Genomic DNA, 57096 nt, shown 5'->3' on the forward strand with positions numbered 1-57096 from the left:
CGGCGCGGGGCAGGCCGACTTGCCAGATGTTGCGCGCGGCGACCTGGGCCACGAGCAAGGCCAGGATCAGCAGCATCAGCCCCGTCGTCAGCATCAGCAATGCATGCGAAAGCATGTCCAGCACCCGGTGAACGGATGCTGGCTTGGTCAATGACAGATGATCGCTCATGTCATGCGATCGCTGAGATCTTGGCGTAGAGATCACCGTATTCGCCGTCGAACTCGCTCGAGATCCTCGCCTTGACGCTTTCGCGGAAGGCTGCAACGTCAAGGCCCTCGGCTTCCCCGATCACGGTCATGCCTTTTCCGCGAAGGGTGGCCAGATCGTTTTCCTCGGCGGCGAGCATCTCTGCGGTGGCCTTGGCACGGGTTTCCTCGGCAGCCCGCGCGACCGCTTCCTTATGTGCGTCGGACAGCCCGTTCCACACGTCGTCGTTCATCATGACGACCTGCGCCGCAGATATATGGCCGGTCAGCATGAGGTGGCTTTGCACATCGGCCAGATTGGCCGAGACAAGCACGTTCAGCGGGTTTTCCTGCCCGGCGACAACGCCGGTAGCCAGGGCGGTCGGAACCTCGGACCAGTCTACCGGCACGGGAACGGCGCCCAGCCCTTCGACCGTCGCCATGTAGATCGGGAAGGGGATCGAGCGGATCTTTATTCCCGAAAGATCGGCAGGCTTCTTGATGGCCTGATTGGCCGTCAACTGCCGTGTCCCGAAGTAGAAGGCGTATAGCGCGCGCGTCCCGGACGCACCGATCAAGCCCTGGTTCAGGTCCTGCATGACCGGGCTTTCGCTCGACATGACTTTCAGCAGGTGGTCGACGTCGCGGTAGAGATACGGCGTGTCAAATGCGGCGAAGGGCGCATAGAGCGAGCCGATCGCGCCGGCCGTGTTATGCGAAAAGGCGATCGTCCCGGTCGAAACCGCCTCGGCCAGTTCCTGCAGCTTTCCCAATTGCGAATTGGGAAAGATCTGGATCGCGAGTTCGCCGCCGGTCTTTTCGGACACGGCATCGGCGAACCACTGGGCTTGCGCTCCGGCGATCGAATTCGGGGTGTGCATGTGGCCGTAGCGCAGCGTGGTCGCGGCGCGTGCGCCCTTGGCGATGAAGGCGGTGGCCACGGCGGCACCGCTGGCGGCGAGCATGCCGCGCCGCGTCAAGCGGTTCGAAAACGTCATCTGATCCTCCCAGAACAATGCTGCACGGGCTCCCCTTCCCGCGCTTGACCTGAGGGTTACGGAAAGCGCATATCGCAGGCAATGCAAATTTCTTGATGGTTTTTGAGGTCCGATGACTGAGCGACCGGGTATACGGGACCTGGCCAGGCTGGCAGGCTTGTCCGAAGCCACGGTCGACCGCGTGCTGCATGGTCGGCCCAATGTCCGCCCTGCGACTGCCGAACGCGTGCTGCGGGCTGCTGCCGAATGCAACTATCTGCCCGAAACCGTGCTGCAGCGCCTGAGCCGGCCGGATCGCCAGCGGCTGACCGTGATCCTTCCACATATGCCGAACGCATTCCTGCAACAGCTCAACCATGATCTGCGCTTGTGGGCACGCGCCCGCGACAGGGGATCGCGCATCCACAGCTTCATGCTGGATTGTCTGGATCCGGGGCAGCTTGCCCGCAACCTCCGCCGATTGGGGAAGCGTTGCGACACGATCGCGTTTTTCGGCGTCGATCATCCCGATGTCCGGGACGAGGCGAACGCGCTCGTCGCCGCCGGCAAGCAGGTGATTACCCTGATCAGCGACATTACCGGCAGCCAGCGGCATTCCTATATCGGGATCGACAATCTGGCGGCGGGCCGGACCGCTGCGTTCCTGATGGCGCGCATGCACGGGCAAAGGCCCGGCAAGCTTGCCGTCATAGCCGCAACCCGCAATTTTCGCTCACATGTCGAAAGGGAGCTAGGTTTCCAGGAGCTCATCCTGCGTGACCATCCCCGATTGACGCTGGCCGGGACGATCGAAGGCAAGGACGACCCGGACACAAACGGCCGGGTGACGCAGGAACTGTTGGAGCGGTTTCCAGACCTTTGCGGGATCTACAACGTGGGCGGGTCTTCCGAAGGCATCGCAACCGCCCTCAGACGCGCCGGTCGGTGCGGGGAGGTCGCCCTGATCGGGCACGGATTGAGTGCGGGCACGCGGCGGATGCTGCAGCAGGGGCTCATGACCGCAGTCCTGACCCATCGTCACCAGACCATGTTCGAAGTCCTGCTGGACCAGCTCCATGCCCGGTCGCCTGCAAGCCCAAGCTTCTTGCCCATGCAGATCATCTTTCCCACCAACCTGCCCGAGCCCTGACCCCGGGCAGTCGGTGAATGGGGGATCAGCCGCCCAGCGGTATGGTGATGTTGAACAAGACGGCGTCACCTTCGAGCCGGTTCTTCGCCTCGAATTCGTGGAACCAGCGCGCCTCGAACGAAACCGGCGTGCCGTTCCAGTCGCTGTTCCATGCGATGGCAGGGCCGAGAGCCGAAACCTCGCCCTCGAAATCGCCCAGGAGAGCCCCGTCGCCGCTATCACCGGTGATCTGCTTGTAGTAATAGCCCTGAAGGCTCAGCGTGACCTTTTCGTTGATCGCCTTGCCGACCGATGCCTCGACATGCAGTTCATTGCCCGAGTCGTAATCCGTGTCGTCATTTTCGCCGTTGAACGTGACCCCGGTGGCAAAGTTGGCCTGCCAACCCGTTTCGGGGTTCATCCAGGTCACGGCACCCGTCACGTCATAGGCCCAACGATTGAATGCAATGTTCGAGCTTCGGGTGTCGGAATAATCTCCGATCGGAACGTTGACGAGAAAGTTCAGCGACCCGAAGACGGGGCCTTGGCCCCAACCGATCCCGCCGCCGACAACCGGGTCGCCGAAGGTGAAGCTGTCGTCGCCCCGTTCGGCACGGAACACCGGGCCGCCTGGAACAGTAAGCGTGCCGTCCGCAGACACATCCTTGTAGCCATAGGGCAGGGTCAGGCTGAGATAGGGGCGACCGCCCATGATCGGGTCGGTCGTCGGGACCCAGAGAAGGGAAGCAAGGCCCAGCAGGGCCTTGGCATCCACGCCCAGTTCCAGCTTGCCGTTCCGCACGATTTCGGCGCCGTTCGAGCCTTCGTAGTAATAGAAGCTCTGCTGGGTATAGGTGCCAGGCGGCGCGACGATACCGCCCAAGCTGGTTCTCGACCCAAGGATGTAAAAGCCGGTGGCCCCCTCGACGGCATGCGCCCGTTCAGCCAGGCCGAAGGACGTCAGGGCTATGATCGAGCCACCAAGCAGGGAAACGCGAGAGTTCGTCTTGATTTTCTTCATGCCGAGCCATCCTTCGTATCTGACGAAAGTTGCGTCATAAAAGTATCGGCCCGGCTCGGAACGCTGTCAAAACTTCGTTTTATCAGCGAGCTGTTCCTCGTGGGAGTGTTGCAAACCGGCGACCCGCAATCGCTCATGAAGCCATCGCGAGCGACAGGCCGGAGCCATGACAAGGACTGTGCTGCGGTGCAGCATAAAGCCGCAGATTGGGGTGCCCCCGGGCCCCCAAGATTTTCGCAAACCTCATTCAGATCGAGACGTCGTTGCAATCTGGGATGAATTGTCGGATGCTGCATTGCAGCATAAAATAGGAAGGTCGGACTGATGCGCAACACCGGCTTGCCCATCAACCTTGCATTGCAGGGCGGAGGGTCACACGGGGCCTTGGCCTGGGGTGTCCTTGACCGCCTGCTGGAGGAACCCGGGCTTGAATTCACGGAAATCAGCGGAACCAGTGCAGGCGCAATGAACGCCGTCGTCCTGGCCCATGGCATGGAAGTCGGCGGACGAGAAGGTGCGCGAAAGGCTCTTTTCGACTTCTGGAAGGCTGTCAGCGATGCAGCGCGCTATTCACCGATCCAGCGCACGCCCTGGGACAGGCTGAGCGGGGATTTTTCGCTCGACAATTCACCCGGATATCTTGTGAGCGAAGGGTTGAGCCGGGTCTTTTCCCCCTATGAGCTCAATCCGTTCGATCTCAATCCCTTGCGCGATCTCCTGGCGAAGATGGTTGATTTCGACGCGATCAACCGGTCGGAACGGCTGAAGCTGCACCTCACGGCCACCAATGTTCGCACGGGACTGCCCCGCATCTTCACGACCGGAGAGCTTTCCAGCGACACCGTCATGGCCTCAGCCTGTCTTCCGCTCCTGTATCGGGCCGTCGAGATAGACGGCGAGGCCTATTGGGATGGCGGCTACTCCGCCAATCCGGCCCTGACCCCGCTGGTCATGGAAAGCGGCGTGCGCGATATCCTGATCGTGCAGCTGAACCCGATGCGCCGCGACAAGCTACCCGGATCGGCACGAGAAATCATCAATCGGATCAACGAAATCAGCTTCAATACTAGCCTTCTGAAAGAATTCCGGGCGCTCGGCGCGATGCGACAGCTTATCGACGACGGCATCGTCGAACTGCCGCCCGGTGCCGAGGTCAGGCTTCACATGATCCATTGTGAAACCGATCTGCAGGACATGTCGTCATCGAGCAAGCTCAATGCGGAATGGAAGTATATCGATTTCCTGTTTGCGCGCGGCAGGATCTGGGCCGAAGACTGGCTTTCGAACCATCTTCAGGATGTGGGCAAGACTTCTTCCTTTCGAGCCAAGGATCTTTTCGAGAAGGCACGACTGCCCCCCGGTTTGGCCCCGATCACCCGTGACTGATCCTGCACGAATGTAGCCCTGTCATGGAGAGCCTCCTATTGCGCGCGCAAGGTTCACGACAATTGGCCCCGTCAGCGGCAGCAGGACATTGGCAATGGCATAGGTGACGGTATAACCGATGACCGGCGTGGTGTTGCCCGCAATATTGACCAGCGCGCTGATCGCGGGAGTGCTGCAATGCTGCCCCGCGATGGCGCCCAACAGGATGGGCATCGGAATACGCATGAGTTTCGCGCCGACCAGCAGGGAAACGAATGCCGGGGCCACTGACAACAGGACGCCAAGAACGGGAAAGACAAGCCCGTATTCCTTCATCAGCTTGATTGCATCCGGGCCGGCTCCAAGGCCGATCGCCGCGATGAACGTGGCCAATCCGAAATCCTTGGCGAAATGCGCGGCCGCGTCCGGCATTGCCCCATGCCTTGGACGGCGCATGTTCAGCCATCCGAAAAGCAAGCCGGACAGCAAGGCACCGCCACCAAGCCCAAGGGTCAGTTCAAGCGCACCCATCTTGAAGCTGAGATGCCCGATCAACAGTCCCAGAACGATACCGGCGCCGAGATAGACGAAATCGGTATTGTCCCCGGGAGGCAGGGATTCCCCCAGAATAGGCACCGCGCGCATCACCGAATCCTGCGGGCCGTAAAGCGTCAGTACATCGCCTTCCTGCAGGATCGTCTTGGGCAGGGCAGGGATCTCGTGACCCATGCGCTTGATCCCCGTGATGAAGATACCGCGCTGGTCCTCGGGGGCGACCAGGGACCTCAGTTCCCGCGACTCGCGGCCAAAGGCTTCGTCCCGCGACAGCACCACCTCGTGGCTGATCACCTGAAATCCCGTGCCTTCGCTCAGCAGGACCTCGGGACCAAGCATCCTGCTTGCCGCGATAAGAGTGCTGCGCCTGCCGCGCAGCAGAACGATATCGCCTGGTTCGAACCTGAAAGAAAGATCAACATGCATGATCCGGCCCGCGCGCTGGACGGCGTGGACGACAACCGTCCAGTGACGAAGTTCCTCAAACTCGCGGGCCGACTTTCCAGCGAGCCCACCCACCTCGAAGGCGCGTTCGACGATGACGGGCAGGGCGCCGTCGTCCGGCCCGCCTTCTCCGGCACCCAGCCGGTCGGCCAGGGCCTTGGCCTCGACCGTGACGCTCTTGCGCAGCAAGGCAGGCGCCACCTGCGTGACGAAAATCACGATCGAAATCAGCCCGAACAGATAGGTCAGACTGTAGGCAGTGGCAATGTTCGCCAGCATTCCGGCAGTTTGATCGGGGGGGAGCGCAAGCTTGGTGATTGCCTCAGAGGCCGTGCCCAGCACGGCGGACTCCGTGGCCGATCCGGCGAAGAGTCCAGCCGCCGTGCCCGGATCAAGCTTCAGTGCCGCCACTGCGACCATCGTGAGCGCCAGCGCGACCAGGACCTCGATCACCGGAAACACGGTGTAGCGAGCTCCGCCGCGAATGTTCGAAAAGAACTGCGGTCCGGCTGTAAAGCCAAGCGAATAGATGAAAAGAGCGAATGCCGCGTTCTTCAATTCATCAGGCAAGCGCACGCCCAGTTGCCCCAAGGCGAGCGCGACAAACAACGTCCCGCACACGCCCCCGACCGAAACCGGGCCGATCTGCAGGCGGCCGATCAGATGACCAAGACCAAGACCAAGACAGAGAAACAGCGCAAGAACAGGGTCTGAAAGGAATGCCAAAGGATTCATGCTGAGAACCACCCGCGAACTGAAAGCAAAGCCGAAGGATCAAGTGGAATGAAGTGTAACTCAGGCGAGGGTCGACCGCCGACGATGACAGGAGCTGATGCATGGAATTCCTCGCCGCAACGCTTCAATGCAACCACCCTTCGCCGTCAAGGGCAGGACCCTTGTGGCAAAGCATATACGCGAAACCTCCATTCCGTGCATGATTTCAGGCGCATTGACGAGAATGCGCGAATTATTCCGATACAGATATGAACCTGCCGACTGCATCTCTTTGCTGGTTCGGCCCCTTTACCGCGCAGCAGGCGTCTGTATTCGGGAACAATAAGCGCCCCACTTCCGATCTCGTCGCCTGGTCAACATGTTGCGATGACGGCCATCTAGAGATGTTGCGTGGGCGGGGTGGTTGTGGGTTGGCGCGTGCCGGTCCCGGGCCGCTCTCTCTGGGCAATGCCGTGGGACGGGGCCCGGCGGGTCGGGACAGGTCGCGACCTTCGTGCTGCCCTATCGGGTCGAAGACCCGATAGGGCAGCACGACGCCTTTCCCGCGGATCTCCAGCCGCTGGTCGGCATAGGCGTAGGTCTTGACATATTTGCCGATCGCGCTGCGGGCATGCGCGCTGTCCTCAAGAATGAACTTGCGGCGCTCGTAATGCACGGTGAGGCTGATACCGACCTGGCGCTGGTCGCGGACACAGAGGATGTCCTTCAGTCGTGACACGGCCAGGTTCAACGCCCGGTGCAGGTCATCGGGCCGGGCAGGGACCTGGGCAAAGCGCAGCTTGTGGCCCGCGATGAAGCCCGGCAGGAAGGCGTTCGCCGTCGCCATTTCGCGGATGCCGGCGAGGCGCAGCTCCTTGACCAGCCTATCCTGCAGGGTGCGGTTGGCACGCTCGACGCGACCCTTATCCGGCATGATAGGAGCGGCGCTTCGAGCCTCTGCCGGTTCTTCAGGATCGGCGTTATGGTGAGACCATCCGGATTCTGGGGCGCCGGGAGCACGTGAGTGCGGGCAGACCGACGAACAAGCATGGGCTGCGAGCCCGAGCCTTTAAATGGTCGCCCCTGCGGCCCGCCCGGATGCGCTGCGAGCGCGGATCTGTAGGTGCCGCGTGCCCGCCGCTCCCGTTGACTGAGACAGTTGTGTTTCGGGAAGGAGGAGCATGCATGAGAATCATTGGCTTAGACATCCATCGCGTCGTTGCAGAAGCTGTTGCACTGGAGGGTGCGACGGTCACGAACCTGGGGCGGATCGGGATGACACGTGAGCATCTGGCTGCTTTTGCGGCGACGTTGAAGAAGACCGATCACGTGATTGTCGAGGCGACAGGGAATGCCACGGCGGTGGTCGAAATCCTGACGCCACATGTCGCGCGCGTGGCCGTTGCCAATCCGCTGCAGGTCCATCTGATAGCCAAGGCGAAAACAAAGACCGACAAAATCGATGCCCGCGTATTGGCACAGCTCTATGCCGCTGGTTTCCTGCCGGAGGTATGGGTTCCGGATGAGGCGACCCTGGCGCGTCGACGCCAGGTCACCCGTCGGACCCAGATCGTCAAGCACCGGGTCCGTCTGAAAGGGATCGTGCAATCAGTCCTGCACGCGCATCTCGTCCCGCGCTGCCCACATGTGGATATTTTCGGCATCAAGGGTCGAGCCTGGCTCAAGGCGCAGTATCTGCCGGACGACGAACGCGACGCCATCGCGCGTCACATCGACGAATATGACCGATTGACCGAGGCGCTGAAAGGCGTCGAGAGGGACATTGCGCGCGCTGCCCTAGAGGATGCGCAGGTCAAAAGGATGATGACTGCACCCGGCGTCGATATGGTTGTGGCGGTTGGCGTAATGGCAGCCATTGGCCGGATCGACCGCTTTGACAATCCCGACAAGCTGATCTCCTATTTTGGACTGAACCCGAGTGTTCGGCAGTCTGGCGACGGGCCGGCATATCACGGCCGGATAACCAAGCGCGGGAGATCAGGGGCCCGTCACCTTCTGGTCGAAGCGGCATGGCAAGCCATTCGCGTGCCGGGTCCCTTGCGGGCATTCTATGAACGTATCTGCGCCCGCCGTGGCAACCACATTGCGGCCGTGGCTGTGGCCCGGAAATTGACCGTCCTGATCTGGCACATGCTGACGAAAGGCGAGGACTACATTTGGGTGCGGCCAGCGCTGATGACTCGAAAAATGCGGTCATTGGAACTCGCAGCCGGTCTTCCCGCACGGCGAGGCCAGCGCGGTGCCACTTACGCGTACAACCTGCCAGAGCATAGACGCGCAGATAGGGCTGTCGCAGACCAGGCCGAGAGCAGCTATCGGCGGATGACCCAAGGCTGGCGAAAACGGGGGCCGGAACGCGGTGCAGGCGCCACAAACGAGGAACGTCGATGATTTGGCCGCGCGACGGGGCTTGAACCTCACACCCCGCCCTTTGCCCCGTGGTCGCCTGCATGGGAGAAAATAGCATGTAGCCGCAGAAAGGATCTTTTCAATCTCATCCGTTGCCTGCGAGGAGTTGGCGCAGAGGATCTCGATGTTCAGCTCGTTGAGGGCGCGGCCGAATTGCGTCATGCCGTGGCCGGATCTGGCTTCGGCCCGGTTCACCCGGAAGACAGAATGCTTGTCGCTGTAGAAGGCGACCGCCGACCATGCCTCTGCAGATAATCCTGCAGCGCCGCAAAATAAGCCTGGGTCGTTTCCGAGGCCACGAAGCGCATCTGCATCAGCCGGCCGGTCGCATCGTCGATGAACACCAAGAGCGTGCAAGCGGGACCGCGATCTTCGAACCAGCGATGTTCGGAGCCGTCGATCTGGATCAACTCGCCCAAAGCCGCGCGCCGCAACCGCGGCTGGTGCAGATGGCGTTTCTGTGCACGGCTCTGCCACAGACCGGCCGCCAGCATCCATTGCCGCAGGCTCTCGGATGAGACCCGGATGCCATGCCGCTCCGCCAACTTCTCCGCCGCCAGCGTCGGCCCGAAATCCGGGTAATCGCAGCGGATCAGCGACAGGATGTAGTCGCGCTTCAGATCGCTGGTGCGGTTGTTCGACGGCCGGCCGCGTAGCTGGTGACGCACGGCCATGGCGCCTTCGGCCTGAACCTTGCGCAGCAGGCACTGGATCTGGCGTTGGCTCAACTCCAGAAGCCGCGCCGCGGTCGCTCTGCGCAGGCTGCCGTCAAGAACCTGCGCCAGCACCTCGATCCGCTGCAGCTCGCGTTCGCTCATCAGAACAAGTCCCATGTCCAAGCCCTCATGCCACGTGGTCAACATCAGCGTCAGCACTCAGGGCGGAGGCGACAAATCAACTTTGCCAACTCGCGACAATTCTATCTGGGCTTGTGGCCTCACGGCGAAGCGCAAAATTCCATTTCCCGTTTTATTTCAATCTGTTTCTTATGGCTACCAAGTTGCTCTCGAAAACCTCAGCCGGTGTCCGGTAGCCAAGGCATTTGCGAGGCGTAGAATTGAGGCGCTGGCAAATCGACCTCAATGATCGATTTGTCAGGGCCGCTGGTTCGATCGAGCGGGGCAGGTGTTTGCGAAGCCTTCGGTTGGTATTCTCGACCGTTCCTTTCTGCCATGGCGCTTGCGGGTCGCAGAACCAGCTTTCGGCTCCGATCCCATCCTGCAGCCGTCGCCAGGCGGAAAACTACGTGCCACGGTCAAACGTAATCGATTGGCGCGCCTCGGCGGGCAGGGGTGCCAGCCCTGATATCAGAGATTCCATGATCGGCTCGGAGTGGCGGTCTTCGTTACGCATGACGACCGTGTAACGGCTGACCCTTTCGACCAGAGAGGTGACATGCACCTTGCCGCTTTCCTGGCGAAACATCATCAAATCGCATTCCATCAATGCCCGAATTCCTGTCGCTCGGAAACGGTCGCGGGCCTGTGGGAAAGGCTCTGGCTGTCCTGAATGTGGCTGCGCTGATAGCGGCGATAGCTGCGCGGCCTACGACGCCTGCGATGCTCGGGCAGGTGCCGGTAAAAGGCTCCCGCGAGGCCCGTTTTGGAATAGGAAAAACGATAGATCGTTTCATGGCTGACGCGGATCTCGTGGCCTTCAAGCCCATGCGTCCTGCGATCTGCTCGGGCGACCAACCGGACTTGAGCGCGTCTTCGACCTTCAATTCAGGATCGATGACGAGCTTTCGGCGCCGCGCGCGACGCCGTTCGTAGATGTTCTGCGCATTCACGGCAAAGTCGCCGCTAAACTGCGGAAGTTCGCTATCCAGGAACATATTTCGCTTCAGTTCCCGGGAGATCGTCAAGGGCGCTCGGGCCAGTCGCTCGGCGATCTCTGGCACCGGCATTTTGGCTTCCCGCCATTTGGCAATGTTACGACGTTCTTCCAATCTCAAATGCGGATAGTGGCGAGGCATTCATCAATCTCAGTGCAAAGGGCTGTAAACATACAGATTTTGCATTTCGTTTGTGAATCCCCCCGGCTATAACTTAAATGCGGATAATCGGACTTATGTAAAACTCCATCTCACTCCGCCGCGATATCGTTCGAGACATTGGCTGTGAGCAAGGCGCGCAATTCTGGACGACAGGAGCCGCAATTCGTTCCGGCGCGGAGCGCAGCACCGATTTCGTCTACCGTAAGAAGCCCCTGGGTGGCTATACCGCGCAAGATCGTGTTCACGCCCACTCCGAAACAGGCGCAGACCAGCGCTCCCTCATCCGGGCGATCCGCGCCGGGATAGCCCGCAAGCAGGTCCGGCGTGCAATCCTCGCTCCCCAGAGCCGCGGCGACATGAGATCGCGACAGACCTACCGGTTCCGGCGCGACGAACAATGCGGCCTGCAACCTGCCATCCTCGATGAAGGCGAGCCTCAGCACACCGCGGCGCAGGTCCTTGACGACCAGCGGCTCTCCTTCAAGGCCAAACATCCGTTTGCTGTGGGCAATCCAATCCTCGGGTGCATGCCGCGATGCAAGTTCTGCCTGATACCCGCCCGACAGGGTGGCAAGTGCCCAATAGTCGCAAATCGGGCACATCGGAGCGGCCGAAACGGCAAAGCCATACCAGCCTGCCGCAAACTGCCGGATCGCGATCGGCGCGGATTTCGAGGCCGGTTGACCCGACAGGGGGTCAGTCACGGCGGGAACAAGGGCATCGATCCTGCCTGTAGGCGCGGTTTCCCCCGTCCAGTGGATCGGAGCGAATGGATGTCCCTGTTGCACACGATCGGTGACAAGGACCCGCAAGACGGCTTGTCCGTGAGCGCTTTCGACCTCGGCCAAGGTCGCGGGCCCGAGCCCCAGCCGGGTCGCATCCATGGGATGCAGTTCCAGGAACGGCTCTGCCATATGCCGGGCAAGGCGGGGCGACAGCCCGGATCGCGTCATGCTGTGCCAGTGATCCCGCACCCGTCCGGTGTTGAGACGATAGGGATATTCTGCCGCCGTCGCCCTGGGCTCTTGCGATGAGACGGCGATCATCCGGCCCTTGCCGGATTGGGTGTGATATCGACCATCGGCGAAGAAGCGGCCGCCACGCTTCCTGGGCGATTGCGGCCAGAGAAACGGCTCCATGCCATCGTAATCCGTCCGCGAGAGCCGTGCATGATCCGAGATATCGAAATCGCTTCCCAACGCGCCGGCGACTGCGGAAAGCGCCGCATGTTCGGCAAAGATCTCGGAAGGATCATCCCAGGCAAAGGCCTTGTACCACCCCATGCGCCGACCGACCTGCGATATGATCCACCAATCATCCCTTGCCTGACCCGCCGGCGCAAGAACGCGGCGCTGACGACTGATCCGACGCTCGGAATTCGTCACCGTGCCATCCTTTTCGCCCCAGCCGGTCGCGGGCAGAAGGACATGTGCAAGCCGGGTCGTGTCGGTCCGCGCCATGATGTCCGAGACGACGACGAAGTCGCATTTCGCGATGGCTCGAGCCACACGGTCTGCCTCGGGCATCGAGACGGCGGGATTGGTGCAGATGATCCACAGCGCCTTTATCTTCCCGATTTCTACGGCCCGAAACATGTCGACCGCCTTCAGGCCTGGCCCAACGGTCATGCGCGGCGCTCGCCAGAATTCCTGCACCGCGTGACGGTGTCCTGGATCGTCGATATCCAGATGGCAGGCGAGCGTGTTCGCAAGGCCGCCCACTTCACGCCCGCCCATTGCATTGGGTTGCCCGGTAACACTGAAAGGACCCATGGCCGGATGACCGATGCGACCGGTCGCAAGGTGACAATTCAGGATCGCGTTCACCTTGTCCGTGCCGTTATCCGACTGGTTCACGCCCTGGGAATAGACGGTCACGACCTTGTCGCTGGCCAGCCACAAGTCCAGGAACGCCGCGATTTGCTCGGGGCGAAGGCCCGTCCGCGCCCCTTTCGACAGCCTGGCGGCGGCAACTGCCTCATCCAGCCCTTCAAGATCCCGATCACGGATCATGCCGCGCGCGGCAATCTCGGACAGAAGCAGGTTGAACAGTTCGGCATCGGCGCCCGGCTCTATCTCCAGATGCAAATCAGCAATATCGCAGGTCACCGTCCGGCGCGGATCGATGACGATCACACGCATGTCCGGCCGAGCCTCTCTTGCCGCAGCGAGACGCTGGAAAAGCACGGGATGGCACCAAGCGAGGTTCGAACCAACCAGCACCACCGTATCGGCAAGCTCGATATCTTCGTATAGACCTGGAACCGTGTCAGTGCCGAAGGCCCGGCGATGCCCGGCGACCGAAGATGCCATGCAGAGCCTTGAATTCGTGTCGATATTCCCAGAGCCGATGAAGCCTTTCATCAACTTGTTCGCGACATAGTAATCTTCGGTCAAAAGCTGACCAGAGACGTAGAAGGCCACCGAATCCGGACCATGTTCGGCAATAGTGCGGGAAAATTGGTTGGCAACCAGATCAAGAGCCTCGTCCCAGCCTGCCTCGCGGCCGTCAATGCTTGGTGCCAGAAGCCGGCCTTCATGGCCGATGGTTTCGCCAAGCGCCGCGCCCTTGACGCAGAGCCGGCCCCGATTGGCCGGGTGGTCGGGATCGCCAGCAATGGCGAGCCCGCCCTTGCCGTCAGGGGTCGCGAGCACCCCGCAGCCAACACCGCAATAGGCACAGGTGGTGCGAATGGTCGTGGATGCGGGATGGGTCACGGACTTATCCTTATTCAGCGGGAATGGCCGCAGGCTCGTCGGCGGGGCTCACTTGCGGCACGCGCGAGGGCGACGTCTTGTAATGGGTCGAATAGATCATGGCGCCAACGAATGTCAGCCCGCCGACCAGATTGCCCAGCACGGTCGGGATCTCGTTCCACAACAGATAATCCATCCAGGTGAACTGGCCGCCAAGCAGGATACCTGCGGGGAACAGGAACATGTTCACGATGGAATGCTCAAAGCCCATGTAGAAGAACACCAGGATCGGCATCCACATCGCCATGATCTTGCCCGAAACGCTGGTCGACATCATCGCGGCCACGACACCCGTCGAGACCATCCAGTTGCACATGACCGCGCGCACGAACAGCGTGAGCATCCCCGCCGCACCATGGGCGGCATAGCCCAGCGTGCGACCCTCGCCGATATGACCGATCTTTTCGCCAACGGCATTGGGAGCTTCGGAGAAGCCGAATGTGACGATGATCGCCATGAACACCGCCACCGTGAAGGCCCCCGCGAAATTCCCGCAGAAAACCAGCCCCCAGTTGCGCCACAACCCCTTCATCGTCACACCACGCCGCTTGTCGATCAGCGCCAACGGCACCAGCGTAAAAACACCGGTCAGCAGGTCGAAACCCAGGAGGTAGAGCATGCAGAAGCCGACCGGGAACAGCAGCGCGCCGATCAGCGGGTTGCCGGTATTCACCGTGACGGTGACGGCGAAGGCCGCCGCCAAGGCGAGGATCGCCCCGGCCATGTAGGCGCGGATCAAGGTATCCTTGGTCGACATCAGCACCTTGGCTTCGCCAGCGTCGGTCATCTTCTTCGCGAAATCGTTCGGATTGACGTAAGACATCTGAAGAACCTTCCTGTGGTTGCCCCTTGTCTCCGGGGCCGAATTGAGGGTTACCAGTTCGAATAGGCGAGATATTTGCCCGACATTGTCACGCGCACGCGGTCGCCCTTGGGGTTCGGCTCGCGCTCGACCTCAAGCGAAAAGTCGATGGCCGACATGATGCCATTGCCGAATTCCTCGTTGATGAGCGCCTTGATGGTGGGTCCGTAGACGCCGACGATCTCGTATAGACGGTAGACGCACGGATCAGTCGGCACGGTCTGTTCCCAGACCTTCAAGGGGCTTTCGACGAGCAGATCGACAGCGCTTTCGGGCAAGCCCAGCAACTCGACGAAAGCCCGTGCCTTTTCCGACGGAAATGCGTTCATGCCGGTCGCCGCGGAATGCGTCCAGGTTGGTGACATCCCGATTTTCCGGGCGATCTCGGCCCAGCCGAGGCGCGCGCGTTTCTTCGCGCGCAGGATCATCGCCGTCAGATCGTCGCGGTCGAATTCCTCAAGGATCATCTTGTTCATGCTGTCCTCCTTTCAGGCTGCGTTGCTGCGGGCGACCAGCGCGGCGCTGATCAGCACGCGGCCATGTTCGACACGGATGGGATAGGTCCGGACCATCCCGGTATCGGCGCCCTGCGCCTCGCCGGAATTCATGTCGAAGACCCAGTTGTGCAGCGGGCAGGTCACGCGATCGCCATGGACGATGCCCTCGGAAAGCGGCCCGCCCTTGTGCGGGCAGCGGTCCTCGAGGGCGAAGACCCGGTCATCGGCGGTGCGGAAGACCGCGACGCAGCCCTGCCCCGTCTTGACCACCCGGGCACCTTGGCGCGGTATGTCGTCCAGTGCAGCGATGTCGACAAAGATCGTCATTCGGCGGCCTCCAATGTCAGATTGGCAAGCGGAGCCCATTTGGGCGTCTCGGACGGGGTGGAATGCTCGGCCCAGGGGTCGCGGCGATAGACCGACTGGCTGATCTCGAAACGCTCGACCAGAGCACGGCGGTTCGGGACATCCTCGACGACCTGCGCCTTGACCCAGTCGAGCCCGACCTTGGCCACCCATTTGTAGGGCCGGTCGAGATACTTGGCCTGTTCGCGGTAAAGCTGGACGAAGGCCGCGATGATCTCGACGGCCTCGTCCTCGGACGGCGTCGAGGCGAGATGCTCGGTCTCCTTGACCTCCATCCCGGCCGCGCCGGCGACGCTGATGTTGTAGCCCGAGTCGACGCAGACCACGCCGACATCCTTGCAGGTCGCCTCGGCGCAGTTCCGCGGGCAGCCCGAGACGCCGAGCTTGACCTTGTGCGGCGTCCAGCTGCCCCAGAGCAGCTTTTCGAGCCGGATGCCGAGACCCGTCGAATCCTGCGTGCCGAAGCGGCAGAATTCCGAGCCGACGCAGGTCTTCACCGTGCGCAGCCCCTTGGAATAGGCATGGCCCGAGACGAGGCCCGCCTCGTTGAGGTCGGCCCACATCAGCGGCAGGTCCTCCTTGCGGACGCCCAGCAGGTCGATGCGCTGGCCGCCGGTGACCTTGACCATCGGGACATTGTACTTGTCGGCAGCATCGGCGATGGCGCGCAGCTCGGCCGGGGTGGTGACGCCGCCCCACATGCGCGGCACCACCGAATAGGTGCCGTCCTTCTGGATATTGGCATGGTTGCGCTCGTTGACGAAGCGCGACTGGCGGTCGTCGCTGTATTCCAGCGGCCATTCCGCCAGCAGGTAATAGTTCAGCGCCGGGCGGCAGGAATGGCAGCCGCCAACCGATTTCCAGCCCAGCTCCTGCTGGATGGCGGGGATGGATTTCAGCCCCATGGCCTTGATCAGGCGGCGCACGTCCTCATGCGTGTGATCGGTGCATTTGCACATGCCCGCGGGCGCGTCGGCCACCGCGCCGCCAAGGGTCAGGGCCATGACCTGCTGGACGAGGCCGGTGCAGGTCCCGCAAGAGCCGCTGGCCTTGGTGCAGGCCCGCACCGCGTCCAGCGTATGTGCGCCGCCCTGCACGGCATTGACGATGGTTCCCTTGCAGACGCCGTTGCAGCCGCAGATTTCCGCCTCAGGCGGCAAGGCTGCAACGGCCGCCATAGGGTCCAGCTTGGACCCTCCCTGGAAGGCCGGGCCGAAGATCAGCGTCTCGCGCATCTCGCTGATGTCGGTGCCGTCCTTCATCAGCCCGTAGAACCAGCTGCCGTCGCCGGTCTCGCCATACATGACGGTGCCGATGATGCGGTCGTCCCGCAGGACGAGGCGCTTGTAGATGCCGCGGCCGGGATCGCGGAAGACGATGTCCTCGCGGCCCTCGCCTTCGGCGAAATCGCCCGCGCTGAAGAGGTCGCAGCCGGTGACCTTGAGCTTGGTCGCGGTCTGGACCGGGACGAATTCGGCGACCTCGCCGAGCAGGGTCCGCGCCAGCACCTTGGCCTGGTCGTAAAGCGGCGCGACAAGGCCGAAGAGCTGCTTGCGGTGTTCCACGCATTCGCCGAGAGCGAAGACATGCGGATCGCTCGTGCGCATCGCGTCATCGACCACGATGCCGCGCTCGACCTCGAGATGGGCGTCATTGGCGAGGCGAGTCTCGGGGCGGATGCCGACCGCCATGCAGACGAGGTCCGCCGGATAGACGGTGCCGTCTTCCAGCAGCACGGCCTCGGCGCGGTCATTGCCGAGGATCGCCTTGGTCGCGCCCTTGCAATGGACCTTGATGCCGCGTTTCTCGAGATCCTTCTGCAGCAGGTAGCCCGCCGCCGGATCAAGCTGGCGCTCCATCAGGTGGCCCATCAGGTGGATCACGGTGACCTTCGCGCCGCGCGCGGCCATGCCGGCCGCCGCCTCCAGGCCCAGAAGCCCGCCGCCGATCACCACCGCATCCTTGCCCGCAGTATCCATCATGGCCTGCGTGTCTTCGAGGTCGCGATAGGCCACGACGCCGGGAAGATCCTTGCCGGGAACCGGAATGATGAAAGGGGCCGAGCCGGTGGCGATGACCAGCGCGTCATAGGGCGCGCTGGACTTGTTGGAATGGACGATCCGGGTCTCGCGGTCGATCTTGACCACCGGCTCGCCGAAGCGGCAATCCACGCCATTCGCAGCATACCAGTCGTCGTCATGGGTGACGATCTCTTCATAGGTCTTTTCACCCGAGAGGACCGGCGAGAGCATCAGGCGGTTGTAGTTGCCGCGCGGCTCGCCGTTGAACAGGATCACGTCAAAGGCGTCGGGATCCGTGGCAAGGAGCTGTTCGAGCATCCGGCCGGAAGCCATTCCGGCACCGATGACAACAAGTTTCTTTTTCATGGCTTTGTTTCCCTTCAAGCGGCTTGAAGCGCGGTGCCGCGGGTCATGCGGCGTACCGAGAAATGCATCCAGGCAAGGCATCCAGCGATCAGGACGAAAAGGACCATGAAGCAGCTGGACCAGACACCGGTTTCATCCTTGAGCCAGCCGAAAAGCAGCGGCAGGAAGAAGCCGCCCAGGCCCCCGATCATTCCCACCAGACCTCCCACCGAGCCGACATTCTGCGGATAGTATGTCGGGATGTGTTTGTAGACGGCTGCCTTGCCAAGGCTCATGAAGAAGCCCAGCGTGAAGATGACGACCAGGAACACCGGGGTCGAGACACCCGACGGCATCGACAGGATCGCTGTAGCGACGAGCGAGATGATGAGCGTCATGTACATGACGGCACGCGCGCCGATCCGGTCCGAGAGCACACCGCCATAGGCCCGGAAAATCGACGCTGGGATGGAATAGGCCGCTCCTACCATGCCTGCGGTCTTCACGTCGAAGCCATAGACGCCGATCAGGTAATGCGGCAGCCACAGCGCCAGCGCAACGAAGGCACCAAAGCTGAAGAAGTAATAGGCCGAGAAGCGCCAGACCTGGACTTTCTTCAGCGGCTCGAATTCGGATTTCAGGCTGCGCTGCGCAATCTTGCCAGCGCGACGATCTGCAGTCGTCGGGTCGTCCTTGCTGAAGATCCAGAACAGGATCGCAGTGAGCACGAGAACCCCGGCCCAGATCTGGGCAGTGGCCTGCCACCCCAAGGCGATCATCACGAAGGGCGCGACGAACTTGGTCACAGCCGCTCCGACATTGCCGACGCCAAAGATACCAAGGGCCGTCCCCTGCTTCTGGGCCGAGAAGAAGCGCGACACATAAGCGACGCCGACCGCGAATGAACCGCCGGCCAGCCCGACTCCCAATGCGGCCACAAGCATCTGCGGATAGGTCGTTGCCCAGCTGAGCAGGAATGTCGCGGCTGCGGCTGCGAGCATGGTCAGGGTATAGACGACGCGACCGCCCAGTCGATCGGTCAGGATGCCAAGCACCAGTCGCACGAGTGATCCGGTCAGGATGGGCATGCCGACCAGAAGGCCGAACTGGGTTTCGCTCAGAGAAAGCTGTTCGCGGATCTGGATCCCGATGATCGAGAAGATCGTCCAGACGGCAAAGCAGATAACGAATGCAAAGGTCGATAGGCTCAGCGCGCGGCTCGATTCCTTCGACGAAGCGGATGTGATGACGGACATGGCTGCTCCGATGGCAAAACTGGTTGCAGTGGGCTGTCGGAAAGCGAGAACGCGGGAATGCATGTCCCAAGAGGACAAGCCGATTACTACGCTTTCGGGGATACCGCGGCTTCGCGGTGTCGATCATGCCGCATCGTTGCGAGCGGGTCGCTGGCGCGCCATTGCACCGGACCATGAGCATTTTGTGACATCTCTGCCGCGCTGCGGCAAGAGTGAGGATCCTGCCCGCGGGCAACTACCTCGATAAAGCAAACCAAGCGCCCATGTTTTGGGCGATTGCCAATATTTCAAGCCATCCTTCTGGACAAACTGCCAAGCGTTTTAGCTGCTCTCAGCCGGTTCAAAGGTGAAGCCGTCAAAGAAGTTGTCGGCGCGCAGGGTCATCTGCCCTTTTTCGGCGGGCACGATGCGATCTTCGTTCAGCGCTCCTTCAAGGCGCATCGAGGCGCCGGGCAAGGCCGCGCCCGCAGATCGGAGATGTTCGCGGTAGAGATCGGTACGGAAATGCGGCATAGCCAGCGACATCGCCTTCTTGGGGTCGATCCCGCGCCGCAGCGCAATATTCCGGGCGAACAGCGCAGCAAGGCTCTTCCAGGGAAAACTCGAGGCACCTGCATTGAAGGCGATGAAGCCCGGCGCCTCGCGCAGCTCCCCTCCAGGTGTCACCATGAGCTTGCCCGTCAACCCGCGCTCGGCCAGTTCCGACGGAAGGTCCAGGTATTCGGCGCGGGAAAGGATCTCGGCTGCCGTGCCGCGATGCGCGGGATCGTCGAGCCAGCGCCCGGTCCGCCACAGGGCACGCATCAGCGAACCGGTCTCGTCCGGACGTGTTTCGGTGAAATCGCGGCGAAGCACCAGCCCCTTTTCAGGTGGCGCCGACCAGATCGCGACCCCCGGCAGCAGTAGGGCGGCAATCCCGCGTTCCACCGCGAAGGATGCCCAGGGTTCGCCCACGCAGAAGGCATCCACCTCGCCCGCAGCCATCGCCTCGGCCATCTTGGGTGGCGGCACGGTAACAAGTTCCAGCGTATCATCGGAAAAGCCGCAGGCCCCCAGCCAATGCGCGACAAGCTCAAGCTGGGTCGAGAAGGTGAAGGGCACGCCAACGCGCAGAACGCCGGGCACGACCTGTCTCAGCGCCTCGCCAGACGATCTGGCATCCGCAAAATCGAAACCATGGCCCAGATCCCGCAGTCGCTCCGCGATCTCGAGGCTGACGGCTATGGCCTGACCGCCATGGGACAGGAACATGACGAGATCAAAGTCCGGGAGATCGGGGCCCAGGCCCAGGGCCTGCCCTATCGGCATCGGGGCCAGCATATGCGCGGCGTCGATCAGCCCTGCGCCCAGCATATCACGACATTGCGCCCAGGCGTTCAGCCGCACGAGGTCGAAGCACAGACCTTCTTCCGCCGCAAAGCCCATCTCCTGACCGATGATCAGCGGGGCCGCGTCGATCAATGGCACATAGCCAAGGCGCAATGTGGTCAACGGCATGTCAAAAGTCCCGCCGCCATGACCAGCTGCTGAGCAATATCGGCCACGCGTTTGCCCTGATCCATCGCCGTCTTGCGCAGCAGCGCATATGCGGCTTCCTCGTCAATGCCGCGCGCTTTCATCAGCACCGCCTTGGCGCGATCGATGATCTTGCGTTCCTCTAGCGCGGCGCGAGTCGCGGCAAGTTCGGTCCGCATCCGTTCGAACATGTGGAAACGCGCAATCGCCGCGTCGATGATCGGCTTGATCCTGTCGGGTCGCAGCCCGTCCACCACATAAGCGGACACCCCCGCCTCGATGGCCGCGCGGGTCAATTGCTCATCCGAGCGATCCACAAACATTGCGACGGGCCGTTCCGTCGGCCCGGAAGCCAAGGCCAGTTCTTCAAGAATATCGCGCGATGGATTTGCGAGATCGATCAACACCACATCGGGGCGAAATTCCGCGATCTGTCTGGCCAGTCCGCTTTCTTCCGAGATGATGCGAATATCGTGGTCACCCACTTCGCGCAGCCCATCGACAATGGGCAGGGCGCGTTCCTTGTCTGGCTCGACAATGACGATTGAAAGACGCTTTTCCATGATCAGTCCAAAGGATCGAACATTTCCCTGCCATCGCGACCGCCCAAAACACAACGCGGCTTTCAGAGCATGTCACGACCCGCGCCCAGTTTGCACGAAATTCAGGCACTACGCGCCATGGTGCCGCAAAACAGACCACTCACCTGCGGTCCCCTGCCCGAGACTCGCCGCTCATGAGGTCTGGAACGATCGTAAGGGGCGTCCTAGATAGGAAAAGGCCCGAACGCAGAAGCACGGCAGGAACATGACGCTTGCACCCGCGGACCCTCGCCCGATGACCTTGCGCGAGCGCGAGGTGAAACGGTTCGTGCGCAGGCGCTATGGCCTGCGCGGCACCTTCGATCTGCACCGCGCAGCAATCGGTTACGACCTGCTGCGCGCACCGCTCAACGTGACCCTGGCACCGATCTTCCTGCTTATCCGGCTGACTTCCGTTTTGCTGCGCTGGATCGGGGCGCGGCGCGCTTCAGTTTGGCTCGGTTCGCGGCGGATCTTCCTGACCTCGGATCTCGCCCGGCAGCTTGATGCGGATCTGAACGGGCTCATGAGGCATCTTGAGGTTATCGGGGCTGCCCCCCACGCAACCGACGCGGCTGTGCAAAGGGCGATTGCGAACCATACCGAGACGCGAAACGCGGTTGCCGAGATCACCACTTCGATACTCGTCCTGCTCGCAGGGCTCTTCCTTTTCGAGCGGGCCACACCGGGGGTCATATCGTTGGCCGCTCCGATTGCCGAGTTCCAGGTGCGCAGCGAGGCGATCGGAAACTTCGTGCTGGGCGACTGGATGGGGCGTCAGTGGTACAGGATGTTTCCCGCCGAAATCCCGACCGGTCGATTGATCTTAACAGGAATCGCCTTGTCGATTGCCGCTTCGATCGTCACGACCTTTGCGGGGCTGATCGCCGATCCGATCCAGTTGATGCTTGGAACCCACCGGCGCAGGCTGATGAGGATGCTTGGCCGGCTCGACCGCCATGACGGTGGCGGGCTCGAGCCCGAGCATGTGCTCGCAAGGATCGGTGACCTCGGCGATCTTGCCTCGACGCTCTGGCGTGCCTTGCGTTAGGCGCCGGCCATTTCGGCGAATGCAAGTGCTTCTGCCGGAGCCATTCCAAGCCCCCCCGCCGAGGAAAGATCGAGGTCAGGGAAGTCGCGCGCAACCAGTTCTTGCAGGGATGCCCCACCATCCATCGCCTCATTGCACAAGGCCTTGATCCGGCTTTGCGCCTCGGGCCGCGGCATGTGGCGGGCCAGGGCGAAGGTGTAGGCTTCCGCATGGATCAGGCCGGTGCCGTCATCCAGCCCGACCGCCATCGCGACGGCATCAGGCGAAATGCGTTCGACCATTTCCTGGGCTAGCCCGATCGACCGACCGGCCGAGACGCATAGCTGCGGCAGGGTCAGCCATTCCACGAACCAGGCGGAACCGTCGCGCTGCTGGCGATGGATGCCGGCCCCTTGGATGGCAGCCGAAAGCGCGGCTGCCTGCCTGGCGAGCGCGACGAGGACGGAAGGACCGACCGGGTTCTGCTTTTGAGGCATGGTCGAGGACCCCCCTGCCCCTTCCAGCCGTATTTCGTTGATACCTGACTGGGTCATCAGGATCATGTCTTCGCCCATCTTGCCCAAGCTCACGGCCAGCCCTGCCATCCATGCGGCGAAGGCCCCGAGCCGGTCGCGTTCCGCGTGCCAACCATGGCCGGGATCAGCCAATCCCAGCGCGTCGGCAAGGGCCGCGCGAACCGCTGGCCCATCTGGCCCCATCGCCGAAAGCGTGCCTGCCGCGCCGCCCAGCGACACCGTCGCGAGCTCGGGCCGCAAGGCGTTCAGCCTATCCCGGTGACGCAGCAGCGGATGCCCCCAGCCTGCCACGACCGCCCCAAAGCTGGTCGGGGTCGCCGCCTGGCCATAGGTCCGCGCGGCCATCGGGAGCCCGGCATGTTCACGCGCCAACCCGCCGAGAGCCGCAATCAGCCGGCCAAGGCGTTCATCCCAGATCTCGGTCACGCGACGCAAACGCAGGGCAAGCGCCGTCTCCATGATATCCTGGCTGGTCGCGCCCCAATGCAGGAATTGCGCGTGTTCCGGCGCCTGCATGGCCTTGCGGAATGCCGCAACAAGGCCAGGCACGGGAACGCCATTGGTCGCCGTCTCGGACCCCAGCGCGGCCGGGTCGATCTGCACTTCGCGCGATGAGCGGTCGATGAAGGCCGCAGCCGTCTGCGGGATCAGGCCGATCTGCCCCTGCACGCGCGCCAACGCGCCTTCGACCAGCAACATGGCGCGGATCTCGGCGCTGTCGGTGAAAAGTGCAGCGGTCGCGTCATCTGCAAATAGATTGCGGTAAATGGCGCTGTCGGCGGCGGATGCGGGCATGAAACGGCTTTCTTCTTGTTGAAAGGCCCGGGGCTTTCCCCCGGACCTGCATGATAATCGTCACGCGGTTAAGATTCGAGGGCTCAAGCCACCTCGGGAACCCGCAATCCCAGGATCTCGCGCGCTTGCATCCAGTTGGCGACGGGGCGGTCGTATTTCCTGCAAAGCTCGACCGCACGCTGGACCAGGGCGGCATTCGACGGTGCGAGCCTGTCCCGGTCGATGCGCACATTATCCTCAAGCCCCGTCCGGGCGTGTCCTCCGGCTGAGATGGCCCATTCGTTGAGCACGATCTGGTTCGCCCCGATCCCGGCCGCGCACCAGGGCGCGTCATCACCAAAGAGACGCTTCACAGTATGGATGTAGTAATCGAAAACGTCGCGATCGACGGGCATGGCGTTCTTCACGCCCATGACGAACTGGACATAGGGGCGATCCTTCAGCCTGCCGTCCCGATGCATCTGGGCGGCCTGCAGGATATGGCTCAGGTCAAATGCCTCGATTTCCGGAAGGACACCGTATTTCAGCATCTCGGAAGCCAGCCAGTCGACAAGATCCGGCGGGTTTTCATAGACACGGGTCGGGAAGTTGTTCGATCCGACCGATAGCGAGGCCATGTCAGGCGAAAGCGGCAACATGCCTCCGCGTGTCTGTCCTGCGCCTGACCTTCCTCCGGTCGAAAGCTGGACGATCATTCCCGGACAGTGCTTCTCCAGGCCTTCCTTCAGACGGGCGAAGCGTTCGGGGTCCGAACTCGGCTTGCCCTCGTCGTCGCGCACGTGGCAATGGGCGATCGTCGCCCCGGCCTCGAATGCTTCGTGGGTGGATTCGATCTGCTCCACCACGGTGATGGGCACCGCCGGGTTGTTTTCCTTGGTTGGAAGCGAGCCGGTGATGGCCACGCAGATGATGCAGGGCCGGTTTGAAAGATCGCCCATCTTTTCCTCACATGTCGAAGAACACGGTTTCGTTTTCGCCCTGTAGAATGACGTCGAAGCGATATGTTCCGTCGGCCGTCTTCTTTGCGACAAGGGTTTTCACCCGCTCGCGATGCTCGATGCGCTGCAAGACCGGGCAGGATTCGTTTTCCTCATCCTCGAAATAGATCCGGGTCTGCAGGCCAAGGTTGATCCCGCGGGCCACGACCCACAGCGCGATATGGGGCGCCATCGCCCGTCCGTCGGGGAAGGGAACGCGCCCCGGCTTGACGGTTTTCAGGGTCCATTCGCCGGTTTCGAAATCGGCGATGATGCGTGCCCAGCCCGTCACATTGGGATCGGCCGCGCCGCGCGGGTCGTTGCCCGGATAGATCCCTTGACCATCGGCTTGCCAAGTTTCGATCAGCGCGTCGCGCAGGATCATCCCCGCTCCGTCCTGAACCGTGCCGATGATGGTGATTTCTTCGCCCTTCGCGCCCGGCAGGACAGGGCTTTCGCCCAGGTCGACCGGGTAGATGCCGCCAATGCCCAGCTTGTTTGGCGTCAATCCGATATGAACATAGGGGCCAGCCGTCTGCGAAGGGGATTCCTTCAGATAATCCAGTTCCTGCATTACAATCCCTCCTTACGGTTTTCGAAGAACGACTGGCGGCGGCCGCGCAGGACGATGTCGAACTTGTAGGCCAGGCAATCCATCGGAATCGCGCGATTCATATCAAGCGGCGCGACCAGCGCCTGGATTGCGCGATCCTGCCCGATCGTGTTGACGATAGGGCAGCGCTTGATCAGCGGATCACCCTCGAAATACATCTGCGAGATCAGGCGTTGGCCGAAACCCGACCCGAAGACCGAGATATGGATGTGCATCGGCCGCCAGTCATTGACGCGGTTCGGCCAGGGGTAGGCGCCCGGACGCACGGTCAGGAACTCGTACGAGCCGTCCGGCCCGCTGATCGTGCGACCGCAGCCGCCGAAATTCGGATCAAGCGGGGCCGCATAGTTGTCCTTCTTGTGGCGGTAACGGCCGCCCGCATTTGCCTGCCAGATCTCGACCAGCACATTCGGTACACCCCGACCGGATTCGTCCAGCACCCGCCCATGCATGATGATCCGCTCGCCAATGGCGGGCTCACCGGTGAAGTTCATGATCAGGTTGTTATCGAGCTCGCCAATCATGGAATGGCCGAAGGCGGGGCCGGTTTCCTCGGAAAGGGTCGAGCCCATTGCGACCAGCGGCCGGAACGGCGCCCGGGTCATCGAGGTCTTGTAGCCCGGCGTGTAGGCAGCGGGATGCCAGTCGCGATCGCGAAAGAACAGCGGGCCGCGATCAAATTGGTTGCTGAGGGTCATCGCTTGCTCTCCATTTCCGCGAATGTCTCCTTGGCGATCTTGATGGCGTGGTTCGCGCGCGGCACGCCGGCATAGATGGCGACGTGCAGAAGTGCTTCCAGCACATCTTCCTTACTGGCACCGGTATTGGCCGTGGCGCGCACATGCATTGCCAATTCGTGGTCATTGCCCAGCCCGGCAAGCAGCGCGATGGTCAGCATCGAGCGTTCGCGCGCCGTGATCGTGTCGCGCGACCAGACAGAACCCCAGGCTGCTTCGGTGATCAGGCTCTGGAAGGGTTCGTCAAAGGCAGTCTTGTTCGCCTCTGCACGATCCACATGGGCGTCGCCAAGCACGCGCCTGCGGGTGGCCATACCCTGATCGAATCGTTCGTTCATGCTGAATGTTCCTTGAGAAATCGCCCGAGAAGCGCCGCAAAAGCGGCAGGCTGTTCGACACAGGGCAAGTGGCCTGCATCGGGGATGACGTGGAAGGTTGCACCAGCGACCAGATCAGCCGTCGCCTTGACCAGTTCCGCCGGAGACGATCCGTCCTGCTCGCCTGCAATCACCATCGCGGGCAGCGAAATCCTCGTTGCCGCATCGGTCAGTTCGGCGGCGGACAATGCGTGGCATGCCGCAATATAGCCGCTCGCCGATGTCCGCGCGACCATGTTGCGCCAGATTGCCAGCTCGGGCTGCGCACGAAATTTCGGCGCAAACCACCGCTGCATGACAAGATCGACGATCGAACCGAGCCCGCCGGAACGAATGGCTGCGATCCGCTCGTCCCAGCTTTGCTGCGTGCCCATCTTGACCGCGGTGTTGGCAAGCACGACAGCACCGACGAGATCCGCCCGGCGCGACGAGATGATCTGTGCGATCATCCCGCCGATCGACAGGCCCACGAATACGACCTGCTTCAGACCGAGATGTTCGATCAACGCGGCAGCGTCATCGGCCAGATCCTCGACCCGGAATTCGCCGCCCTCATCCGAAAGCCCATGACCCCGCTTGTCAAAGCGGACGGCGCGGATACCCGGCATTTCCGCCAAGAGCGGGTCCCAAAGTCGCAAGTCGGTCCCCAGCGAGTTCGCAAAAACCACGACCGGTCCATCCGCCGGTCCATCGATCCGGTAATGCATTGCGCCCCAAGGGCGGTTCAATACTTGCATGCTGTTCTCCCTCGTTCATAATTTCGCATAACCGTCCGGGTTTGAATAATGCAAAATCGACCAAAATGAATAACCGTTCTGCTATGCATCCGTCCATAAAACTGCGCCATATCCGCGCATTTCTGGACATAGCCGCCGAAGGTGGGCTTTCCCCGGTCGCCCGGGCGCAGGGCATTACCCAACCTGCCCTGTCCCGGACATTGGCCGAGCTTGAAACCTTGCTGGAACAACAGCTTTTCCTGCGACAGGGCCGTCGCCTTGCACTCACCGAGTCGGGCGCGCTGTTTCGTCGTCATGCGCTCGCCGCCATCCAGGCGCTTGAGGCGGGCGCAAGCGCCATGCGGCCAGGCGCAGCGGGGGTTCTGCGGGTCGGCGTCTTGCCGACAGTGGCGACGCGCTTCCTGCCTCAGGTGGTGCTCCGCCTGCGCGAATTGCGCCCCGAGATCGTGTTGGCCGCGGAAACCGGCCCCCATTTCCACCTGATGCGGCTGTTGCGCGACGGGGCGGTCGATCTGGTCGTCGGTCGCTTGCCGGGAGCCTCGGAAATGTCCGGACTGAGCTTCGATCACCTCTACGAGGACGAGGTGATCCTGGTCGCCCGAAGCGGCCATCCAGCCCGCGGTCGTCCGGCGACAGAAGCGCTGGCAAGATCGCCCGTGATCCTGCCACCGGCCACCGCGCTGATCCGTCCTATTGTCGAGGACTATCTGGCAGCGCACGGGTTGAACGGGGTAAGACCGCTGGTCGAGACGGTTTCCCTGGCCCTTGGGCGGGGGATCTGCCTTGGCTCGGACGCGCTTTGGTTCATCTCGCGCGGCGTGGTGTTGTACGAGCTTGATCGCGGCGAGCTGATCGATTTTCCGACCGGCGCAAGATTTCTGTCGGGAGCGGTCGGCATGACACGACGCCAGGAAAGCCGCGCGCCGGGGCTGGTCGAATTCGAACAAATCGCGCGAGAGGTCGTCCGGAATGCGGACCAATCCCTGCCCGTGCCCGACGCAAGGCGCCCACGCAATCCGGGCGAGACGCCATGACCCGCACGTCAGCGACCACCATTCCGCATTACTACCTTTATGGCGATCAGGACCGTGACGTCGAACTCGACTTCCTGCATGTCGAACCGATCCTGGATCGCAGCGGACCGCATGGCTGGCGCATTCGCCCGCATGCCCATCCGGATCACCTGCAGATCATGCTCATCCATCATGGCGGAGGCGTACTCAGCTATGAGGACCAGAGGCGACAGATCCCCGTGCCTGCGGTTCTGATCCTGCCGGCGGGTTGCGTGCATCAATTCGAATTCGATGCCGGGACGGACGGCTATGTCGTGACGGCGGCGCTAGGCTGGTTGAACGCGGCAACGGCTGCCGATCCCGCCCTTGCTGAAACCGTCACCCGTCCCGCGGTCCTCGCCTTGGAAGGGTCCGGCGTGGACGTTTCGTCGACGATAGAGACATTCGACTGGCTTTTGCGCGAATTCGTCTGGTCCGCGCCAGGCCGTCGCTCGGCGATCATGGGGTTGTTCCTGCGCCTTCTGGTGATCGTCCTGCGACTGGGGATCAGTCATCGGGACTCCGGCCCGGCCCCGGGCGACCGTGACCAGGATCTGCTCATTCGCTATCGTGGATTGATGGAGCGGCACTATCGCAATCAAAGATCTCCGTCGTTCTACGCGCGCCAGCTTGCCGTCACGACCGCACGCCTGAACGCCGCGTGCAAGTTAAAGGCTGGACGAACGGCCAGCGAGATCCTGCACGAACGCATCCTGCTCGAGGCGAAGCGCTGCCTTCTCTATACCGAAAACAGCGTTACACAGATCGCCCACATGACGGGCTTCGACGATCCGGCCTATTTCAACCGCTTCTTTGCTCGGCGAACCGGGGTTTCGCCTGGCGTCTACCGGAAACAGGGCGGGACCGATGGCTGACGATTTGTCCAAGTTTTTCGACGACGGGTCCATTTTTTCCTGGGCTCTGCCGCGCCATTTTGTCGCGGATCGAAAGCGGGCATCAATACGTCCGCGTAGGAGGAAAACCCATGCGCCATCAGGTTTGCATCATTGGCGGCGGCCCTTCCGGCTTGCTGCTTTCCCTGCTTTTGCGTCGCGCCGGAATCGACGCGGTCGTGCTCGAACGACGTTCGAGAAGCTATGTCCTTTCGCGTATCCGCGCCGGCGTCCTTGAACAGGGGTTGTGCGATATCCTGCGCGAAGCGGGCGTGGGCGCACGGATGGATGCCGAAGGATTTGTCCATGACGGCACCATCATTACTGCCCATGGTACGACGGTGCACATCGATTTCAAGAAGCTGACGGGCAAATCCGTCATGATCTACGGCCAGACCGAGGTCACGCATGATCTCTATGACGCGCTGGACCGGATCGACGCCCCCATCTTCCACGAAGCCGAGGATGTCGCGATCCACGACGCCAATGGCGACGCGCCCTACGTGACGTTTACCCATGACGGCAAGAACCAGCGGATTGAGTGCGACTATATCGCAGGTTGCGACGGCTTTCACGGCGTCAGCCGCCGTTCGATTCCGGATGCCGTCCGCCGTGAATTTGAGCATGTCTATCCCTTCGGATGGCTCGGCATCTTGTCGGAAACACCCCCTGTCACGGATGAACTGGTCTATTCCGGTCATGAACGCGGCTTCGCGCTATGTTCGATGCGGAACGCCAATCTCAGCCGACATTACCTGCAGGTCCCGCTAACCGACCAGCCCGAGGACTGGAGCGACGAGGCATTCTGGGCAGAACTCAAGCTCCGATTGCCGCCGCATCTGGCCGAGGTGCTGGTAACGGGCCCCTCGATCGAAAAAAGCATTGCACCGCTACGCAGCTTCATTTCCGAACCCATGAGCTGGGGTCGGATTTTCCTTGCAGGCGACGCGGCCCATATCGTCCCACCGACCGGGGCAAAGGGGCTCAATCTCGCGGCCTCGGACGTCTACTACCTTTCTCGCGCGCTCATTTCCCATTTTGGCGGCGACGGTCAGCCGTTGCGCGACTATTCCGCAACGGCGCTCGCCCGTGTCTGGAAGGCATCGCGCTTTTCATGGTCCATGACGCGCATGCTGCACGAATTCCCGTCCGAAGGTGATTTCCTCGCGAAAATGCAGGCGGCCGAAGTCGACTACCTCGCGCATTCCCCCGCGGCCCAGACCGCGCTTGCAGAGAACTATGTCGGCCTGCCCTATTGACAGAAAAACGCCCGGTCGATGACCGGGCGTTTCCTTGATCAGCCCTTGCGGCTCTTGGGCGAATAGCTTCCCTTGGCGCCGTCGGGTTTGCGCTTGGAGGCAGGCTTGGCCCAGGCCGCCTTGCCCGCAGGTGCCTTTGTCGGCTTGCCTTTCGCGCGCACCGCCCCATCTGCACTGCGCTTTGACGATTTGTCGGCTGCACTCCAGCGCGCCTTGCGGGGCGCGGATGCATCCTCCGCCTTCGGCTTATCGTCGCGGCGATATTCGCGCCGTTCGTCGGACGCGCGGTCTTCATAGGAAGCGTCGGGGCGCTTCTTGGGATAACCCTTCTTTGCGGGTGCTGCCCGGCGCGGCGCCGGGACGTCGCCGCCGCGCTCGAAATTGGGCATACCTTGCTGGCGAAGCATCATCAGCCCTTCTTCCAGCTCGACCGCCTCGCCAAACTTGTCGGCGCTGTCCTCGGCGATCTGAACGAAGCTTTCGTGCTCGCGGATCTTGATCGCACCCACGACGTCCTTGTTCACGCCGCCTGCCTCACAGATCTTCGGCAGGAGCCAGCGTGCCTCGGCGCGACCGGAATAGCCGACGCTCAGTGAGAACCAGACCGCGTTGCCGAATTCGCGCGGCGCACGCGGGGCCGTGGCGGCAGGCCGATCCTGAAGCACGGTCAGTTCTTCGGGCGCAGGACGTCCTTCGCGCCAGAGCCGGATGAAGGCCGAAGCGACCTGTTCCGCGCCAAAGCGGGCGATCAGGTCATGGGCCAAGGAGGCATCATCCTCAACGCGTTCCTGCAGCGCGGGATGATCGAGCATCCGCGCGTCGTCCTTGGCACGCACATCATCCGCCGAAGGGGCGCCAGACCATTCAGCCTCGAGCTTCGCGAATTTCAGAAGACGCTGCGCCTTCTTGTATTCCGACGAGGCCACGATCAGCGCAGAGACGCCCTTCGATCCAGCCCGCCCCGTTCGACCGGAGCGGTGCAACAATGTTTCCGAATTGGTGGGCAGGTCGGCATGGATCACCAGTTCCAGACCGGGCAGGTCGATGCCGCGCGCCGCAACGTCGGTCGCGATGCAGACCTGGGCGCGGCCATCGCGGAGCGCTTGAAGCGCATGGCTGCGTTCCTGCTGGCTGAGTTCGCCCGACAGCGCCACCACCTTGAAGCCGCGATTGCCCATGCGCGCCAGAAGATGGTTCACATTGGCGCGGGTCTTGCAGAAGATGATTGCCGTGCGGGCGTCATAAAGACGCAGCAGGTTGAAGATTGCCGGCTCGCGATCGCGCGCCTGAACGCTGATCGCGCGATATTCGATATCGCCGTGCTGGCGCGCTTCGCCCTGGGCCACGATGCGCAGCGCGTCCTTCTGGAAGTCCTTCGCCAGCTTTTCGATCGCGGGAGAGACGGTCGCCGAGAACATCAGCGTGCGGCGCTCGGCCGGCGCGGATTCAAGGATGAACTCCAGATCCTCGCGGAATCCGAGATCCAGCATCTCGTCGGCCTCGTCCAGCACTGCAGCGCGCAGGCCGGACAGATCAAGGCTGCCGCGCTCGATATGGTCGCGCAGACGACCCGGCGTGCCCACCACGATATGCGGGCCACGATCCAGCGCGCGACGCTCGTTGCGGTAATCCATCCCGCCCACACAGGTCGCGATCTGGGCACCAGCCTCACCATAGAGCCAGGCCAGTTCACGCGCGACCTGAAGCGCCAGTTCGCGCGTCGGCGCGATCGCGAGGCCCAGCGGCGCATCCGCCGGCATCAGAAGGTCGCCACCCTGAAGGATGTCCGGGGCGACGGCGAGTCCGAAGGCAACGGTCTTGCCCGATCCGGTCTGTGCCGAGACCAGCATGTCCCGGCCCGCCGCATCGGCTGCCAGAACGGCTTCTTGAACGGAGGTAAGGCTGGCATAGCCCTTGGCTGCCAGCGCCGCGGCCAGAGGCGCGGCAATATTCAGATCTGTCATTTCTTCGCCAGAAAAAGGGGGTGCCGAACACCCGATGAGCGGCACCAGACCCTTCGCGACAGGAATGCCAATACCCGCCGCTCCGGACACGCGGAGCCAAAGGCTGGCTCCTTATAGAGGTCCCGAGCACAAGTAAAGAAGGAAGTCGCGATCAACCCGCTTCGCGAAGACCGACCCCGACATTGTCGATCAGTCTGACACCGTCCAGCCAGATCGCCACAAGCAACCGCGCGGGATGCCCAGGCCGTGGTTCACCCAGGGTTTCCGCATCGCGAAGCTCCAGATATTCCAGCGGCCCCAACCCGGCCTCGGCCAGGCGCGTGCGGGCGGCGGCCAGCACCGGTTCTGTCGGCTCACCGGCCTCGATCTGGCTAGATGCCGCGAAAAGAGTGGCAGGGAGCGCGGCGGCAAGGCGACGCGCCTGGGGGGAAAGCCGCAGGTTGCGGGACGAAAGCGCGAGACCGTCCGCGTCTCTCACGCTGGGGCACGCGGCGATCTCGACCGGCATCTTCAGATCGTTCACCATGCGACGCACAAGTTGCAACTGCTGCCAGTCTTTCTGGCCGAAATAGGCCCTGTCGGCGCGGGTCATGTTCAGCAAAAGCGCGACCACCGTTGCCACGCCGTCGAAATGTCCGGGGCGATGCACGCCTTCCAGCGGCGCGCTTATCCCGCCGACGGACACGATTGTCGTATGACTGGAAGGATAGACCTCGGCCGCATCGGGGACGAAAAGTGCGTCGACAAGCAGTGGCCCCAGCAATTCGGCGTCGGCAGCCTCGGTCCTCGGGTATTTCGCGAAGTCGTCAGGGTTGTTGAACTGGCGCGGATTGACGAACAGCGTGACGATGACCCGGTCGCATTGCGCCTTGGCGGCCGTGACAAGGCTCAGATGCCCGTCATGCAGCGCACCCATGGTCGGGACCACCCCGATGATCTCGCCCTCGGCCTTCCATGCGTCGATGCGCGATCCCAGCTCGGAAAGGGTGCGAACGATCGGTGCGCTCATCACAAGTTTCCCTCATCTGCGAAGCTGTGTTCAGGCGCGGGAAAGCGACGCGAGCGCACCTCTTCGGCGTAGAACGCGATGGCCGCGCTGGCCTCCCTGCCCTGTTCGGCAAAGCGCTTCACGAATTTCGGCCGAAAATCCGAGAACATGCCCAGCATGTCATCGACCACCAGCACCTGCCCATCGCACAGGACCCCGGCGCCGATACCGATCGTCGGCACCGCGATGTCACGGGTGATCCGGGCCCCCAAGCTTTCGGGCAGCTTTTCCAGAACGACGGCAAATGCTCCGGCATCCGCCAGCGCGGCAGCATCCGCCGCGACGCGATCGCCATCCTCGCCCCGGCCTTGAACCTTGTATCCGCCAAGTGCATTCACTGACTGGGGGGTGAGCCCGACATGGCCCATCACCGGGATGCCCCGCCTGACCAGATAGGAGACGGTTTCGGCCATGTGTTGCCCCCCCTCCAGCTTCACGGCCTGGCATTCGGTCTCGGCCATCAGCCGGGCCGCGTTGCGAAATGCCTGCTCGGGACTTTCTTCGTAACTGCCGAACGGCAGGTCGACGACAAGGCAGGAATGCGAAACGCCCCGCGCCACGGCCTTGCCATGAAGGATCATCATTTCCATCGTGACACCGATGGTCGAGGCAAGGCCGTGCAGAACCATTCCGACGCTATCCCCGACAAGGATCAGGTCGCAGGACGCATCCACCAGCTTGGCCATGGGCGTCGTATATGCGGTCAGGCAGGCGACGGGCGTGCCGCCCTTGCGCGCGCGAATGGCACTTGGGGTCAGGCGGATCTGCCGTTCTGGCGTGGCGCTCATCCTCTTCCTCCTCTGCCGGTGTCCGGCGGATGAAACACGAAATTGACGCCATGTGGCCGGGAACGGCCGTTCGTGCAACCCCGTTTGTGGCTGGAAAGATCGCTTCAGCGGTCAGCCGGGACAGGATGAGACCTGGCCTCAGCCCCCCGGCTGAGATTTCGCCAGATGGTAGGCCGGTGCCGTGCTGTCGAAACCGATGATCCGCTCGCCTGCGGCAAAGGCTTCGACGAGATCGCGGCGCAGGTCCATCCGAGCGGTCAGCGCAGCCGCCGGATCGGTCAGCAGCAGGCCGTCGATATCGGCGGGAATGGGCAGACGGCGAGTTTCCGCGATCCGGGGCACAGGCCGACCGGTCGCGCGCGCCACGACTGCGGGACTATCGAGCTGCCAGTCCAGCATCAGCCGATCCGAGGGCAATCCCGCATTGATGCCTTCCATCGTCCCATAATAGTTTTCAAGATATGTGCCCGACGTGCCACCAAGAACGCGCACGTTCAGCCCGGCATTGATCGCCCGAATGGGATCATAGGTCCACCGCACGAGCGTGATGCCCTTCGCCAGGCACCAATCGCGTTGAAACCATTTCAGGCGACTGCCCAGTCGAAGCCCACGCGCCTCTGGCAGGACGGCAAGCCGATGGGAATGCTGGACACCGGGCAAGGCGCTCGGGAAGGCGAAAAGGAATGCGAGCATCCGGTCTTCGGCAAAAGCCCCTGCGACCAACCCGCCCTCGTGCTGGATCGCCAGCATCAGGTCAGCGTTGTCCGCAGGATCGTCCTGCCCCCAGACCGCGCGCTGCAGGTCTTCGGAGTCCCTGAGTTCCGCCAGCGAGGCCAGTTCGCGGATTGTCACATCGGTCATCGCCGGAATTCCTCGACCTGACCCGAGACCGTGCCCAGATATTCCCGATCCAGAGTGACACCCAAGCCCGCGCAAGCTTTCGGAACGGGCATCAAGCCGCTTTCTGCTTCAAGCGGCTGTTCAATAATATCCCTTTTGAAATATCGGCTTGCGGATGATGTATCACCTGGTTTCGAGAAGTTCGCGAGCGTTGCAAGATGGATATTCTGGGCCCGCCCGATCCCCGATTCCAGCATGCCCCCGCACCAGACCGGAACATCGAATGCGGCGCATAGGTCATGGATCGCCCGGGCCTGCGCAAACCCGCCCACGCGCCCGACCTTGATATTGACGACCCGCGCCGCGCCTGCAACCAGCGCCTTGCGGGCATCGACCGCCGAACGGATGCTTTCATCCAGGCAGATCGCAGTCACCAGATGGGCCTGAACTGTCGCGTGGTCGTGAATATCATCAAAGGCAAGCGGCTGCTCGATATAGTCGAGATCGAACCGGTCCATGGACTTGAGCAGCGGCAGATCACCCAGCCGGTAATCGGTATTGGCATCGACCGTCAGATGCGTATCGGGGAAGGCGCCGCGCACAGCCTTGAGCATTTGCAGGTCATGGCCGCGCTTGATCTTGAGCTTGATGCGACGATAGCCTGCATCCACCGCCGCACCGACACGCTCGAGCGTGGTCGGAATATCGGCTATTCCCAGGCTTACACCCACCTGGACCGCATCGCGCACGCCACCCAAAGCGGTGCAAAGCGGGATGTTCAGCGCCTTGCTCCAAAGATCCCAGAACGCCATTTCGACCATGGCCTTGCTCATCCGATGGCCCCGCCACGGGTCCAGAATCGCGGCCAGTTCTGCGGGGCTCGCGAAGCTTTGGCCGAGAATGCGCGGCAAGACCACCTCGCGCAGGAAGGCAAGGCCGCCAGCCTGAGTTTCCTCGAGATAATCTGGCCACAGGTCCATCACACCTTCGCCATAGCCTTCCAGCCCTTCTCCGCGCAGGGTCAGCAACGGGAAGACCTTTTCGGTCATGGTCCCAGTCGAAATGACGAAAGGCGTCAGCAATGGCAGGCGGACGATACGAATTTCGGCCGCGTCGATACGGATGCCGGGAAACAGGGTCGGGGTCATGGCAGGCTCGCTTAAAGGGCGCTCGCAAACTGCGGTGAAACCTGCGGCTTAGCAACCCGTTCCCATTATCTTCCTGCCTTGACGCGATCAGCGCAGCGCGCGCGACACGACGCCTGCGGCCCAGCGATCCGCCGCCGCACCGAAGCAGTCGTGAAGCGAATCTACCGCGATCACGCTGCCCAGCCCAAGACGGCCAAGCAGCGATAGACCCGGCAACGGACCGGCTCGGCCGATGACACCTCCATCGGGCCGCAGCTTGACGCCGAGCTTCGGCCCGATCGCCGTAAGGTCGCCGGAATCGCGCAGGGCCGCGATGAGCGGATCGGTCATCTGCCCGAGTTGCGGCGTCGGCAGGACGGCATCGACGATCGCGACCACTCGGGCGGTTTCATCCTCTTCGACCAGTTGCCATCCATCCCGCGTCATCAGGATATCGGGATCGTTCGCAGCCCGCAGATCGACGCGTCCCGCCTCGACCAGCGTCAGTAGCTCGGTCATCGTCGAAAGCGGGGGACCGTAGGAATATCGTTTGAGCCCTTCGTCGAAGGCGATCAACGCGCTGATTGTTCCTGGCCTAGGCGCGGAAGGATTGTAGACCTCCCGCAATTCGTTTTGCCATTTCCGCCAGATCTGCCCGATCGTGTAACCGATATCGGGCGGGGTTTCACCCGCCGCCATCGCTATTCCGGCCCTCAGCACATCGACCGGGCCGCGGACCTCCTGTTCTCCCGGCGCGTTTTGCTCGCAGGCCAGCCAAGACCGGATCTCGTGCTCGGACAGATCGACAGATTGGCTTTCCAGGACGCGGATAACGGGCGGAACAATCGCTTCGCAAAGGGCCTCAATCGCACCCTCTCCAGGAAGATCGATGGCCCGACGAAGGGCTGCGCAAAAGGAACCCGTTTCCTCACGACTCGGGGCGAAGCGAGCATCGATCGCCAAGGTCTCAGGCTTCGGATAGGGCGGAAGACCGTTCAGAGAAAACGGCAGGATACGCAGTGGTTCGCGCCCGGAGGGCAGGTATTCGCCGTCGCGAAACTTCCCGCCCTGGCCCAGCGTCAGCAACCTGATCGCATCCAGGGTTGCAAGCCCCATGCCACGCACGGCGACAACCTTCCCAGCCCAGCCTGACGCAGCATCCAAAAGCTCATGATCGGGATAGACGGAAACCACATCTCGGACACCGCATCTTGCGTGCTCATGCCATTTGGCAAGCTGCTGGTCCGGCGCAGTCGCCGGCTGGCCCTGCGCCAGAAGCACCTCGTCATAGGGTCCATGACGGGCGCCTGCTGCTCTTATCCACCAGCCGTCCGCCGCATCCCGCAGCAATTGATCCGCGGCCAGCTGATGCTGCGAGATCGTCACCCCCGCTTGGCCAGCTTCCACGAGATTGGCGAACCGCCCGGTCAGATAACTGCCAAGTTGGGCGCGGGACGGATAGGTTTCCATAGCCTTCTTATCTTGCCCCAACCACTCGGCGAGGCTCGGGAAATTTCGAGGTGGAGAAGGCAGATCGACGGCGCGAAGCGGCAGGTTCAACAGGTTGAGAGAGTTCTGCGAAGGACTGAAATTCGGCCCGGCACCGGGACAGGGGCGTGGATCGAACAGATCCAGCGTGACCGAAATCCCGTCCGTAAGGGTTGCGAAAAGCGCCTCGATCGCGCCGAGCCCGCGTGGGCCCATGCCGATGACCGCGATCCGGATGTCTTGAACCATGTCCCGCCTTTCGCTGACCCTCTTTCAGGAACCCCGAACCCCGGCATCGGTTGCAGCACCGAATTCATCGGCCGGAACGGCAGGCGATTCGAACAGGCCGGTCGCCAGCTTGTCGGTTGCCTTGTCATGGGTCAGGACCGACAGGACGCCGTTGGGTTCAAGCACAGCATAGCGCACTTCGGCCAGATCGGTGACGCCCTTGTCGCGCAGCTTCAGGTGCAGCTCGGAAAGGCCGATCCCCTGACTGCGGATCTTGTGCAGATGTACCTGCCCGTTGGTCACGACGATTTGCGGACGACCTTCGAAGAAGTTGCTGAGCCGGTCCGATCGCTGAATGGCCAGGTCGATGAACTTGTTGAACAGCACCACAAGAAGGATCGCGGCCATGGCCGGCAAAAGCGGGACGTCCGGGTAGAACAGGGAATCTCCGACCGCCGAGCCAATGGCGATAACCAGAAGGAATTCCACGATCGAAAGCTGGGCGACACTGCGCCCACCAATCCATCGCAACAATGACAACGTGTAGAAATAGATGATGACCGTGCGAAACAGGATCTCGACCATGAAGGTCAGGTCTTGGTCGCCCAGGAAGATCCGCGTCAGTTCCGCCAGCATGATCACACTCCTTACGGCAGATCAGGAACGCCCATCCCCACGATCCGGGTTCCGCTGGCGCGTAAATCAGGCTACAGGTTGCGCATGCTTGTCGATCCGAAAAATCCCTTCTTCGATCCTCTCTGGGTTCGCCTTCTTTGCGTTCTGGCGCCGCTTGGCTGGGCGGGCGTGGAATTCGCCAATGATTCCCACCTTTGGGCAGCGGCTTTCGCCGCGGCCGGGCTTTACTTGGCATATGCGCTTTTCGTGCAGCGCCGCCGCCCCTAGCCTTTTCCCTCGGCCTCGCGTCGCAAGAGTTCGCGCTTGCGCTCGACACCCCAGCGATAGCCCGAAATCGAACCTCCGGTCCTGACCACGCGGTGGCAGGGAATCGCCACGGCAATCTTGTTTGCGGCGCAGGCTCCAGCCACGGCGCGGACCGCGTCGGGGGACCCAATGCGGCCGGCGAGTTCGGCGTAGCTGACCGTCTTGCCGGGTGCGATATTGCGCAATGCGTTCCAGACGCGCTGCTGGAAGGCTGTGCCGCGAATGTCCAGCGGCAAGTCGAGCCCGATCTGCGGGGCCTCGATGAACCCCACGACTTTCGCGACCAGATCTTCGAACCCCGGATCATCGCCAATCAGAAGGGCGTTCGGAAATCGGGCCTGCAGCTCGGTCAGAAGCGGTTCGGGGTCATCCCCAAGCGAAATGGCGCATACACCCTTGTCGGTGCAGGCCACCAACAGCGCTCCGAGGCTGCATTGGGCCAGCGCAAAGCGAATCTCCGCGTCCTTGCCCCCTTTGCGATAGGTGGTCGGCGTCATCCCCAGCATCCCTGTCGAATCCTCGTAAAACCGGCTGCTTGAACCGAACCCCGCCTCATGAATGGCCGCGGTGATGCTTTGCCCTCCGGTCAGCCCTTGTCGCAGCAAACCTGCGCGATGGGCGCGGGCATATGCCGCCGGAGTTGTCCCGGTCAACGCCTTGAACTGCCGATGAAAGTGAAATGGGCTCAATCCGATGCGTCGAGCGAGTTCCTCGGTCCCGGGCGGAGTTTCGGCCGCTTCGATCATCCTGCATGCCGCAGCAATCAGGACCGCATTCGCCTCGGCCGAGGACTGCCCCCGCGGATTGCAGCGCAGGCACGGCCGAAACCCCTTTCTCTCGGCCTCATCCCCATTGGGAAAGAAGACCACATTCTCGGGTCGGGCCCGGCGCGACGGGCATGACGGCCGACAATATACACCGGTCGTTCGGACCGCATAGACGAAACTTCCGTCGGCCTTCGCATCGCGCGCGATGACAGCCTGCCAGCGGGGGTCATGGACGGTTCTTTGATCCTCTTGCATCAGCATGCTATAGCACCTTCCAATTCGTGATGGGCAAAGCATGTACCTTTCCGAGGATCTTCACGCTCCGCCACTTGCTGTCAAATTCCGGGCAGAAGGGGCCGTCAACGGTCACCGACCGGGCATTGGGCGGCAATCTGGGCCAAAGCTCGACAGGCTCGGAACCGGTCGAGCGCCTATCCGCTTAACATTCGAGAACAAGGACGACCGGCGCAAGCCGCTTCCCGAACCAACGGCCGTACATCTGCGCGCCACCGGAAAAGGACAGAAATATTGAAGGATAATCCCAAGGAATTCGAAGCTTTGGATCTTGATGCTCATGCATTCTTTTTCGATTTCGACGGCACGCTTGCCGATATTGCCCTGCATCCTCGGGATGTGTTCCTGACCACCGAACTGCGCCGGAGCATTCTTTCGCTCAGCCTCCGGACCGGAGGAGCCGTTGCCATCATTACCGGACGGAATCGGGCTGAGATCCACCCCCATCTAGGCGAGGAGCTGCCCGTCGCCGGCCTGCACGGTGTCGACTTTCCTGCAGACGCGGAGGGCAGCGCAGCGAACTCCGACGCCGAGCGCAGGATCTTGGCAGTCCGGCCGCTGCTGCCTGCGCTGGCCGAGCTGGTCAAGGCCCACCCCGGTGCGCTGCTCGAAGACAAGGGCCAGGGATTGGCCCTGCACTGGCGCGGGGCACCCATGGCGGAAGCAGCCATGATGGTCGCCGCTGAAAGGACGCTTGAGCAACTTGGTCAGGAATGGAGCCTGCAGCCCGGCAAATGCGTCGCCGAGATCAGGCCCGTCGGCGGAGACAAGGGCACGGCCCTTCTGCGTTTCATGACGCAGCCGCCATTCGAGGGGCGCCGCCCGATCGCCTTTGGAGATGACCTGAACGACCTTCCCATGTTCGAGGCCGCCCGCTCCTTGGGTGGTCTGGCCGTTGCGCTGGGTGAACGTGACCTGCCTGCCGATATCCGACTTTCCGGTCCGGCCGAACTTGCGGAATGGCTGGAACGGAGACTTGACGCATGACCGAGCGCGAAAAATCACTGGAGCTGGGAATCATCGGCAATGCGACCACCGCCGCATTGATCGAGAAGCACGGCGATATCGTCTGGTATTGCCTGCCGCGTTTCGACGGCGATCCGGTCCTGTGCGGACTGCTCGAGCCGAAATCGGGCGAGGATGACGGCATTTGGTCCATTCGCTGCGATGATCTCGTGGAAACGCAGCAAAACTATCGCCGCAACAGCGCGATCCTTGAAACCATCCAGACGGATGCGCAGGGCAACAAGATGCGCATCGTCGACTTCATGCCGCGCTTTCGCGAAAGGGGGCGGATGTTCAGGGGCCGCACCTTGGTGCGCATCATCGAACCACTTGAAGGCATGCCCCGCGTCACCGTGCGCCTGCGCCTGCGCCACGATTACGGTGCCTATCCGGCACAAAGCCGCAGGGGGTCAAACCATCTGCGTTATGAGCTGGGCGACGAGCGGATGCGGCTCACGACCTCGGCTCCGGTCGAGTTCGTGCTGCACGAAACGCCATTCCTGCTTGACCGCCCAAGGGTCTTCTTGCTTGGCCCGGACGAACCTCTGAGCGACGCACCAGAAGCCATCGCGGCCACGTTCCTCGAGCGGACCGAGGATTACTGGGCAGACTGGGTTCGTGCCCTGTCGATCCCCCCCGACTATCAGGAAGCCGTCATTCGCGCAGCGATCACGCTCAAGCTTTGCGAATATGAGGAAACCGGTGGCATCGTCGCAGCGCTGACCACTTCGATCCCCGAATATGACGGGACGGGGCGAAACTGGGACTATCGCTTCTGCTGGCTGCGAGACAGCTATTTCACTGTCAAGGCACTGAACAGCCTGGGCGTCACCAAGACGATGGAGGACTATCTCGACTATGTCCTGAATCTCGCAAGCGGTTCGCATGACGGATATATGCAGCCGCTGTTCGGCCTCGGGCATGAACGCGTGATACTCGAGGAAACCTGCGACGAACTTGCAGGTTATCGCGGCAATCAGCCTGTCCGGCGCGGGAACGCGGCTTATGTCCAGGTACAGAATGATGGGTATGGCTCGGTCATCCTTGCGGTCAGCCAGTGCTTCTTCGACGAGCGTTTGCCCCGCCTGGGCCATGTCGATCTGTTCGAGATGCTCGAAGTTCTGGGCAATCAGGCCGTTGCCCGCTGGCATACCCCGGATGCTGGCCTGTGGGAGTTTCGCACGCGTGAAAGCGTGCATACCCATTCGGCGATGATGTGCTGGGGGGCCTGCGACCGGCTTGGGCGCATCGCGGCCCATCTCGGCCTGAGCGACCGCGCGACCTACTGGAAAGCCGAGGCGGCGAAGATTCGCGAGGCGATCGAAACTTACGGCTGGAACGAAAAGCGACAAAGCTACGTGATGGCCTTCGGCGGAGAGGACCTGGATGCGAGCCTTTTGCTGATGACCGAGATCGGTTTCACGACAGGCGAGGATCCGCGCTATCGCACGACGGTCGCCGCGATCGAGAGCGAATTGCGGCAGGGCCACCACCTGTTCCGTTACAAGGCCCCCGACGATTTCGGCGCGCCGGAAACCGCCTTCACCGCCTGCACATTCTGGCTGATCGATGCGCTTTGCCGCCTTGGCCGCGATGATGAGGCCCGAGAGATCTTCGCTGAGGTCCTCGCCCAGAGAAACTCGCTGGGCCTTCTGTCCGAGGGCGTTCATGTCTGCAGCAAGACGCTGTGGGGAAACTTCCCCCAGACCTATTCGATGGTGGGGCTGATCAACGCGGCAACCAAGCTCTCGCGCCATTGGGAGGATGTCGTATGAGCCGCCTCGTCGTCGTTTCCAACCGTCTGCCCGCTTTGGGCAAGGGCGTCGCCGCAGGAGGGCTTGCGGTCGCGTTGGAGGCGGCCCTGGGGGAAAAAGGTGGGCTGTGGCTTGGTTGGTCGGGGAAGACGACGGAACTGCCCGGTGCGCCCCGGCTTCAGGACGAGGGCCGCGTAACCTATGCCGCACTCGACCTGACGCCTGCCGACATCTCTGGTTACTACGAAGGGATTTCGAACAGCGTGCTCTGGCCGCTATGCCATTACCGGGCCGATCTTCTGGAATACACGCGTGCGGACATGGATCGCTATATGACGGTCAACGGCAAATTCGCCGACGCGCTTCTGCCACTTTTGCGTCCGGACGATCTGGTCTGGGTGCACGACTATCATCTGATCCCGCTGGCCGCCGCTCTGCGCGAAAGAGGCGTCACCAACCGGATCGGGTATTTTCATCACATCCCCTGGCCAGCCTATGATCTGTTCCGTGCACTGCCCCGTGCGCGGTCTTTCCTGTCTTCGATCCTCGCCTATGACGTGGTCGGTCTTCAGACACCGGCAGATGCACGGAACCTCAAGGATGCCTTGGGCGCAATGCGCTCGGATCTTGAGGCCATGACGAAACCTCGCGGCACCCGGATCGGAGCCTATCCGATCTCGATCGACACCGAGGCCTTTGCCTCCCGTGCGAGCCGCGCCCGTGATCTGCCGCGGATCAAGGAATTGCACCAGCGCTTCGGCCCGCGTGATCTGGTGATTGGCGTGGACCGGCTTGACTATTCGAAGGGTCTGCCCGAGCGCCTGCGCGCCATCGAGCAACTGCTTGAAACCCATGCCGGACTGCATAATCGCGTCAGCTTCCTGCAGATTACCCCGGCATCGCGAAGTGGCATCGAAGGCTATGACCGCATTCAGCAGGAAGTTGCCGAGCGCGCAGGTCGGCTGAACGCGAGTTACGGAACTCTCGACTGGCTGCCGGTTCGCTACATCAATCGGGCATTCAGTCAAAGCTTGCTGGCAGGGCTCTACCGATTATCCCGGGTGGGGCTCGTAACACCATTGCGCGACGGGATGAACCTTGTCGCGAAGGAATTCGTCGCCGCCCAAGACCCCGCCGATCCCGGCGTGCTGGTTCTTTCGCAATTCGCAGGGGCAGCAGCCGAGATGACGTCTGCGCTCATCGTGAACCCCCATGACGTCGAGGATGTTTCGAACGCGCTCGCGCGCGCGCTCACCATGTCGATCGAAGAGCGGAGAGAGCGCCACTGGGCAATGATGCGCCGGCTTGAAACCTATCCGGTTTCTGTCTGGGCAAAAACCTTTGTGAACGATCTCGAACCGGCGGCCCGGCGCAAGAAGATCATTCCTGAGACCGATCCCGGCTGAGCACATACCACGCGCCGGCGGCAAGCCCTGCCGCCATCGCGAACCATGTCAAAGCATAGCTCAGGTGGTTGTTGCGGAAGCTCACGACCGTCAATCCGCCAAGCGGAAGGGCAGATGCGTCATCGCCGCGATCAGCATCAATGAAGTAGGGTGCGTGATCGGAGACACCGAATGTGGCGGACAGCGCCTCTACGTCGCGCGAATACCAGCGTTTCCCAGCAGGGTCATTCGCGCGCAGGAAAGCGCCACCGGGCTGGGTGATCCGCAACAGGCCAGAGAGTTCCTGCGTGCCTTCCGGGCTGACACGGTCATCCACCGACCGACGGTCATCGGGAACAAAGCCGCGATTGATCCAGGCCGCCCAGCCATCGGCGGTGACCAGCGGGGTCATGACCCAGAACCCCGAGCCTTGACCGGTGACGGCCTTGACCAGGACCTCATCTTCGAAAAGGTAGTTCCCAGCGAGTGAAACACGACGGTATTCGTCGGCCGAAGCGTTGATCAAAGACCAGGAAGAGGGGCCAGGGGCCGGCACGGCTTCAGCATCCAGCCGCGCCTCGACCCGCGCGATCAGGTCGGTTTTCCAGGCAAGGCGCTGGACCTGCCAGATCCCCAGCCCAAGAAGCACGACGACGCCCGCCACCGAGGCGAGCGCCATCAGCGCCCAGGCCAGTCGCGACCTGGGCCCGCGCGGCCCCTGTGAGGCCGCGCGCGATGTCACGGCATGACCTGCAGTTCGTGGTTCATCTGCGGCATCATGTTCGTGTTCAGGTGGAACATGACCCAAAGCGAACCCGCCAGCATGATCACCACGATGACAACAGTGAAGATCGTGGACAGCAGGGTCCAACCTTCCTCGGACGAGCTGTTCATGTGCAGGAAGTAGATCATGTGCACGAGAACCTGCGCCACGGCGCAGAGCACGACCAGGCCGATGGTCATCGCGCGGCTGTCGAAACCTCCGCCCATGACGATGCCGAAGGGAATGACCGTCAGGATGACCGCCAGCACGAAGCCCGTCATGTAGCTTTTGAAGCTGCCATGATCATGGTGATCATCATGTCCTTGATGTGCGTCGTGATGGGTATGCGAATGTGCCATCAGATCACCCCCATGAGATAGACGACGGTGAAGACCCCGATCCAGATCAGGTCAAGGAAGTGCCAGAAGAGGCTCAGGCACATCAGTCGACGTTGGTTTGCCGAGGTCAGACCGAACTTCGACACCTGCACCATCAGCGTGACGAGCCAGATCGAGCCGAAGGTCACGTGCAGGCCGTGTGTGCCGACCAGCGTGAAGAAGGCCGACAGAAAGGCCGAACGCTGCGGACCCGCCCCGATATGGATGAGGTGGTGGAACTCGTAAAGCTCGATCGCCAGGAAACACAGACCAAAGAACAGGGTGACTGCCAGCCACTTCAGCGTGCCCGATTTGTCGCCCTTGACCATGCGAAGCATCGCAAAGCCGTAGGTGATCGACGAAAAGAGCAGCATGGCGGTGTTGATCGCCACCAGTTCGAGGTCGAAGAGATCCTTGGGGCCGGGACCGGCCGCAAGGTTTCCGTGAAGCACGCCATAAGCCGCGAAGAGCACTGCGAACATCAGGCAGTCGCTCATCAGGTAGACCCAGAAGCCGATATTGGTCGAGGCACCCTCAGCGTGGTGATGCGGCTCGGTTTCCCAATAGTCTGCCGGGTTCTGGAGTTGGGTAACGGTGCTCATCGCATCATGCTCCCTGTGCCAGCTGAAGATCGCGGGCGGTCTCGACCTCGGTCACTTCCTCGGCGGGGACGTAGTAGTCACGATCGTAGTTGAAGGTGTGATAGATCGAGTAGCCCACGACCGCCGCGAAGGAGAGGATGGCAAGCCACCAGATGTACCAGATCATTGCGATCCCGAAGACGGTGCAGAGACCGGCGATGATTACGCCCGAACCGGTGTAACGCGGCATATGGATCGGGATGTAATCGGCCTTCGGACGCGCAGCCCCTGCTTCCTTCATCTCGGTCCAGGCATCCAGCCCGTGCACGACCGGGGTGAAGGCGAAGTTGTAGGACGGCGGTGGCGACGAGGTCGCCCATTCCAGAGTGCGGCCGTTCCACGGATCGCCCGTTTCGTCACGGTATTCCGGTTCGTTGCGCTTCCAGATCGAGATGCCGAACTGGACGAACATGGCACCGATACCAGCGGCGATCAGGACCGCGCCGAAGCCAGCGATGATGAACCAGATCTGCAGGCTCGGATCGTCGAAGACACGCATCCGGCGGGTCACGCCCATCAGCCCCAGGATGTAGAGCGGCATGAAGGCGACCCAGAAGCCGACGACCCAGCACCAGAAGCTGACTTTGCCCCAGAACACGTTCAGCTTGAAGCCAAAGGCCTTGGGCCACCAGAAGTTGATCGCCGCGAACAGGCCGAACAGCACGCCGCCGATGATGACGTTATGGAAGTGCGCGATCAGGAACAGCGAGTTGTGCAGCACGAAATCCGCCGGAGGGACGGCCAGCAGCACGCCGGTCATGCCGCCGATGACGAAGGTCAGCATGAAGGCCACGGTCCACATCATCGGCAGTTCGAAGCGGACGCGGCCATGATACATGGTGAAGAGCCAGTTGAAGATCTTCGCGCCCGTCGGGATCGAGATGATCATCGTGGTGATCCCGAAGAACGAGTTCACCGAGGCGCCCGAACCCATCGTGAAGAAGTGGTGCAGCCACACGAGATAGGACAGGACCGTGATGCAGACGGTCGCGTAGACCATCGAGGTGTATCCGAACAGGCGCTTGCCCGAGAAGGTCGAGGTGACCTCCGAGAAGACGCCGAACAGTGGCAGGATAAGGATGTAAACCTCGGGGTGGCCCCAGATCCAGATGAGGTTGATATACATCATCGGGCTGCCACCAAGGTCATTGGTGAAGAAGTTCGTGCCGATATAGCGATCCAGCGTCAGCAGGATCAGCGTCATCGTCAGAACCGGGAACGACGCCACGATCAGGATGTTCGTGCAGAACGAAGTCCAGGTGAAGACAGGCATCTTCATCATGGTCATGCCCGGCGCGCGCATCTTCAGGATCGTCACCATCAGGTTGATCCCCGAAAGCGTGGTTCCGACGCCCGCGACCTGAAGGCCCCAGATGTAATAATCGACGCCGACCCAGGGGCTATAGGCAATGCCCGACAGCGGCGGGAACGCGAGCCAACCGGTCTGCGCGAATTCACCGACGAACAGCGAGGCCATGATGATGACCGCGCCGCCCACCGTCATCCAGAACGAGAAGTTGTTCAGGAAGGGGAAGGACACGTCGCGCGCGCCGATCTGCAGCGGCACCACATAGTTCATCAGACCCGTGACGAAGGGCATCGCCACGAAAAAGATCATGATGACGCCATGCGCCGTGAAGATCTGGTCATAATGGTGGGCGTTCAGATAGCCCTCGGAGCCGTTGAAGGCCATCGCCTGCTGGGCCCGCATCATGATCGCATCGGCAAAACCGCGCACGAACATGATCAGACCCAGGATCATGTACATGATCCCGATCTTCTTGTGGTCCACCGAAGTGAACCATTCGTTCCAGAGATAACCCCAGAGCTTGAATTTGGTCAGCGCCGCGACCATCGCGATCCCGCCGATCGCGACGGCGACGAAGGTCACGAGGACGATGGGCTCCTTCGGGATGGCGTCGAAATTCAGACGCCCCAGAAGGAAGGTTGTTTCTACATTTGTTGGAATGGCCATCTGGGACTCCGGCTCAGAGTTGGTTGTCGGCGGCGGGACGCCGTGCGTCCTGGATGAGCCGCGGCATGTCCATGCCAAGGCCTAGGCGATTTTCGGGGCGAGGCAGCGCAATGCCGCGCATCGGCGTCTGATCGACGCGGACGACGGGCTGCGACTGGCGCAGGTCCGAGAACATGCGTGCCGAATCTGCGGGCGTACAGAAGCTGGTGACCATGAAGGGTTCCTGACCAAAGACCGGCCGCGCGAGACCGCGACGGATTTCCTTGTCATAGGTGAGTTGGGCCATGTTGATGGTGCCCGCCAGGCCGGTTCCGCCCTGATCGTCCAGCGCCATCATCTCGGCCATGCACATCTTGTTCTGCTCGACGCACATGTTGACCGCGCGGTCGAACAGCTCGGGATCGACCTCGGCAAAGGTCATCGGCTTCACGTTCTCGCTGGGGGCTTCCAGTTCGAGGTAACGCGGCCGATCAAGCACGCCGCCATTGGCGCGGGCCTCGTCAACCCATTCATCGAAGGCGGCAGGTTCAAGTGCATGTGCCTTGAAGCGCATGCCCGAGAAGCCGTGGCCCGAGTAATGCGAGGCCAAGCCTTGATATTCGCCGCCATTGTTGAAGACGCCGTGCAGCTTCGTTTCCATTCCGGGCATGGCATAGATCATGCCGGCCATGGCAGGGATGTAGAAAGCGTTCATCACTGAGGACGCGGTCAGGCTGAACTCGACCTCGCGGTTCACCGGAACGGCGAGCTCGTTGACCGAGGCGACGCCTTCTTCGGGATAGATGAACAGCCATTTCCAGTCCAATGCCACCACTTCGACACGGAAGGGTTCCTGATCAGGAACCGGCTCGCTGACGCTCAGGCGATCAAGCGGGCGGTAGGGATCCAGAAGGTGCGTGCCGACCCAGGTCAACGCGCCAAGGCAGATGATGATGAGCAGCGGAGCCGCCCAGATGACCAGTTCGAACTTGGTCGAATGGTCCCAATCGGGCCGATAGGTCGCCTTCTTGTTCGAGGCGCGGTAGCGCCAGGCGAACAGGATGGTTAGGGCCATCACCGGGATGATGATGATCAGCATCAGGCCGGTCGAGGCCAGAAGCAGATCCTTCTGGCGCTCGGCGATGTCGCCGGAGGGCTTGAGCACCTCCATTTTGCAAGCGGCCAGTGCCAGAAAAGCGGGTGCAAGCGCGGAAAAGCGCGCCAAGCGGGGGAGTATGCGCATGAAAGCCGTATCCTCACCTGAAGAGGGGGCATGGGGAGGGTGTAGATGGGCCACCCCCTAAGGGATCAGCCCCAAGACAGACATAGGACAATTTGCCACACCCTGCGCGTCTTGAACATCTTCGTTGACCGGAAGAAGAACGCGACCACTATTGCCTTTAAGTCCCTCGCCCCCTCGCTGTCGGGCGCCCCTGATAGGTCAGCTAGACATGTGCGCAGCAAATACCCCCTCCTCCTCCCTGCCCCGTGAGGCGATGCCCGATCACCACGTGTCGCCTTCCGACATCGCGGTGGGCGTCATCATCGGGCGTTCGTCCGAGTTCTTCGACTTCTTCGTCTTCGCGATCGCTTCTGTCATCGTGTTTCCGCAGCGCTATTTTTCCTTTGCGGATCCGCTGACTGCGACGCTTTGGTCCTTTGCGGTCTTTGCGCTGGCCTTCCTGGCCCGCCCGCTGGGAACTGCCTTCTTTACCGTCATCGATCGCAAATATGGCAAGAGCACCAAGTTGACGCTGGCGCTGTTGATCCTTGGCACATCGACCGTCGGCATGGGGCTTATCCCCGCCTATGCAGAAATCGGAGCCGCATCGATCGTCGTGCTCTGCATCCTGCGAATCGGCCAGGGCTTCGCCCTTGGCGGCGCCTGGGATGGCCTGCCCTCGCTTCTCAACATGAATGCCCCGGAAAACCGCCGAGGGCTTTATGTCATGACGCCGCAACTCGGCGCTCCGGTCGGCCTGATCGTCGCAAGCCTGCTGTTCGCCTATCTTCTGTCGAACATGTCCCAGGCCGACTTCCTGAACTGGGGTTGGCGCTATCCGTTCTTCGTGGCCTTCGCGATCAACGTCGTGGCACTATTCGCGCGTCTTCGCATCGTCGTGACCCCGGAATACACTCGCGCGTTCGAAGACCATGCTCTGGAGCCGACCAGCTTCCGCGCTGCTTTCGCCAAGGATGGGCGGACCATTCTCGTGGGCGCCTTCGTGCCGCTGGCGAGCTTTGCGCTGTTCCATATGGTTACGGTTTTCCCGCTTTCCTGGGTTTATCTCTATACCAACGAGACGCTCACGAACTTCCTGCTGATTGAATCGATTGCGGCTGCCTTCGGCTTTGTCGCGATCATTCTCTCGGGCGTGATCGCCGACCGGATCGGGCATCGCAAGCTGCTGTTCCGCTGCGCCATCGCCATCGCCGTGTTCAGTCTTATCGCCCCGCTCCTGCTTTCGGGCAACCAGTTGGGCGAAGCGATCTATATGATCATCGGCTTTGTCATCCTGGGGCTCAGCTTCGGGCAGAGCTCGGGTGCGGTCGCATCGCTCTTCGAATCGGGCCGCCGCTACACCGGCTCGGCGATCGTTTCGGACCTCGCCTGGCTTTTCGGGGCCGGCTTCGCCCCGCTCGCAGCGCTGGCGCTTTCTGCTTGGCTTGGGCTTCCTGCGGCGGGCCTCTACCTGTTGTCGGGGGCGGTGTGCACCATCCTGGCGCTTTGGTTCGCCCGCAAGCTGCGGCTCTCGGCCTGATCCTCGGACGAAACTGAACCGAATAGGCGCCCGCTGCTTAACGCAGCGGGCGTTTCCACTTGAAACCGCAGATGCCGCGCCCTATCTATCTAGCCAGATAGCTAGCCGATAAGGGAGTGCTGTGATGTGGACTCTTCAGGATGCGAAAAATCGATTCTCGGCCGTAGTCGACGCCGCACTGGCGGGGCAGCCTCAGCAGGTGTCGCGCCGGGGAAAGCCCGCTGTCGTGATCATGTCTGCCACCGAATACGAGCGCATGAGAGCTGCGGCGCGAAAGGATCGCGGCTCTTTCATCGCGCATCTGATGGATTTTCCGGGTGCAGAAGCGACCGAGATACGCCTTCAGGCACGACCCCGCGACGTCCAGTTTTGAGCCATGCTCATTCTGGACACGAATGTTCTTTCGGCCTTGCGTCGGCCCGACCGCAGCCCCGAGGTCGCGGCTTGGCTGACGTATCAAGACGAGAACGAGCTTTTCCTTTCCGTCATCACTCTTGGTGAAATCGAGCGGGGGATCGCGCGTCAGGAACGCGGAAACCCGCCCTTTGCGCAGGACCTCAGGGAATGGCTCACGCGGACGGTATCGCTGTTCGGCGATCGGTTGCTGCCATTTGGCGCAACCGAGGCGCAGATCTGGGGGCGCCTCTCGGCCGAGATAGGCCATGCCGGCGCGGATCTGCAGATTGCGGCCACAGCCTTGTCGCGCGACGCGATCGTCGTCACTGGCAATGTAGCAGATTTTCGCCCCACGAAATGCAGGCTTCTGGACCCGTTTACCGGACAGCAAGGCTGACCTTGGTCAACGGGCCCGTTCCTGTGAAGCTTCCAAAAGGTCGACGATCACCCGCGACGAAGCTGATCGAGCAGCGCTGCGCTCGGTTCACCCGTCACCGGCAGGCCACGCGATGACTGATAGGACCGGATTGCGGCGATCGTGTTCGACCCGACATTGCCGTCCACGCCCTGCGTGTCGAAGCCCCGCGCGGTCAGAAGACGCTGCATTTCCTTACGCTGTTCAAGTCGCAGGCCTGGATGGTCGGCCGGCCAGGGATTGGCCAGACCCGGATATCCCTTGATCCGGTCCGCCAGCAACGAAACCGCAAGTGCGTAGCTGTCAGCGTTGTTGTAACGAAGGATCGCGTGGAAGTTGCGGGTGATCAGGAAGGCCGCACCCGAAGGACCGCCGGGGATCAGAAGCTCGGTCGAGGTGCCTGCCGGGGGCAGCGGCCGCGACGTCGCCTGCCTGACCCCGATCGACTGCCACTCTGCAACCGAACGGCGCTTGCCCTTGCCCGCAAGACCGGTGTTGAAACCTGCGGGAAGCGTCACTTCCACGGCAGCGGGCAAACCACGCTGCCAGCCGGATTTGGCTAGGTAGTTCGCGGTCGAGGCCAGCGAGTCACTCGGATCGTTCGACCAGATGTCACGCCGCCCGTCCCCGGTAAAATCCACAGCATAAGAAAGATAGGTCGTCGGGATGAACTGGGTATGGCCCATCGCTCCGGCCCAACTCCCCGTCATGTGGCCGGGATCGATATCACCGGCCTGTAGGACCCTAAGTGCCGCCATCAACTGGCTGCGAAAGAAACTCCCGCGGTAACCTTCGTAGCTCAGCGTCGAAAGCGCCTCGATCAGGGGCAGGTCGCCCCGGCGCTCGCCGTAGGTCGATTCCATTCCCCATACGGCGGTCACCACTTCCTTGTCGACGCCATAGGTAGCCTCGACGCGGCTCAGAACACTGTTGAATTGCGACAGCGCCGCCCGACCATTGACCTGGCGTTTTTCGGAAACCGCGTTCTCGAGGTATTCCCAAAGCGATTTCTTGAATTCGGCCTGGTTCTGGCTGCGGCGGACAACTTCGGGATTGTAGACCACGTCGCGGAAGGCAAAGCTAAGGGTTGCGTCGCTGATGCCTTGCGATCGCGCCTGCCCCTTGAAGCCCTCGATCCAGCTGTTCAGGCCCGCGACCTTGGCCGGCGGAGGATTCTGGTATCTCCCCCATTTGATTTCCTGGCTTTGCTGCGCGACGCCGCCCCGGCCAGGCCCGTAACTGCCACCCCCGCATGAGGCGAGAACCAGCGCGATGGCCGCAAAACCTGCCGTATGCCTGAAACTAAAACCCATGGCTCTGCCCCCGATTGTTTTGAGAAAGCCTAACCCGGCTCAGGCAGAGCCGAAAGCCCCAATAGCCGGCAAATTCGATCCTGCTTGCCTAGGCCATCCGGCTCGGATCATCGCCATCAAGTGCCTCGCGCGATCGGTCCGCCCCTTCCAGAACGACATCGCGCATCGCGAGCGCTGCTGCCTCGGGGTCGCGCGCTGCAATGGCGCTGGCGATCTTGAGGTGTTGCGAGGCACAGCGCGAAATTCCCTCTGGGCTAAGCGCGGGCGAGGAAATCTGGAAGGACACTGCCAGCGCGGCTTCGATCAAGGTTGTGACCGAACGCATGAAGGGGTTTCGCGACATCGCCGCGACCGCGAGATGGAAGTTCAAATCCTCCTGCGCGACGGATTCGCGGGTATGTGCGGGATTGTCGATCCGTGCCGCAATGCTGAACAGATTGACGATCTCGTCGCTGGTCGCATTCAACGCGGCCAGCCGCGCCGCAGCGGGTTCGAAGGCAAGGCGCATATCACGAAGATGGTCGACGAATTCACTGTCCATCCCGGATTGCATCTTCCATGAGATCACGTCGGAATCGACGAAATTCCACTTCTCGCGCGGGTTGACGCGCGTGCCGACACGGGTCTTGGCGCGGACCAGCCCCTTGGCCGCCAGCGTTTTCATCGCCTCGCGCAGGACGCTGCGCGAAACGCCGAAACGTCCGGAAAGCTGCTGATCTCCGGGCAGCGTCGAGTTCTCTGCGAAATCGCCGACAACGATCGCGCTGCCAAGTTCTTCGACGACGCGGGCATGGCTGGAACGCGGCTGATTGCCGAACATACGCTGGCGCAGCACGCCCATGATCCTATTCCCTTGCGGCGGCGCTCATCGTCGCCCGGCGCTCTGATATCAGCATGATCAGCCGCTGCAAGACGATGAAGGCGAACAGCAAAAGTCCGACGACGATCTTGGTCCACCATGACGACAGCGTTCCGTCGAAGACGATATAGGTCTGGATGAGCCCCTGGATCAAAACCCCGAAAAGGGTTCCGAGCACGAGGCCCGATCCCCCCGTCAGCAATGTTCCACCGACAACCACTGCCGCTATCGCGTCAAGTTCGACCCCAACGGTCGCCAGCGAATATCCGGCCGATGTGTAAAGCGTATATGCAAGTCCAGACAGTCCCGCCATGAAGCCCGAGAATGCGTAGAGTTGGACCATCGTGCGGCGAAGCGGCACTCCCATCAGTTCGGCGGATTGTTCCGACCCGCCGATCGCATAGACGTTTGCGCCAAACCGGCTTCGATGCGCGAGGATCACGCCCACGACAAAGGCAAGCAGCATCAGGATCGCAAGGAAGCTGAGCCTTCCCTTGTCTGGCAGGCGAATGAAGATCCCCTTCAGAAAACGTAGGAAGTCGTGACTGATCGGCACGGAATCCGTCGAGATCAGGAAGGCCGCGCCTCGGGCAAGGAACATGCCGGCCAGCGTCACCACGAATGCGGGCATTTTCAGCACATGGATCGTCAGCCCCATGAGTGCGCCGAATGCCGTGGACACCAACAAAGCCAGCGCGAAGGCCAGCGCCGGATGCACCCCGGCCCGGATCAGCACGGCCACGAAAACCGAGGTAAAAGCAATGACCGAGCCGACCGAAAGGTCGATGCCGCCAGACAGGATGACGAAGGTCATCCCCACAGCCGCGATCCCAAGAAATGCGTTGTCTGTCAGCAGGTTGCCAGCAACACGATAGGACAGCATGTTGGGAAACTGCAACACGCATAACGCATAGGCCACGACGAAGATGAGAACTGTCGCAAGGAAGGGCAGATTGCGCGCACGGATCATTTCGACACCCCCTTGCGGCGCAGCAGGTCTCGCAATGTGGCCAATTCGTCAGCAACAGCGGGGGATTGCAGGGTCAGAATCGTCACGATCACCACAGCCTTCACGATCAGGTTGAACTCCGGGGGCCAGCCCGACATCAGGATGCCTGTGTTCAACGCCTGGATGATCAGCGCGCCGATCAGCGAAGCGGTGATCGAGAAGCGCCCACCGGCCAGCGAGGTCCCCCCGATCACCACGGCCAGGATGGCATCGAGTTCAAGCCACAAACCGGCATTGTTGGCGTCGGCGCCGTGAATGTCGGCCGTCACGATCATTCCCGCCATTGCCGCGCACAACCCGGAAATCCCGTAGGTCGCCAGGATCAGGAAGCGGGCACGCACGCCCACGAGCATCGACGCGCGCCGGTTGATCCCGACAGCCTCGATCAGCAGCCCCAATGCGGTCCGCCGGACAAGAAGGCCGACGACCAGCCCCAGGGCAAGCCAGATGAGAATAGGCATCGGAACGCCCATGACAGCGCCCGAGCCAATGAACGAAAAGGCCGGGTTGTTGAAGGTGAGGATCACGCCACCGGTGATCAACTGCGCGATTCCACGCCCTGCCACCATCAAAATAAGCGTCGCGATGATCGGCTGGATATCGAGAAATGCGACCAGCATTCCGTTCCAGATCCCGCAAAGCAGGCCAAGGGCCAGCGACACCACCAGAACCACCAGTACGGGCTGGCCATCGGCAACAAGCGTGGCGGCCACTGCACCAGTGATCGCCATGACTGCCCCGACCGACAGGTCAATTCCCCTCGTCGCTATGACCAGAGTCATGCCGATGGCGAGAAGCGCGACAGGTGCCACGCGAACACCGACATCGATGATGCTTCCGTAAAGCCGTCCGTTCTGCACCGTGATCGAGAAAAACCCTGGCGAAATCAGACCGACGAGCACCAGAACGACAGCCAGAGCCAGCAATTGGGGCTGCAATTGACGCATTTTTCTCATGCGGCATCTCCGGGAACGGCCATCGCCTCGACAATGGCCTCGGCGGTTATTTCGGCCCCCTTGAGTTCCCGTACATGTTGGCGATCCGACAGCACGATCACCCGCGTCGAGAAGGCCACAAGTTCCTCGATCTCGGACGAAATGACGACAAGAGCCATGCCATCGGCGCGAAGTTTCTCGATCAGGTTGATGATTTCGGCATGGGCGCCGATGTCGATGCCGCGGGTGGGTTCATCCAAGATCAAAAGCCTCGGGTTGGTGGCGAGCCAACGGGCAAGGATCGCCTTTTGCTGGTTTCCCCCTGAAAGAAACTTGATGGGGCGATCGGGATCGGGCGGGCGAATATCCAGCGCACCGATATAGCGTTCGGCTATCGCATCCGCCTCACGACGGGCGATGGGTCGGGCCCAGCCCTTTCTCGCCTGAAGCGCCAGAAGGATGTTCTGTCGAACCGAAAGGTCGCCGACGATGCCATCGCTCTTGCGTTCCTCGGGGCACATCCCGAAACCGGCCGCGATTGCATCCTGTGGAGAGTGCAGCTCGACCGGTTTGCCGTCAACCGAAGCGTGCCCGCTATCGGGTCTGTCGATACCGAACATCAGCCGCGCCGTTTCAGTTCGGCCAGAACCCAAGAGGCCCGCAATGCCCACAACCTCCCCCGGACGGATGTCGAGATCGAAGGGCGCAATCGAGCCGCGCTTGCCGTAATTCTCAAACCTGAAGGCCGCTGGAATATCGGGCTCGACAGCGCCCGGATCGCGATGGTCGGTCGCATCCGCCAGTTCGCGTCCCAGCATCATTGCCACAAGCTCGCGCCGCGGCAGTTCGGAAATATCGCGCGATCCGACCATGCGGCCATTTCGCAGAACCGTCACACGGTCGGCAATCTGATAAACCTGGTCGAGGAAATGAGTGATGATGACGATGCCCAGACCTTGTTCCCGCAATTGTCGCAGCACGTCGAACAGGGCCTCGACTTCGCGCGCATCGAGGCTGGCTGTCGGTTCGTCAAGAAACAGGACCTTGCCGGAGAGATCGACTGCGCGTGCAATGGCAATGATCTGTCGAACCGCGACCGGGTAGCGCGCCAGGGTCTCGTCAGGATCTGCCGGAACTCCGTAGCGCGCCAGCAATCTTGCGCTGTCTTTGCGCATCTTGCGCCGATCGATCAGCCCCATCCGGCGCGGCTGCCGACCAAGATAGAGGTTCTCGGCAACGGTCAGGTTATCGAGCAGGTTTACCTCCTGATAGACCGTCCCGATCCCGAGATCCTGCGCATCGGCGACCGCGCGCGGTTCGACCTTCACGCCTTCAAGCTGCATCGAGCCCGCATCGCGCCGATAGGCACCGGTCAGGATCTTGACGAGCGTGGACTTACCCGCCCCGTTTTCGCCCAGAAGGGCATGAATCTCTCCCCCGCGCAGAGAAAAGTCCACGCCGTCCAGCACCTTGACGCCAAAGAACGACTTGTCGATTCCCTGCGCCGAAAGCAGCGCATCTTTGGTCATGTTCATTTTCCTGAGGGAGGTCGGGCGGGGTTATGGCCCCCGCCCTTTTGCACTCAGTAGCCCAGATCTTTCTTGGACTCGTAGACGCCCTTGGGATCGTCGCCCTGAGTGAACAGCTTGGATTCGGTCTGGATCCATTTCGGCGGCATGGTGCCGTCGGCCAGGTATTTTTCCAGAACGTCGAAGGCCGGCCCCGCCATGTTCGGCGTCAGTTCGACGGTGGCATTCGCCTCGCCTTCGGCCATGGCCAGGAAAATATCGGGCACCGCGTCGATGGACACCACCTTGATGTCGGAGCCCGGCTTCAGGCCAGCTTCCTTGATGGCCTGGATCGCACCAACGGCCATGTCGTCGTTATGGGCATAGACCGCGCAGATGTCCTTGCCGCCGTTTTCGGCCTTGATGAAGCTCTCCATCACCTCCTTGCCCTTGGTGCGGGTGAAGTCGCCGGTCTGGCTGCGCGAGATGGTGATATTGTCGTGGCCTGCAAT

50 protein-coding genes and 3 pseudogenes (2 of these 53 cut by a window edge) are annotated in these 57096 nt (G+C 62.0%); 13 read left to right on the forward strand and 40 right to left on the reverse strand.

What is annotated here, in order from left to right; genetic code table 11:
• A protein-coding gene (locus tag RGQ15_RS15985; RefSeq protein WP_311161579.1) for a TRAP transporter small permease crosses the window boundary here: on the reverse strand, positions 1 to 169 show its 5' portion. 344 nt of this gene lie to the left of the window's left edge; 169 of the gene's 513 nt are visible here — the first part of the coding sequence; the start codon lies at positions 167 to 169; the stop codon falls past the left edge of the window.
• 1 nt (position 170) lies between these two features.
• Entirely contained in the window at positions 171 to 1184 is a 1014-nt protein-coding gene (locus RGQ15_RS15990; RefSeq protein ID WP_311161581.1) for a TRAP transporter substrate-binding protein, read from the reverse strand.
• A 112-nt stretch (positions 1185 to 1296) separates the two neighbouring features.
• On the opposite strand from RGQ15_RS15990, the gene RGQ15_RS15995 reads away from it, so the two are divergent.
• A complete protein-coding gene (locus RGQ15_RS15995; protein WP_311161583.1) occupies positions 1297 to 2313 on the forward strand; it encodes a LacI family DNA-binding transcriptional regulator in 1017 nt (338 codons plus the stop codon).
• Between the two features lie 25 nt (positions 2314 to 2338).
• Here the strand turns inward: RGQ15_RS15995 and RGQ15_RS16000 are convergent, their stop codons facing one another.
• The gene (locus RGQ15_RS16000; protein ID WP_311161584.1) at positions 2339 to 3313 is read right to left on the reverse strand and encodes a SphA family protein; all 975 of its coding nucleotides are present in this window, start codon (positions 3311 to 3313) and stop codon (positions 2339 to 2341) included.
• Positions 3314 to 3637: 324 nt separating this feature from the next.
• Here RGQ15_RS16000 and RGQ15_RS16005 point away from each other — a divergent pair, with 324 nt between their 5' ends.
• A complete protein-coding gene (locus RGQ15_RS16005) occupies positions 3638 to 4699 on the forward strand; it encodes a patatin-like phospholipase family protein (RefSeq protein ID WP_311161586.1) in 1062 nt (353 codons plus the stop codon).
• Positions 4700 to 4720: 21 nt separating this feature from the next.
• On the opposite strand, the gene aspT is transcribed toward RGQ15_RS16005, so the two are convergent.
• Together aspT and RGQ15_RS16015 are read right to left on the reverse strand one after the other, a co-directional pair.
• Positions 4721 to 6412: an aspartate-alanine antiporter gene (aspT, locus tag RGQ15_RS16010; protein ID WP_311161588.1), complete on the reverse strand. Its 1692-nt coding sequence runs from the start codon at positions 6410 to 6412 to the stop codon at positions 4721 to 4723.
• A gap of 508 nt (positions 6413 to 6920) precedes the next feature.
• Positions 6921 to 7316: pseudogene (locus RGQ15_RS16015) on the reverse strand (ISNCY family transposase); the annotation flags it as partial.
• Between the two features lie 260 nt (positions 7317 to 7576).
• Between RGQ15_RS16015 and RGQ15_RS16020 the strand changes: the two are divergent.
• Positions 7577 to 8803 (forward strand): IS110 family RNA-guided transposase, encoded by a 1227-nt coding sequence (locus RGQ15_RS16020; protein WP_311161741.1) that lies wholly within the window; start codon positions 7577 to 7579, stop codon positions 8801 to 8803.
• A gap of 90 nt (positions 8804 to 8893) precedes the next feature.
• Here the strand turns inward: RGQ15_RS16020 and RGQ15_RS16025 are convergent.
• The 10 genes and pseudogenes from RGQ15_RS16025 to RGQ15_RS16070 all read right to left on the reverse strand — a co-directional run.
• A pseudogene (locus RGQ15_RS16025) lies at positions 8894 to 9654 on the reverse strand (ISNCY family transposase); the annotation flags it as partial.
• A 136-nt stretch (positions 9655 to 9790) separates the two neighbouring features.
• Positions 9791 to 10796, reverse strand: a pseudogene (locus RGQ15_RS16030) (IS30 family transposase).
• A 110-nt stretch (positions 10797 to 10906) separates the two neighbouring features.
• A complete protein-coding gene (locus RGQ15_RS16035; RefSeq protein WP_311161589.1) occupies positions 10907 to 13534 on the reverse strand; it encodes a molybdopterin-dependent oxidoreductase in 2628 nt (875 codons plus the stop codon).
• 10 nt (positions 13535 to 13544) lie between these two features.
• On the reverse strand, positions 13545 to 14396 hold the full coding sequence (locus RGQ15_RS16040) for a formate/nitrite transporter family protein (RefSeq protein WP_311161590.1): 852 nt from the start codon (positions 14394 to 14396) through the stop codon (positions 13545 to 13547).
• Between the two features lie 50 nt (positions 14397 to 14446).
• Positions 14447 to 14911, reverse strand: coding sequence for a cyanase (gene cynS / locus RGQ15_RS16045; RefSeq protein ID WP_311161591.1), 465 nt, complete (start codon positions 14909 to 14911; stop codon positions 14447 to 14449).
• A gap of 12 nt (positions 14912 to 14923) precedes the next feature.
• Positions 14924 to 15259, reverse strand: coding sequence for a nitrite reductase small subunit NirD (gene nirD / locus RGQ15_RS16050; RefSeq protein WP_311161592.1), 336 nt, complete (start codon positions 15257 to 15259; stop codon positions 14924 to 14926).
• Complete coding sequence (nirB, locus tag RGQ15_RS16055; protein WP_311161593.1) at positions 15256 to 17685, reverse strand: nitrite reductase large subunit NirB; 2430 nt, start codon at positions 17683 to 17685, stop codon at positions 15256 to 15258. The genes nirD and nirB overlap by 4 nt, the downstream gene beginning before the upstream one ends.
• A 14-nt stretch (positions 17686 to 17699) precedes the next feature.
• Positions 17700 to 18920 carry an MFS transporter gene (locus tag RGQ15_RS16060; protein WP_311161594.1) on the reverse strand — a complete coding sequence of 407 codons (1221 nt, stop codon included), beginning with the start codon at positions 18918 to 18920 and terminating at the stop codon, positions 17700 to 17702.
• A 321-nt stretch (positions 18921 to 19241) separates the two neighbouring features.
• On the reverse strand, positions 19242 to 20417 hold the full coding sequence (locus RGQ15_RS16065) for an ABC transporter substrate-binding protein (protein WP_311161595.1): 1176 nt from the start codon (positions 20415 to 20417) through the stop codon (positions 19242 to 19244).
• The gene (locus RGQ15_RS16070) at positions 20408 to 20998 is read right to left on the reverse strand and encodes an ANTAR domain-containing response regulator (RefSeq protein WP_311161596.1); all 591 of its coding nucleotides are present in this window, start codon (positions 20996 to 20998) and stop codon (positions 20408 to 20410) included. The genes RGQ15_RS16065 and RGQ15_RS16070 overlap by 10 nt, the downstream gene beginning before the upstream one ends.
• Positions 20999 to 21242: 244 nt before the next feature.
• On the opposite strand from RGQ15_RS16070, the gene RGQ15_RS16075 reads away from it, so the two are divergent.
• The gene (locus RGQ15_RS16075) at positions 21243 to 22067 is read left to right on the forward strand and encodes a DUF6635 family protein (protein WP_311161597.1); all 825 of its coding nucleotides are present in this window, start codon (positions 21243 to 21245) and stop codon (positions 22065 to 22067) included.
• Here the strand turns inward: RGQ15_RS16075 and RGQ15_RS16080 are convergent.
• The 6 genes from RGQ15_RS16080 to pcaD all read right to left on the reverse strand — a co-directional run bounded on the left by RGQ15_RS16080 (position 22064) and on the right by pcaD (position 26818).
• Positions 22064 to 23377 carry a lyase family protein gene (locus RGQ15_RS16080; RefSeq protein WP_311161598.1) on the reverse strand — a complete coding sequence of 438 codons (1314 nt, stop codon included), beginning with the start codon at positions 23375 to 23377 and terminating at the stop codon, positions 22064 to 22066. The genes RGQ15_RS16075 and RGQ15_RS16080 overlap by 4 nt on opposite strands.
• Positions 23378 to 23460: 83 nt before the next feature.
• On the reverse strand, positions 23461 to 24315 hold the full coding sequence (locus tag RGQ15_RS16085; RefSeq protein WP_311161600.1) for a BKACE family enzyme: 855 nt from the start codon (positions 24313 to 24315) through the stop codon (positions 23461 to 23463).
• A gap of 7 nt (positions 24316 to 24322) precedes the next feature.
• On the reverse strand, positions 24323 to 24928 hold the full coding sequence (pcaG, locus tag RGQ15_RS16090; RefSeq protein WP_311161601.1) for a protocatechuate 3,4-dioxygenase subunit alpha: 606 nt from the start codon (positions 24926 to 24928) through the stop codon (positions 24323 to 24325).
• Positions 24928 to 25665: a protocatechuate 3,4-dioxygenase subunit beta gene (pcaH, locus tag RGQ15_RS16095; RefSeq protein WP_311161602.1), complete on the reverse strand. Its 738-nt coding sequence runs from the start codon at positions 25663 to 25665 to the stop codon at positions 24928 to 24930. Before pcaH ends, pcaG begins: the two co-directional genes overlap by 1 nt.
• Positions 25662 to 26042 (reverse strand): 4-carboxymuconolactone decarboxylase, encoded by a 381-nt coding sequence (pcaC, locus tag RGQ15_RS16100; RefSeq protein WP_311161603.1) that lies wholly within the window; start codon positions 26040 to 26042, stop codon positions 25662 to 25664. Before pcaC ends, pcaH begins: the two co-directional genes overlap by 4 nt.
• Positions 26039 to 26818, reverse strand: a complete 780-nt coding sequence (pcaD, locus tag RGQ15_RS16105; protein WP_311161604.1) for a 3-oxoadipate enol-lactonase — start codon at positions 26816 to 26818, stop codon at positions 26039 to 26041. Before pcaD ends, pcaC begins: the two co-directional genes overlap by 4 nt.
• A gap of 83 nt (positions 26819 to 26901) precedes the next feature.
• On the opposite strand from pcaD, the gene RGQ15_RS16110 reads away from it, so the two are divergent.
• The 3 genes from RGQ15_RS16110 (at position 26902) to pobA (ending at position 30022) form a co-directional block, all read left to right on the forward strand.
• Positions 26902 to 27852 carry a LysR substrate-binding domain-containing protein gene (locus RGQ15_RS16110; protein WP_311161607.1) on the forward strand — a complete coding sequence of 317 codons (951 nt, stop codon included), beginning with the start codon at positions 26902 to 26904 and terminating at the stop codon, positions 27850 to 27852.
• Positions 27849 to 28745, forward strand: a complete 897-nt coding sequence (locus tag RGQ15_RS16115; RefSeq protein WP_311161609.1) for a helix-turn-helix domain-containing protein — start codon at positions 27849 to 27851, stop codon at positions 28743 to 28745. The genes RGQ15_RS16110 and RGQ15_RS16115 overlap by 4 nt, the downstream gene beginning before the upstream one ends.
• A gap of 110 nt (positions 28746 to 28855) precedes the next feature.
• Positions 28856 to 30022, forward strand: coding sequence for a 4-hydroxybenzoate 3-monooxygenase (pobA, locus tag RGQ15_RS16120; protein WP_311161610.1), 1167 nt, complete (start codon positions 28856 to 28858; stop codon positions 30020 to 30022).
• 38 nt (positions 30023 to 30060) lie between these two features.
• Here pobA and RGQ15_RS16125 read toward each other — a convergent pair whose 3' ends face one another.
• The 8 genes from RGQ15_RS16125 to ada all read right to left on the reverse strand — a co-directional run bounded on the left by RGQ15_RS16125 (position 30061) and on the right by ada (position 39475).
• Positions 30061 to 31986 (reverse strand): DEAD/DEAH box helicase, encoded by a 1926-nt coding sequence (locus tag RGQ15_RS16125; protein ID WP_311161611.1) that lies wholly within the window; start codon positions 31984 to 31986, stop codon positions 30061 to 30063.
• Between the two features lie 151 nt (positions 31987 to 32137).
• Positions 32138 to 32995 (reverse strand): pantoate--beta-alanine ligase, encoded by an 858-nt coding sequence (gene panC / locus RGQ15_RS16130; protein WP_311161613.1) that lies wholly within the window; start codon positions 32993 to 32995, stop codon positions 32138 to 32140.
• Complete coding sequence (panB, locus tag RGQ15_RS16135) at positions 32995 to 33822, reverse strand: 3-methyl-2-oxobutanoate hydroxymethyltransferase (RefSeq protein ID WP_311161614.1); 828 nt, start codon at positions 33820 to 33822, stop codon at positions 32995 to 32997. The genes panC and panB overlap by 1 nt, the downstream gene beginning before the upstream one ends.
• Before the next feature lie 138 nt (positions 33823 to 33960).
• A complete protein-coding gene (locus tag RGQ15_RS16140) occupies positions 33961 to 34683 on the reverse strand; it encodes a GNAT family N-acetyltransferase (protein WP_311161615.1) in 723 nt (240 codons plus the stop codon).
• Positions 34680 to 35810, reverse strand: a complete 1131-nt coding sequence (gene menC, locus RGQ15_RS16145) for an o-succinylbenzoate synthase (RefSeq protein WP_311161616.1) — start codon at positions 35808 to 35810, stop codon at positions 34680 to 34682. The genes RGQ15_RS16140 and menC overlap by 4 nt, the downstream gene beginning before the upstream one ends.
• Positions 35811 to 35897: 87 nt before the next feature.
• Positions 35898 to 37526, reverse strand: coding sequence for an FAD/NAD(P)-binding protein (locus tag RGQ15_RS16150; RefSeq protein ID WP_311161617.1), 1629 nt, complete (start codon positions 37524 to 37526; stop codon positions 35898 to 35900).
• A gap of 24 nt (positions 37527 to 37550) precedes the next feature.
• Complete coding sequence (locus RGQ15_RS16155) at positions 37551 to 38141, reverse strand: DUF421 domain-containing protein (protein WP_311161618.1); 591 nt, start codon at positions 38139 to 38141, stop codon at positions 37551 to 37553.
• Positions 38142 to 38404: 263 nt separating this feature from the next.
• Positions 38405 to 39475, reverse strand: coding sequence for a bifunctional DNA-binding transcriptional regulator/O6-methylguanine-DNA methyltransferase Ada (ada, locus tag RGQ15_RS16160; protein WP_311161620.1), 1071 nt, complete (start codon positions 39473 to 39475; stop codon positions 38405 to 38407).
• 267 nt (positions 39476 to 39742) lie between these two features.
• On the opposite strand from ada, the gene otsB reads away from it, so the two are divergent.
• Genes otsB through RGQ15_RS16175 form a run of 3 tightly spaced genes read left to right on the forward strand, consistent with a single transcriptional unit; the run spans position 39743 to position 43673 of the window.
• Positions 39743 to 40495 (forward strand): trehalose-phosphatase, encoded by a 753-nt coding sequence (gene otsB / locus RGQ15_RS16165; protein WP_311161621.1) that lies wholly within the window; start codon positions 39743 to 39745, stop codon positions 40493 to 40495.
• Positions 40492 to 42288, forward strand: coding sequence for a glycoside hydrolase family 15 protein (locus RGQ15_RS16170; protein WP_311161622.1), 1797 nt, complete (start codon positions 40492 to 40494; stop codon positions 42286 to 42288). The genes otsB and RGQ15_RS16170 overlap by 4 nt, the downstream gene beginning before the upstream one ends.
• Positions 42285 to 43673, forward strand: coding sequence for an alpha,alpha-trehalose-phosphate synthase (UDP-forming) (locus RGQ15_RS16175; RefSeq protein WP_311161623.1), 1389 nt, complete (start codon positions 42285 to 42287; stop codon positions 43671 to 43673). Before RGQ15_RS16170 ends, RGQ15_RS16175 begins: the two co-directional genes overlap by 4 nt.
• On the opposite strand, the gene RGQ15_RS16180 is transcribed toward RGQ15_RS16175, so the two are convergent.
• Genes RGQ15_RS16180 through cyoA form a run of 5 tightly spaced genes read right to left on the reverse strand, consistent with a single transcriptional unit; the run spans position 43648 to position 48630 of the window.
• Entirely contained in the window at positions 43648 to 44394 is a 747-nt protein-coding gene (locus tag RGQ15_RS16180; RefSeq protein ID WP_311161624.1) for an SURF1 family protein, read from the reverse strand. The two genes, RGQ15_RS16175 and RGQ15_RS16180, sit on opposite strands and share 26 nt — an antisense overlap.
• On the reverse strand, positions 44391 to 44774 hold the full coding sequence (gene cyoD, locus RGQ15_RS16185) for a cytochrome o ubiquinol oxidase subunit IV (RefSeq protein ID WP_311161625.1): 384 nt from the start codon (positions 44772 to 44774) through the stop codon (positions 44391 to 44393). Before cyoD ends, RGQ15_RS16180 begins: the two co-directional genes overlap by 4 nt.
• Complete coding sequence (gene cyoC, locus RGQ15_RS16190; RefSeq protein ID WP_311161626.1) at positions 44774 to 45394, reverse strand: cytochrome o ubiquinol oxidase subunit III; 621 nt, start codon at positions 45392 to 45394, stop codon at positions 44774 to 44776. Before cyoC ends, cyoD begins: the two co-directional genes overlap by 1 nt.
• A gap of 4 nt (positions 45395 to 45398) precedes the next feature.
• Positions 45399 to 47408 carry a cytochrome o ubiquinol oxidase subunit I gene (gene cyoB, locus RGQ15_RS16195; protein ID WP_311161627.1) on the reverse strand — a complete coding sequence of 670 codons (2010 nt, stop codon included), beginning with the start codon at positions 47406 to 47408 and terminating at the stop codon, positions 45399 to 45401.
• A gap of 13 nt (positions 47409 to 47421) precedes the next feature.
• Positions 47422 to 48630 (reverse strand): ubiquinol oxidase subunit II, encoded by a 1209-nt coding sequence (gene cyoA / locus RGQ15_RS16200; RefSeq protein ID WP_311161628.1) that lies wholly within the window; start codon positions 48628 to 48630, stop codon positions 47422 to 47424.
• 208 nt (positions 48631 to 48838) lie between these two features.
• Between cyoA and RGQ15_RS16205 the strand changes: the two genes are divergently transcribed.
• The 3 genes from RGQ15_RS16205 to RGQ15_RS16215 all read left to right on the forward strand — a co-directional run bounded on the left by RGQ15_RS16205 (position 48839) and on the right by RGQ15_RS16215 (position 50942).
• Complete coding sequence (locus RGQ15_RS16205) at positions 48839 to 50149, forward strand: MFS transporter (protein WP_311161629.1); 1311 nt, start codon at positions 48839 to 48841, stop codon at positions 50147 to 50149.
• A 124-nt stretch (positions 50150 to 50273) separates the two neighbouring features.
• A complete protein-coding gene (locus RGQ15_RS16210; protein ID WP_311161630.1) occupies positions 50274 to 50522 on the forward strand; it encodes a type II toxin-antitoxin system Phd/YefM family antitoxin in 249 nt (82 codons plus the stop codon).
• Positions 50523 to 50525: 3 nt separating this feature from the next.
• On the forward strand, positions 50526 to 50942 hold the full coding sequence (locus RGQ15_RS16215) for a type II toxin-antitoxin system VapC family toxin (RefSeq protein WP_311161631.1): 417 nt from the start codon (positions 50526 to 50528) through the stop codon (positions 50940 to 50942).
• A gap of 47 nt (positions 50943 to 50989) precedes the next feature.
• Here the strand turns inward: RGQ15_RS16215 and RGQ15_RS16220 are convergent, their stop codons facing one another.
• From RGQ15_RS16220 to ytfQ, 6 genes are all read right to left on the reverse strand, one after another.
• Positions 50990 to 52273 (reverse strand): lytic murein transglycosylase, encoded by a 1284-nt coding sequence (locus tag RGQ15_RS16220; RefSeq protein ID WP_311161632.1) that lies wholly within the window; start codon positions 52271 to 52273, stop codon positions 50990 to 50992.
• A gap of 88 nt (positions 52274 to 52361) precedes the next feature.
• Entirely contained in the window at positions 52362 to 53108 is a 747-nt protein-coding gene (locus RGQ15_RS16225; protein WP_311161633.1) for a FadR/GntR family transcriptional regulator, read from the reverse strand.
• 10 nt (positions 53109 to 53118) lie between these two features.
• Entirely contained in the window at positions 53119 to 54102 is a 984-nt protein-coding gene (gene yjfF, locus RGQ15_RS16230; RefSeq protein ID WP_311161634.1) for a galactofuranose ABC transporter, permease protein YjfF, read from the reverse strand.
• On the reverse strand, positions 54099 to 55097 hold the full coding sequence (locus RGQ15_RS16235; RefSeq protein WP_311161636.1) for an ABC transporter permease: 999 nt from the start codon (positions 55095 to 55097) through the stop codon (positions 54099 to 54101). Before RGQ15_RS16235 ends, yjfF begins: the two co-directional genes overlap by 4 nt.
• Positions 55094 to 56605: a sugar ABC transporter ATP-binding protein gene (locus RGQ15_RS16240; protein WP_311161637.1), complete on the reverse strand. Its 1512-nt coding sequence runs from the start codon at positions 56603 to 56605 to the stop codon at positions 55094 to 55096. The genes RGQ15_RS16235 and RGQ15_RS16240 overlap by 4 nt, the downstream gene beginning before the upstream one ends.
• Before the next feature lie 53 nt (positions 56606 to 56658).
• Positions 56659 to 57096, reverse strand: partial view of a galactofuranose ABC transporter, galactofuranose-binding protein YtfQ gene (gene ytfQ, locus RGQ15_RS16245; RefSeq protein WP_311161638.1) — the end only. 522 nt of this gene lie beyond the right edge of the window; 438 of the gene's 960 nt are visible here — the last part of the coding sequence; its start codon lies beyond the right edge, outside the window; the stop codon is at positions 56659 to 56661.

This window comes from Paracoccus sp. MBLB3053 (assembly GCF_031822435.1).
Taxonomy (GTDB): Bacteria; Pseudomonadota; Alphaproteobacteria; order Rhodobacterales; family Rhodobacteraceae; genus Paracoccus; species Paracoccus aurantius.

What these genes read in the sequence shown, in the direction of transcription:
- RGQ15_RS15990 (WP_311161581.1), bottom strand. Translation starts at nt 1,184, where the DNA reads ATGACGTTTTCGAACCGCTTGACGCGGCGCGGCATGCTCGCCGCCAGC.
- RGQ15_RS15995 (WP_311161583.1), top strand. Translation starts at nt 1,297, where the DNA reads ATGACTGAGCGACCGGGTATACGGGACCTGGCCAGGCTGGCAGGCTTG.
- RGQ15_RS16000 (WP_311161584.1), bottom strand. Translation starts at nt 3,313, where the DNA reads ATGAAGAAAATCAAGACGAACTCTCGCGTTTCCCTGCTTGGTGGCTCG.
- RGQ15_RS16005 (WP_311161586.1), top strand. Translation starts at nt 3,638, where the DNA reads ATGCGCAACACCGGCTTGCCCATCAACCTTGCATTGCAGGGCGGAGGG.
- aspT (WP_311161588.1), bottom strand. Translation starts at nt 6,412, where the DNA reads ATGAATCCTTTGGCATTCCTTTCAGACCCTGTTCTTGCGCTGTTTCTC.
- RGQ15_RS16020 (WP_311161741.1), top strand. Translation starts at nt 7,577, where the DNA reads ATGAGAATCATTGGCTTAGACATCCATCGCGTCGTTGCAGAAGCTGTT.
- RGQ15_RS16040 (WP_311161590.1), bottom strand. Translation starts at nt 14,396, where the DNA reads ATGTCTTACGTCAATCCGAACGATTTCGCGAAGAAGATGACCGACGCT.
- cynS (WP_311161591.1), bottom strand. Translation starts at nt 14,911, where the DNA reads ATGAACAAGATGATCCTTGAGGAATTCGACCGCGACGATCTGACGGCG.
- nirD (WP_311161592.1), bottom strand. Translation starts at nt 15,259, where the DNA reads ATGACGATCTTTGTCGACATCGCTGCACTGGACGACATACCGCGCCAA.
- nirB (WP_311161593.1), bottom strand. Translation starts at nt 17,685, where the DNA reads ATGAAAAAGAAACTTGTTGTCATCGGTGCCGGAATGGCTTCCGGCCGG.
- RGQ15_RS16060 (WP_311161594.1), bottom strand. Translation starts at nt 18,920, where the DNA reads ATGTCCGTCATCACATCCGCTTCGTCGAAGGAATCGAGCCGCGCGCTG.
- RGQ15_RS16065 (WP_311161595.1), bottom strand. Translation starts at nt 20,417, where the DNA reads ATGCCGTTGACCACATTGCGCCTTGGCTATGTGCCATTGATCGACGCG.
- RGQ15_RS16070 (WP_311161596.1), bottom strand. Translation starts at nt 20,998, where the DNA reads ATGGAAAAGCGTCTTTCAATCGTCATTGTCGAGCCAGACAAGGAACGC.
- RGQ15_RS16075 (WP_311161597.1), top strand. Translation starts at nt 21,243, where the DNA reads ATGACGCTTGCACCCGCGGACCCTCGCCCGATGACCTTGCGCGAGCGC.
- RGQ15_RS16080 (WP_311161598.1), bottom strand. Translation starts at nt 23,377, where the DNA reads ATGCCCGCATCCGCCGCCGACAGCGCCATTTACCGCAATCTATTTGCA.
- RGQ15_RS16085 (WP_311161600.1), bottom strand. Translation starts at nt 24,315, where the DNA reads ATGGGCGATCTTTCAAACCGGCCCTGCATCATCTGCGTGGCCATCACC.
- pcaG (WP_311161601.1), bottom strand. Translation starts at nt 24,928, where the DNA reads ATGCAGGAACTGGATTATCTGAAGGAATCCCCTTCGCAGACGGCTGGC.
- pcaH (WP_311161602.1), bottom strand. Translation starts at nt 25,665, where the DNA reads ATGACCCTCAGCAACCAATTTGATCGCGGCCCGCTGTTCTTTCGCGAT.
- pcaC (WP_311161603.1), bottom strand. Translation starts at nt 26,042, where the DNA reads ATGAACGAACGATTCGATCAGGGTATGGCCACCCGCAGGCGCGTGCTT.
- pcaD (WP_311161604.1), bottom strand. Translation starts at nt 26,818, where the DNA reads ATGCAAGTATTGAACCGCCCTTGGGGCGCAATGCATTACCGGATCGAT.
- RGQ15_RS16110 (WP_311161607.1), top strand. Translation starts at nt 26,902, where the DNA reads ATGCATCCGTCCATAAAACTGCGCCATATCCGCGCATTTCTGGACATA.
- RGQ15_RS16115 (WP_311161609.1), top strand. Translation starts at nt 27,849, where the DNA reads ATGACCCGCACGTCAGCGACCACCATTCCGCATTACTACCTTTATGGC.
- pobA (WP_311161610.1), top strand. Translation starts at nt 28,856, where the DNA reads ATGCGCCATCAGGTTTGCATCATTGGCGGCGGCCCTTCCGGCTTGCTG.
- RGQ15_RS16125 (WP_311161611.1), bottom strand. Translation starts at nt 31,986, where the DNA reads ATGACAGATCTGAATATTGCCGCGCCTCTGGCCGCGGCGCTGGCAGCC.
- panC (WP_311161613.1), bottom strand. Translation starts at nt 32,995, where the DNA reads ATGAGCGCACCGATCGTTCGCACCCTTTCCGAGCTGGGATCGCGCATC.
- panB (WP_311161614.1), bottom strand. Translation starts at nt 33,822, where the DNA reads ATGAGCGCCACGCCAGAACGGCAGATCCGCCTGACCCCAAGTGCCATT.
- RGQ15_RS16140 (WP_311161615.1), bottom strand. Translation starts at nt 34,683, where the DNA reads ATGACCGATGTGACAATCCGCGAACTGGCCTCGCTGGCGGAACTCAGG.
- menC (WP_311161616.1), bottom strand. Translation starts at nt 35,810, where the DNA reads ATGACCCCGACCCTGTTTCCCGGCATCCGTATCGACGCGGCCGAAATT.
- RGQ15_RS16150 (WP_311161617.1), bottom strand. Translation starts at nt 37,526, where the DNA reads ATGGTTCAAGACATCCGGATCGCGGTCATCGGCATGGGCCCACGCGGG.
- RGQ15_RS16155 (WP_311161618.1), bottom strand. Translation starts at nt 38,141, where the DNA reads ATGCTGGCGGAACTGACGCGGATCTTCCTGGGCGACCAAGACCTGACC.
- ada (WP_311161620.1), bottom strand. Translation starts at nt 39,475, where the DNA reads ATGCTGATGCAAGAGGATCAAAGAACCGTCCATGACCCCCGCTGGCAG.
- RGQ15_RS16170 (WP_311161622.1), top strand. Translation starts at nt 40,492, where the DNA reads ATGACCGAGCGCGAAAAATCACTGGAGCTGGGAATCATCGGCAATGCG.
- RGQ15_RS16175 (WP_311161623.1), top strand. Translation starts at nt 42,285, where the DNA reads ATGAGCCGCCTCGTCGTCGTTTCCAACCGTCTGCCCGCTTTGGGCAAG.
- cyoD (WP_311161625.1), bottom strand. Translation starts at nt 44,774, where the DNA reads ATGGCACATTCGCATACCCATCACGACGCACATCAAGGACATGATGAT.
- cyoC (WP_311161626.1), bottom strand. Translation starts at nt 45,394, where the DNA reads ATGAGCACCGTTACCCAACTCCAGAACCCGGCAGACTATTGGGAAACC.
- cyoB (WP_311161627.1), bottom strand. Translation starts at nt 47,408, where the DNA reads ATGGCCATTCCAACAAATGTAGAAACAACCTTCCTTCTGGGGCGTCTG.
- cyoA (WP_311161628.1), bottom strand. Translation starts at nt 48,630, where the DNA reads ATGCGCATACTCCCCCGCTTGGCGCGCTTTTCCGCGCTTGCACCCGCT.
- RGQ15_RS16205 (WP_311161629.1), top strand. Translation starts at nt 48,839, where the DNA reads ATGTGCGCAGCAAATACCCCCTCCTCCTCCCTGCCCCGTGAGGCGATG.
- RGQ15_RS16210 (WP_311161630.1), top strand. Translation starts at nt 50,274, where the DNA reads ATGTGGACTCTTCAGGATGCGAAAAATCGATTCTCGGCCGTAGTCGAC.
- RGQ15_RS16215 (WP_311161631.1), top strand. Translation starts at nt 50,526, where the DNA reads ATGCTCATTCTGGACACGAATGTTCTTTCGGCCTTGCGTCGGCCCGAC.
- RGQ15_RS16220 (WP_311161632.1), bottom strand. Translation starts at nt 52,273, where the DNA reads ATGGGTTTTAGTTTCAGGCATACGGCAGGTTTTGCGGCCATCGCGCTG.
- yjfF (WP_311161634.1), bottom strand. Translation starts at nt 54,102, where the DNA reads ATGATCCGTGCGCGCAATCTGCCCTTCCTTGCGACAGTTCTCATCTTC.
- RGQ15_RS16235 (WP_311161636.1), bottom strand. Translation starts at nt 55,097, where the DNA reads ATGAGAAAAATGCGTCAATTGCAGCCCCAATTGCTGGCTCTGGCTGTC.
- RGQ15_RS16240 (WP_311161637.1), bottom strand. Translation starts at nt 56,605, where the DNA reads ATGACCAAAGATGCGCTGCTTTCGGCGCAGGGAATCGACAAGTCGTTC.